Here is a 56,369-nt window from a genome sequence, read left to right as displayed (position 1 = left end):
CCGTCCGGGAGACACTGGCCGGGCTGTTCGGCGTGGACAAGCGGCTGATCACGGTCGTCTCCGAGCACGTGGGCGGCGGCTTCGGCTCGAAGGGCACCCCTCGCCCGCAGGTGGTCCTGGCGGCGATGGCCGCCCGGCACACCGGGCTGCCCGTCAAGCTCGCGCTCCCCCGCGCGCAGCTCGCGGCCGTCGTCGGTCACCGGCCGCCGGTGTTCCAGCGGGTCCGGCTGGGCGCGGGCGAGGACGGGGTGATCCGGGCGCTCGCGCACGAGGTCGTCACCCGGTCGTCGGCCGTCCGGGAGTTCGTGGAGCAGGCCGCCGTCCCCTCGCGCGCCATGTACACCTCGCCGCACAGCCGCACCGTCCACCGGGCCGTCGCCCTCGACGTGCCCGGCCCGTCGTGGATGCGGGCGCCCGGCGAGGCGTCGGGGATGTACGCGCTGGAGTGCGCGATGGACGAACTGGCCTGCGCCGCCGGGCTGGACCCCGTCGAGCTGCGGATCCGCAACGACACCGCGACCGAGCCGGACAGCGGGAAGCCGTACAGCAGCCGCCATCTCGTGGAGTGCCTGCGCGAGGGCGCGCGGCGCTTCGGCTGGGCGGGCCGGGACCCGCGCCCCCGGTCGCGGGCCGAGGGCCGGCTGCTCCTCGGCACCGGCGTGGCCGCCGCCTATTATCCCGTCTACCTCGCGCCCTCTCGGGCGCGGGCGCGGGCGGAGCGGACGGCGGACGGGGTCCGCTTCCTGGTGGGGACCGACGCGACGGACATCGGTACGGGCGCCCGTACCGTCCTGGCGCAGATCGCGGCGGAGGCGCTCGGGGTGCCCCTGGAGCGGGTGGGCATCGAGATCGGCAGCACCGACCTGCCGGCCGCGTCGCTCGCCGGGGGCTCCTCCGGCACCGCCTCGTGGGGCTGGGCCGTGCACAAGGCGTGCCGCGCGCTGGGCGGGCTGCTCGCCGAGCACGGCGGCACGGTGCCGCCGGAGGGTCTCGCCACCACGGCGGACACCGCGGACGACGTACCGGCCGAGCCGCGCCACGCGAAGGCGGCGTTCGGCGCGCACTTCGCGGAGGCCGAGGTCGACGCCGACACCGGGGAGACCAGGGTCCGCCGGCTGCTGGGCGTCTACGCGGCGGGCCGGATCCTCAACGCCCGTACCGCGCGGAGCCAGTTCGTCGGCGGGATGGTGATGGGCCTGGGGATGGCGCTCCTGGAGGGCAGCACCATGGACCCCCGGTTCGGCGACTTCGCCGAGCGCGACCTCGCCTCGTACCACGTGCCGGCCTGCGCGGACGTCCGGGACGTCGAGGCGCACTGGATCGCGGAGGATGATCCGCACCTGAACCCGGTGGGCGGCAAGGGCATCGGGGAGATCGGCATCGTCGGGACGGCGGCGGCGATCGCCAACGCGGTGCACCACGCGACGGGCGTCCGCGTCCGCGACCTGCCGATCACCCCGGACAAGCTGCTCGGCGCGGCGGGCGGGCTCAGCCGGTGAGGAGGCCCTGACGCAGCGCGTCCGGCGTCCCGTCGGCCAGGCCCAGGCCGGTGCGCAGATAGGCGTCGAACGACCCGTAGCGTTCGGCGACTTCGGTGAAGGAGGCGTCGAGGTACTCGGGGCGCGCTTCGAGGGCGGGCCTGAGGATGGCGGCCACCTCGGGGGTGGCGCGGTCGTAGGCCGCCTGGACCTCGGCGGCGCGGTAGGTGTTGGTGGCGAGGTAGTCACGGGTGACGGTGGCACGGTCGACGCCGAGCGCCGTGAGCAGGGCGGCGGCCGCCCAGCCGGTGCGGTCCTTGCCCGCGGAGCAGTGGAAGAGCATGCCGTGGTTCCCGGGGTCGGCGGCGGCGCGGAAGACCTCGGCGTAGGCGGCGCGGGCCGAGGGGAGCGCGACCATTCCGTGGCCGCCCTCCAGCATCAGGCGGACGGAATCCTCGGGGCTGGTGGGCGTGGGGATCCCTTCGCCCGCGACATCGGCGACGGCGTAGCGCACGCCGTCGGGCACGCGGTCGGGCGCCTTCCCGCGCTCCTCGGAGTTGCGCAGGTCGTAGTCGGTGCGCAGGCCGAGGCGCCGGAGCTTGGCGCGGTCGGCGTCGGTCAGCCTGCTCAGGTCGTCCGAGCGGTACAGGACGCCCATCCGTACCCAGCGGCCGTCGGTCGTGCGGTATCCGCCCAGATCGCGGAAGTTGGGGGCGCCTTCGAGGTGCAGGGAGCGGTCGGCCAGGGTGAGCGGGGCGCCCTCGTCCGGTACGAGGCGGAACCACTGGCGGTCGGCGGCGGGCAGGTCCCGTACGGTCACGGTCTGCTCGGCGGCGCCGTGCGCCACCGGGCGGTCGTCCGCGTACACGGTCACGGCGCCGGCGCCGGGCGCGCGCCAGGAGACGGTGTACGCGCCGTCCGGCCGCCGCTCCACCGTGGCCTCGGTGAAGGGGATGGCCCGCGGGTCCCGCGAGGGGATCCGGGTCTGGTGCGAGGCGGAGCCGCCGGTGGTGTGCGGCAGGGCCGTGGCGCCGGGGGCGCCGGCGCCCAGGGCCGCGAGGGCTACGACGAGGGAGGCCGCGGTGCGGCGCGCGGCGAAGAGGGTCTTCATGGCCCGGATGCTAGGTACACACATTCGGCCGTGCCAGGTGTTCGTCATGAGGTCTGGTACGACTTCCAGGTCTCCCGCGCGCAACTTCACGACATAGCGGGAAATGTTCTTGTAATACTCGCCGGGTAACGTCCCGCCGCCAGGAGGGAACAACCATGCGAGACAGCGGTGCGGGCATACGGATCCGCCCGGCGACGTCCGGCCATCTCGGCCGGCTCACCGAGATCTACAACCACTACGTGACGCACACCCCGATCACGTTCGACATCGAGCCCGTCTCCGCCGAGGAGCGCGCCGACTGGCTGGCGGCCCACCCCGACCGGGGCAGGCACCGGCTCCTGGTCGCGGAGGACACGGCCGCGGACACCGTGCTCGGCTACGCCTCCAGCAGCGCCCTGCGCCCGAAGCGGGCCTACGAGACCTCGGTGGAGACCAGTGTCTACCTGGCGCCCGAGCACACCGGACGAGGCGTCGGCGGCCTGCTCTACGAGGCCCTGTTCGCGGCCCTCGCGGACGAGGACGTGCACCGGGCCTACGCGGGGGTGACCCAGCCGAACGAGGCGTCGATGCGGCTGCACGCCCGGTTCGGGTTCGCGGCGGCGGGGGTGCACCGGGAAGTGGGCCGGAAGTTCGGGCGGTTCTGGGACGTGGCGTGGCTGGAGAAGCCGCTGCGGTAGCGGCGCCGTGCCGCGCGCGCCCGGCGCCCCGCCAAGGGCGCCGGGAACGGCGGGAGTCGGAGCGGTCCGGGGGCTAACCGAGTGCCTTCGCCATCCGGCGCACCCCCTCGGTGAGGATCTCCGGTGACGTGCCGAAGTTCAGCCGCGCGTGCCCCGCCCCGCCCGAGCCGAAGGGCAGGCCACCGGTCAGCGCGACCCGGCCCCGCTCCAGGAACACGGCGGCCGGGTCGTCCCCGAGGCCCAGCGCCCGGCAGTCCAGCCAGGCCAGGCACGTCGCCTCCGGCGGCGCGTACCGCACACCGGGCAGGTGGTGCGACAGAAGGCCGGCGAGGAGCCGGCGGTTCTCGTCCAGGCCGCGCAGCACGCCGTCCAGCCAGTCGCCGCCGTGCCGCAGGGCGGCGACGTGTCCGATGACGCCCAGGTGGCTCGGGCCGTGGCTCACCACATAGGGGATCCGCTCCAGATCCGCGGCGGCCTCCGGGCCGGCGAGGGCCAACGCCGCCTTGGCTCCCGCCAGATGCCACCCCTTGGAGGCCGACATCACCGAGAACGCGCTCCCGGTGCCGGGCAACGACAGATACGGCACGAACCGTGCGCCCGGCAGCACCAGCGGCGCGTGGATCTCGTCCACCACGACCCGCAGACCGTGGGCGTCCGCCAACGCGGCGACCGTGGCGAGCTCCTGGGCCGTGTGCACGGTCCCGGTCGGGTTGTGGGGGCTGCAGAGCAGATACGCGGCCCGCCGCCCGCCGGCTGCGGCCCGCCCGAACGCCTCCTCCAGCGCGGCCGTGTCGATGCGGTGCCCGTCGCCCAGCGGGGCCTCCACCACCCGCCGGTCCATATGTTCCATGAATCCGTAGAACGGTGGATACACAGGGGAGTTCACTACGACGGTGTCCCCCGGACCGGTGATCAGACGCAGGACTTCCACGACGCCCTGCATCACGTCCGGCACGATCGCCGTATGCGCCGCCACCACGCCGTCCCAGCCCCACCGCTCCCGGGCGAACGCGTCGAGCGCCTCCGCGTACGCCGTCCCGGAGGCATACCCGGTGTCGCCCCGCGCGACCGCCTCCGTGAGGGCGCGCGCCACCGGTTCGGCGAGCGGCGCGTCCATCTCGGCAACCCACAGCGGCAGCACGTCCGGCGGATGGGTGCGCCACTTCGCGCTCGTCCGCAGCCGCAGCTCGTCCAGGGAGAGCCGGCGCAGCGGTTCGGTCATGTCAACAGGCATAGGAACCATTGTGCTCGCCGGCGTCAACCGCAGAGGGGACCGCTCGGAGCATCCTCCGTGGGTCCCGTACCCAGAAGCCTGGAGTGAGCCCGGCGAACCCGGGCAGCACACCGGAACGAGAGGGAATCGCATCGTGTTCAGGGAGCAGCCGGTCAGCGAGACCATGGCCGAAGGCGGGATCGTCCTTCCCTTGCCTCCCGGAATGACCGACGCCGCGCACGTCGTGGTCCACCGGACCACGATGCCGCCCGGCGCGCGGACCGGATGGCACTACCACCCCGGCACCCTCGTCGGTGTCGTCACCGGCGGCACGCTCACCCACTACTGGGCGGACGGCCACATCAGCCGGCACCCCGCGGGCACGAGCTTCATCACCGGCGGGCCCGGCCACATACACGATGGCCGCAACGAAGGGGACGACCCCCTGGTCATGCTGCTCACGTACATCAACACCTCGGACGCGCGCCTGGCGGTGGACGTCCCGCCCCTGTTCCCCGACCCCCTGTTCCCCGATCCCGTCCTGCACGCCGGCCGGTGATCACGCCGGGCCTTCCGGCTCCGGCCGGGTGGCGGCCCAGCCCCGGTGGGCCGGTCGCCGGCCCGCCGGCTGGGCCGGCTCCGGCCGCTCCTGAAGGCCCGGCACCTTCCGGCTCTCCGGCCGCCCCGGCGTCACCGTCAGCGGCTCGCAGAAGTGCTCGATCTCCAGCTCCTCCCCCTCGACCAGGGTGTACGTCGCCACCGAGTCGGTGATCTCCACCCGCAGCCTGCGCCGCCGCACCTGCACGGTGAAGCAGAGGCGGCGCAGCTGCTCGGGGAGCCGGGGGGCGAAGGAGACGACGCCGTCGCGGTTCCGCATCCCGCCGAACCCCGAGACCAGGGCGATCCAGGTGCCCGCCAGCGAGGCGATGTGCACCCCGTCGCGGGTGTTGCTCTCCAGGTCGGAGAGGTCCATCATCGCGGCCTCGCCGAGATAGTCGTACGCCAGCCGCAGATGGCCCACCTCGGCGGCCATCACGGCCTGGACGCACGCGGAGAGGGAGGAGTCCCGGACCGTCAGCGGCTCGTAGTAGGCGAAGTTGCGGGCCTTCTGCTCGTCGGTGAAGGAGTCGCCGCGCAGCACCATGGCCAGCACCAGGTCGGCCTGTTTGATCACCTGCTTGCGGTAGATGTCGAAGTAGGGGAAGTGCAGCAGCAGCGGGTACTGGTCGGCGCCCGTGCGGGCGAAGTCCCAGTGCTGGTGCCCGGTGAAGCCGCGGGACTGCTCGTGGACGCCGAGCACCGGGTCGAAGGGCAGCGCCATCCGGGCGGCCGCGTCGCGCCAGGCCGCGGTCTCCTCGTCGTCGACCCCGAACTCGGCGGCCAGGTCGGGGTGGCGCTCGGCGACGTCCGCCGCCGCCCGCAGGTTCTGCTGCGCCATCAGGTTGGTGTAGACGTTGTCGTCCGCGATCGCGCTGTACTCGTCGGGGCCCGTCACCCCGTCGATGTGGAACTCGCCCTGGTGGTCGTGGTGGCCCAGCGAGCGCCACAGCCGGGCGGTCTGGACCAGCAGCTCCATGCCCACCTCGCGCTCGAACACCTCGTCGCCCGTGGCGGCCATGTAGCGCACCACGGCGTCCGCGATGTCCGCGTTGACGTGGAAGGCGGCCGTGCCGGCCGGCCAGTACGCCGAGCACTCGTCGCCGTTGAGGGTCCGCCAGGGGAACGCCGCCCCCTGGAGGCCCAGCAGCCGCGCCCGGTTGAGCGCGGCGGGCAGGGTCGCGTGCCGCCAGCGCAGCGGCTGCGCCGCCGCCAGCGGTGCCGTGCACGTCAGCACCTGGAGGACGAACGTCTCGCTGTCCCAGAAGCTGTGCCCGTCGTACCCCGGGCCGGTCAGCCCCTTGGCGGCGATCGCCCGGCACTCGGCCCGGGCGCCCGCCTGGAGCACGTGGAACAGCGCGAACCGCACGGCCTGCTGGATCTCGGCGTCGCCGTCGACCTCGACGTCGGCCCGGTCCCAGAACTCGTCGAGGTACCGGCGCTGCTCGGCGCAGAGGCCGTCCCAGCCGGTGCTCTTGGCGCCCGCCAGCGCCGCGTCGACCTGGTCGTGCATCGCGGACAGCGAGCGGACCCCCGACCAGCCGTAGGCGACCGTCTTCTCCAGCCGCAGCCGCTCGCCGGGGCGCAGCACGGTGGTCACGGTGAACCGGCTGAGGTCCTCGCCGCACTTGGAGTACGTCTTCGTCGCGTCCGGGCCGTCCACCCGGTGTTCCGCGGCGGCCGCCACCCGCAGTCCGCTGCGCTCGGTGCGGTGCACCAGCCGGAGCCGGCCCTCCTCGGCCGCGTGCTCCTCCGGGACCAGCGGGGACTCCAGCACCGCGGCCACCCGGGGGTCGCCGCCCGCCGCCGGCAGCTGCTCGTTGGCCACCAGCTCCGACTGGAGGACGATCCGCATCTCGGCGTCCACCGCCTCCACCTCGTAGGCGATGGCCCCGACGGACCGCTGGGTGAAGGAGACCAGCCGGGTCGAGCGGACCCGTACCGTACGGCCCGACGGGGACGTCCACTCGACCTCGCGGGTCAGCAGCCCCGAGCGGAAGTCCAGCACGCGCTCGTGCGCCACCAGCCGGCCGTAGCGCAGGTCGAAGGGCTCGTCGTCGACGAGCAGCCGGATCAGCTTGCCGTTGGTGACGTCGATGAGGGTCTGGCCCGACTCCGGATAGCCGTAGCCCGCCTCGGCGTACGGCAGCGGTCGCAGCTCGTACACCCCGTTGAGGTACGAGCCGGGCAGGCCGTGCGGCTCGCCCTCGTCGAGGTTGCCGCGCCAGCCGATGTGCCCGTTGGCGAGCGCGAAGACGGACTCGCTCTGCGGCAGCACGTCGAGGTTGAGCGCCGTCTCGCGCAGGCACCAGGGCTCGACCGCGTAGGCCGGATGGGTGATCACGGTGCGTCTCCCAGCAGTTCGTCGAGGTCCCCCACCACCAGGTCCGCGCCGTGGGCGCGCAGCGCCTCGGCCTGGCCCACCCGGTCCACGCCGACGACGAGGCCGAACGCGCCGGCGCGGCCCGCTTCCATGCCCGCCAGGGCGTCCTCGTAGACCGCCGCCTGCCGGGGCTCGACGCCGAGGTCGTGGGCCGCGGCGAGGAAGGTGTCGGGGTGGGGCTTGCCCGGCAGGCTCCGCTCGGCGGCGACCACGCCGTCGATCCGGACCTCGAAGAGGTCCTCGATGCCCGCCGCGACGAGGACGTCGCGGCAGTTGGCGCTGGAGGAGACCACGGCGCGGCGCAGCCCGGCGTCCCGCGCCGCCCGCGCGTAGCGGACCGAGCCCTCGTACGGCTGCACGCCCAGCTCCTTGATCTTCTCCAGGACGATCGCGTTCTTGCGCGTGCCGAGGCCGTGCACGGTGTCCGCCTCCGGCGGGTCGTCCGGCCGGCCCTCGGGGAGGCTGATGCCCCGGGAGGCGAGGAAGGACCGCACGCCGTCGGCTCTGGGCATGCCGTCCACGTAGGCGTCGTAGTCGTCGACCGCGTCGAAGGGCCGGAACCCCGCTCCGTCGCGCGACCGCAGAAAGGCGTCGAACATCTCCTTCCACGCCGCCGCGTGCACGGTCGCGGTGCGGGTCAGGACGCCGTCGAGGTCGAAGAGACAGGCACGGATGCCGGGGGGAAGTCCGAGGCTCGTCACCCGGCCATGATGCCTCGGGCGGGGCGCGGGCGCGCGCCTGCGGGCATCCGCGGGCGCCGATCCGGCCGGGGCGGGGCCGGGGGCCGTGCGGGGAAGGGCTACAGGCTCGGGTAGGGCGGTGCGGGGTGCGCCGAAGGGCCCCGTAAAGTGATCAAATGACCCACGCCGTTGATGCAGTCGATGCCGCAGCGATCGCCCTGGGCGAGCGCGCCTGGATCCCGCACGACGAGGAACGCGCCCTCGGCCAAGCGTTCCTCGGCCACCGTGACACGGTGGAGCCGCGCCTTCTGCCCGGTATGCCCCCGCACAGCGACCCGCAGGGCTGGGTGACCCAGCACGTGCTGTGGCTGGAGGACGTGTCGGCGCTCGCCGCGGGCGTCCGCGACCAGTGGTACGGCTATCTGCCCACGAGCCATATGACGGCGCTGGTCTCCGCCTACGCCGAGCAGGCCGCCGCCGTGGTCCCGCTCGCCGACCACCTGCGCGAGCGGTGGCACGCCGAGCCGCCGGAGCTGCTCACCCAGGAGCAGGTCACCTGGTGGGAGGAGTGGCACCTGCCGCCCGCGCAGCGGCAGCAGCTCGACGCGGTGACGCACCGTCTGGTGGTCATCGGCTCGGTCGTGGTCGCGGCGGTCACCGGGGCCTGGCACAACGACTGAGGCTCCGTCGCCGCGCGGTGGCCGGTTTCGTGCCGCGGTGGCGGGTCACCCGGACGGCGCACCGCGGGTGACCCTGCCGCCGGGCGCCCGGCCGGAGCGGATCCCGGCGGGGCGTGGCAGCGTGGTTCCCGACGCAGTCACACGACGCGAAGGGACGGTCCCATGACCCGCACCGACATCATCACCGAGCTGGAGACCGACCACCGGGTGATCGAGGCGCTGTTCACATGGATCCACCGGACCCCCATCGAGGACACCGGGCGCGAACGCCTCCTCCAGGAGGCGGCCGGTGAGCTGGCGCGGCACACGGCGGCCCAGGAGCGGTACCTCTACCCGGCCGTCCGCTCCTGCCTGCCCGGCGGTGACGGTTTCGTCGAGAAGGAGAACGCGGGCCAGGAGCGGCTGACGGCCATGCTGCGCGGGCTGGAGTCCTGCACGGTGCTCGAACCCGGTTTCGACGGCCGTGTCCGCGCGCTGGAGCGCGAGGTCACCCAGCACATCCGGCACGAGGAGCACGACCTGTTCCCGACGCTGCGCCAGGGCTGCCCGCCTGAGACCCTCCAGCGTCTGGGGGCGCAGGTGCGCGAGGACCGCGCCCGGGACCGCGCGGTGGCCGGGGGCTCGGCGGCGACGGTGCGCAGTGTGCTGGCGGGGGGCGGGGCGGTCTGACGGAGGGCCCGCGCGGACGGGCCCGCACACGTCACCGTACGTGGAGGACGCGGACGGGTGAGCCGCCGAGCGGCGGGCCGGGGTGCGGGTCCCGGGCGCCGTCCAGGCCGTAGAGCACCCCGCGCAGCTGGAGGGTGCCGGGGCGCCGGGCGCGCAGCCGCGCCTCGACCCGCGCGTCCGCCCCGGAGGCCACCGGCGCCCCGCAGGTCACGGTCTGCCAGGTGCCCCGGTCGGCGGTGCGCTGCTGCACGCAGGCGCGCAGATAGCGCGCGGCCGCGGCGCCGGCGCGGCCGTCGCCGCCGACCCGTACGATCCGGCCGACCCGTACGGGGTGGGCGGGCGCGGCGATCCTCATCACCCCGTCGGCGTTCCTCACCTCCTCGGCCGTCGCGAGGGACGCGGGCAGGGCGAGCGCGGCGGCGCAGAGTGCGCCGGCGGCGGCCGTCCGCAGGGCCGTGACCAGCGGTGCCTTGAACAGTGGGGTCCGCGTGAGACTCCTTACGCGGAGCTTCACATGCCTTTTCGTGGAATTCATACTTTTCATGGCAACTCCACACCAATGAGCCGTCATTGGCACTGATCCGTGGAATGAGACGGTACGTTCCCCGGGTGCGTTGTCTCCTCGCGTGTCACTGTCCCGTAACGGCCGGGAGCTCCGGTGGCGGACCGGGCCGGCGACCGGACCGGGGGGTGCGGACGGCCGCACGGGGCGCGATCACCTCCCTGACACTTGCTATATTGCGCAAATATGCAAGGCGAGCTGGGCTCGCACCCGACCGATGGGGAGCACGCATGGGTGGCAGGCCGACCGCGACACGGCGGCGGAGAACGGGCGGACGGGACCGGCGGGCCTGGGTGCCGCTGCTCGTCCCGGCGGCACTGCTCGCCTCGGGTGCCGCCGTGGACGCGGCCCGCGGCCCCGGGCTCGGCTGGCTCTTCGCGGCGGCCGCCGCCCTGGCCGCCGCCCTGGCCGCCCTGACGGCCCCCCGTGGCCGCGCCTGGTGGGCGGCGGCGCTGCCGCCCCTGGTGATAGCCGCCGTCGCCGCCGTGACCCAACTCCTGACGGGCGCTTCGGGCCCGCACACCGGCACGACGGCCATGACGGCCGGGATCCGCTGGGCGATGGACAGCTTCCCGGCGATCGCCGCCGCCGAGGCCGCCGCCGTGCTGGTGCTCACGCTGCGCGCCGTACGCACCGGCCGGTCCGCGCGTCCTGACGGGTCCGTACGCCCCGGCGGCTCCCGGCGGGCCGACGGCTCCCGGCGGGCCGGCCGGCGACGGCGCGGGAGGGCCGCGCATGCCTGAGTACCCCCGGACCGCACCCAGGAGGACCACGGGCGCGCCCGCCCCCCGGCGCACCTCGGTGCCCGCCCCCAGGAGGACGGGCGGCGCGCCGCGCCGGCGTCCCGCGCCCCGCCGCCGTGGGACGAGGCGGGCGAGGGCCGCCGGTCTCGCCCGCCTCGCGGTGTGCCTCACCTCGGCGGCCGTGCTGCTCACCAGCGGCGTCGGCTGGTTCGCCTACCACTGGCTGAACAACGGCCTCATCACCTCGCACGCGCTCGACGCGCTGCGCGACGGGGCGCCCCGTGGCCGCGACGGCGCCGTGAACGTCCTGCTGATCGGCCTGGACAGCCGCAGGGACATGAACGGCAACGCCCTCCCCAAGGAGTTCGTCGAACGGGAACTGCACGCCGGTTCCAGCGAGATCGGCGGCTACAACACCAACACGCTGATCCTGATGCACATCCCGGCGGGCGGCGGGAAGGTCACCGCCTTCTCCATCCCTCGCGACGACTACGTCGAGATCGCCGGCGGACGCGGCGAGCACAAGATCAAGGAGGCGTACGGCCTGGCCAAGGCGGAGGCCGAGGAGAAGCTGGTCGCCGAGGGCGTCCGCGGCGCGGACCTGGAGCACCGGGGCAGGGAGGCGGGCCGCGAGGCCACGCTCGCCACGGTCCAGAAGTTCCTCGGCGTGCCGATCGACCACTTCGCCGAGGTCAACCTCCTCGGCTTCTACGACATCGCCAAGGTGGTGCAGCCGGTCCAGGTGTGCCTGAAGAAGCCCGTGCGCGACCGCTACTCCGGCGCGGACTTCCCCGCCGGCCTGCAGAACCTCGACGCCCGGCAGGCCCTGGCGTTCGTCCGGCAGCGCCACGGCCTGGACGGCGGCGACCTCGACCGTACGCGCCGTCAGCAGGCCTTCCTGTCCTCCGTGACCCACAAGCTCAAGTCCCAGGGCGTATGGGGCGACGTCGGCAAGCTCCAGGGGCTCTTCGACGTCGTCAAGAAGGACGTCGTCATCGACGACCGCTGGAACATCCTGGACTTCGCCCGGCAGGCGCCCAACCTGACCGGGGGCAACGCGGAGTTCCACACCCTTCCGATCGAGGGGTTCGCGACGCGGAAAGGGGAGGCGGTGAACCTCGTCGACGCGGACAAGGTGCGGGCGCTGGTGGGGAAGATGATCGGGGGCGGGTCGGCGACGGCGTCGGCTTCGCCGACGGGGTCTGGGGCTGGGGCTGGGTCTGGGTCTGGCGAGGCGTCGCGGTCCGGATCGGACGGGGGGTCCGCGGGTGGTGGTGGCGGGGCCACGTCGGGGGCTTCGCCCGGGCCTGTGCCGTCGGACGCTTTCCAGGGGCCGGCGGTGGAGATGGGTGGGGTGCCGTGCGTTGACTGAGGGCGGGGTGGGGTGGGGGTGCGGGTGCGGGTGCCGCTGCGCGGGGCTTTATCCCCTACCCGCCCCTTCCCGTAACCGGGGGCAAGCCCCTGGGCCCCCTTTTCCGCGCTCCGCGCGGTGTCCTCAAGCGCCGGACGGGCTGATTTTCAGCCCGTCCGGCGCTTGAGGACCGGGGTCCGGGGCGGAGCCCCGGGTCGGGAAGGGGCGGGGCTGGGGAAAGGCCCCGCGCAGCGGCACCCCGCCCTCACCCCCCACCCCCACCGCACAACCCCTACTCCGGAACGACACGCTCCGCCTGCGGCCCCTTCGGCCCCTGCGTCACCTCATAGCTGACGGCCGCGTTCTCCTCCAAGGACTTGTACCCCGACCCCTCGATGGCCGAGAAGTGGACGAAGACGTCCGGCCCCCCGTCGTCCTGCTCGATGAACCCGAAGCCCTTGTCGGCGTTGAACCACTTCACCCTGCCTGTTGCCATCCGTCGTCCCGTTCCGTGAAACACGTGCCACGGCGCAGCGTGGGGGCGCGCGCCGACCGGGATCCGCCCTTCGGACCCCGGCGCACCGAACTTTCCCGCCGGGGACCGGACGTATGTGCCCCTTCACCCACTCGGACCAGCCCCGCTTGCCCTCGCCGGTGACGGGCCGAGGGTCCACAATGGCGCCATGGCCCCCTTCGGAAGCCTGCGGCACGGCCGCGCCCCGTCTCCGATGATCGCTTCGACGGAACAGACGGAGCCGTGCCACTGCATGTGCGCCGTGGCCCACCGGGGAAGGCACGTCTGCTCCGAGGACGCCTACCCGGACCTGCTCCTGACCCTGCGGCTGCCCGCCGTGGGCGAGGTGTCCTTCCCCGTCTGCGAGGGCTGCTACGAGGCCGCGACCGCGCGGTCCGCCCCTCGCCTCTGAACCGCCCGCCCCTGGACGCGCCCAGGCCCGGCCAGGGTGTTCCTGGCCGGGCCGGACCTCAAGGCTGTGTGCTGCTGTGGTACGCGACCGCCGACGCGTTCAGCAACGCGGCGCGGTCCGGTGCCTGATCAGCTCCGGGGTGTGCGGGTGTTCAGTGTGCCGCCGCCGGAGTGCCGGGGGTCGCGCAGGTGATGTCGGTGCCGCCCACGGGGAAGAGGCCCGACTTGTTGAGCTGGCCGCCCTGGTACTCGTAGTAGAGGTAGGTGTAGAACTCGATCCGCCGGCTCGGGCCGCAGGCCGAGTCCGCGCCGACCTTGTAGGTCAGGGTGACGGTGCGGCTGGCGCCCGGCAGGACGGGGACGTTGTAGCTCACGGCGCCGCTCTGCTTCGTCGCGACGGTGCAGGAGGACGTGTCGCCGGTGCACGCGTCGAAGGCGTACTTCAGGCCGGGGTCCGAGGTGGTGGTGTACGTCGGCTGGATCGACTGGTACACGAACTGGGAGTTCGTGGTCTGGTCGTTGGTGAAGGTGAGCTTGATGGTGACGGTCGAGCCCGGCGTCGCGGACTGCTTGTCGACGGTGATGGTCATCGGCGGGGTGTCGGCGGCGGAGGCCGGTCCGGCCAGGCCCAGGAGGGCGACGACGAAGGCGAGGATCGCGGACAGGCTCAGCCGTCCCAGTGTTGTTCTGCGCATGGCGAGGGACTGTAGACACGAACGGCCACTTCTGGCTGCACCCACCGAACAGGACCGGCCAAGACCACTGGGCGCCATGGGGCCTACGGAGCTGGTGTGAGCCAGGTGACACTGTTGCCGCTCTGTTGCGAGTTGGCCGGGAAGTGCTCCTGCACACCCTTGAGGAGGGGGCGCGGAGAGGTCATGAAGGGGACACGGAGGGGGCGTGGAGGTGTCGTGGAGAGGCTCGGCGGGCCCACGGCGGGGCGCGACGAGCGGGCCCGGCCGCGCGCGGCGGCGGGCCGGGCCGCCCACCGGTGCGGACCCGTCGTGAAGGCGCGCCCGCCCGGCGCGCGGCCTCGGAATCCAGCACCCCCCATCCAGCACCTACCATGCTGAATCATGGAACTCAGACACCTCGAGCACTTTGTGGCCGTCGCCGAGGAGCAGCACTTCACCCACGCCGCCGAGCGGCTGCGCGTGGCCCAGTCCGGGGTGTCGGCGTCGGTGCGGGCGCTGGAGCGGGAGCTGGGCGCGGAGCTGTTCCTGCGCACCACCCGGCGGGTGGGGCTCACCGACGCCGGGCGGGCGCTGCTGGTCGAGGCGCGGCGCACGCTGGCCTGCGCCGCCGCCGCCAGGGAGGCGGTCGCCGCCGTGCAGGGGCTGATGGGCGGGAAGCTCTCGGTCGGCACCGAGCAGTGCATGGGCACGGTCGACGCGGCGGCGCTGCTGGCCGCCTTCCACGCCAAGCACCCGCAGGTGGAGATCCATATGGAGCAGGCGGGTTCCGGGCGGCTGCTGGAGCAGGTGCGGCGCGGCGAGCTCGACGTGGCCTTCGTGGTGCACGACGGCTCCCATGAGGGCGTACGCCTGCGCGGGGTCGCCGCGGAGCCCCTGATGCTGCTGTGCCGGGCGGACCATCCGCTGGCCGGCGTGGGCGGGCCGGTGCCGCCCGCTCAGCTGGGCGGCGAGGTCTTCGTCGACCTGCATCCCGACTGGGGCGCGCGGCGCGCGGCGGACCTGGCCTTCGCGGACGCCGGGGTGGCCCGGAAGGTGGCGCTCCAGGTGAATGACGTCTATACGCTGCTCGATCTGGTGTCCCGGGGCCTGGGGGCGGCGGTCGTGCCCCGGCCCGTGACGTTCAAGGAGCAGGCGCGCGGGCTGAGCGCGGTCCCGCTGGACAGTCCGACGTCCTGGCAGGTGGCGGTCGCGGTGCCGGCGGCCGGTCAGCCGACCGCGGCGGCCAGGGCCTTGCTGGCGATGCTGGAGGAGCGGGGGCCGACGGCCCTGCCCGCGGACTGATCGAGGAACCGCCGGGACGGACCAGGAGAACGATCAAGGAACGGTCCCATGGATTGATCGGATCGGCTGCTGAATGTGATCGGGTTGGGATGTTGGACAGCGACTGTCCGGCGGCGCAGAGTGGAGGGCGGCTCCACCGGAGCGACCGGAGAGAAAGGCAGGCTGTCCCCCATGGCGCAAGAAGTACGCGGTGTCATCGCCCGAGGCAAGGGCGAACCCGTCCGGGTCGAGACGATCGTGGTGCCGGACCCCGGACCCGGCGAGGCCGTGGTGAAGATCCAGGCCTGCGGGGTGTGCCACACCGATCTGCACTACCGCGAGGGCGGCATCAACGACGAGTTCCCCTTCCTCCTAGGCCATGAGGCCGCGGGCGTGGTGGAGTCGGTCGGCGCCGGTGTGACCGAGGTGGCCCCCGGCGACTTCGTGATCCTCAACTGGCGCGCGGTCTGCGGGCAGTGCCGGGCCTGTCTGCGCGGCCGCCCCTGGTACTGCTTCAACACGCACAACGCCGAGCAGCGGATGAGGCTCACGGACGGCACCGAGCTCTCCCCCGCCCTGGGCATCGGCGCCTTCGCGGAGAAGACCCTGGTGGCCGCCGGGCAGTGCACCAAGGTCGACCCCGCAGCGTCGGCCGCCGCCGCCGGTCTGCTCGGCTGCGGCGTGATGGCCGGTCTCGGCGCGGCGATCAACACCGGTGCGGTCGGACGCGGCGACACGGTCGCGGTGATCGGCTGCGGCGGCGTGGGCAGCGCGGCGATCGCGGGCGCGCGGCTGGCCGGCGCCTCGAAGATCATCGCCGTGGACATCTCCGACGGCAAGCTGGAGACGGCCAAGTCGATGGGCGCCACACACACCGTCAACTCCCGCTCCACCGACGGCGTCGAGGCGATCCGCTCGCTCACCGGCGGCTTCGGCGCGGACGTGGTGATCGACGCGGTGGGCCGCCCGGAGACCTACGAGCAGGCCTTCTACGCCCGTGACCTGGCGGGCACCGTGGTCCTGGTCGGTGTGCCCACGCCGGAGATGAAGCTGGAGCTGCCGCTGCTGGACGTCTTCGGGCGCGGCGGCTCGCTGAAGTCCTCCTGGTACGGCGACTGCCTGCCGTCCCGCGACTTCCCGATGCTGATCGACCTCTACCTCCAGGGACGGCTCGACCTCGACGCGTTCGTCAGCGAGACGATCGCCCTGGACGAGGTCGAGGAGGCCTTCCACCGCATGGAGAAGGGCGAGGTCCTGCGTTCGGTGGTGCTGCTGTGACGACCGCTCGTATCGAACACCTGGTGACGTCCGGCACCTTCGCCCTGGACGGCGGGGTGTGGGACGTCGACAACAACGTCTGGCTCGTGGGCGACGACCACGAGGTCGTCGTGATCGACGCGGCCCATGACGCCGCCGCGATCGAGAAGGCGGTGGGCGGCCGCCGGCTGGTGGCGATCGTGTGCACGCACGCGCACAACGACCACATCGGCGCCGCCCCCGAGCTCGCGGCCCGTACGGGCGCGCCGGTCCTGCTCCACCCCGCCGAGCGCGAGCTGTGGGACCGTACGCACCCCGGGACGGCCCCCGACGGCGAGCTCGCGGACGGCGGGACGCTCACCGTCGCCGGCACGGAGCTGACCATGCTGCACACCCCGGGCCACTCCCCCGGCGGCGTCTGCCTGTACGCGCCCGCGCTGGGCACGGTCTTCACCGGCGACACCCTCTTCCACGGCGGGCCGGGCGCGACGGGGCGGTCCTTCTCGGACTTCCCCACCATCATCGACTCGATCCGGGACCGGCTGCTGACGCTGCCGCCGGAGACCGTCGTGCGCACCGGCCACGGCGACACCACCACGATCGGGGCCGAGGCCCCGGCCCTGGCGGACTGGATCGCCCGGGGGCACTGAGAGCCTCCGGACGCCCGGGGACGCGCGCGGTCGCCGCCGTGCGCGTCCCCGGACCGGTGTCACCACGCGCGGCTCCACCCCGGCGGGGTCAGCGCAGCGCGTACCCCCCGTCGGGGTAGAGCGTCGAGCCCGTCATAAAGGTGTTGGTGAAGAGGAAGAGCACCGCGTCGGCGACCTCGCCCTCGGTGCCCGTCCTGCGGAGCAGCGCGTCCCGCTCGTACTGCGCGAAGCTCGCCTCCCGCGCCGCCTCCGGGCGGCCCGCCCAGAGGTTCCCGTCGATCGTCCCGGGCGAGACGACGTTGACGCGTGCGGGCGCGAGTTCCACGGCGAGCCCCCTGCCGAGCCCCTCGATCGCCGCGTTGCACGCCACGTAGGCGGGGGCCGCGGCGGGCGGCCGGACGCTCGCCGCGCCGGCCATCAGGACCACCGACCCGTCGGGCGCCAGCTTGGGCGCCGCGTGCTTCACCGCGTGGTACTGCCCCCAGAACTTCGACACGAACGGGCTCTCGGCCTCGGCGTCGGTCAACTCCCGCATGGGGCCCACCTGATAGGTGGCGGCGGGCGTGAAGAGGTGGTCGATCCGCTCGACCCCCGCGAAGAAGGCGGCCAGCGACTCCTTGTCGGTGTTGTCGACCACGGCCCAGCGCGCGGCGTCCCCGAGCGACTCCGCCGCCCGGCCCAGCTTCTCCTCGCTCCGGCCGCCGAGCGTCACCCGGGCTCCGGCGGCGACGGCGCGGCGCGCCACCTCCAGGCCGATGCCGGAACTCCCGCCGACGATGACGACGTCACGGCCCTGGAGCGAGGCGGCGCCGGTCCCGCCGCGGGTACGGGGAGAGGTCATGCGCGGAGTCCCTTCGGTGCGTCGGGGCGGGGCGGAAGCGCCGTCGCCGTCCCGGAGAACCCCGGCGACGATCTTCGGATTCCCGGATCCCCGATCCGCTCCGTACAGCCCGGTGGCCATGGTGCACGGGAATCACTAGCGTGAGGAGTGACGGGAGCAGCTCTCAGGGGCGAGAGGACGCGCACGCATGACGCAGACGCCGGGTGCCGGGATGACCTCCTTCGACGAGATCTACGACCGGCCCGACCCCCGGGGTTACTTCCAGGCGCTCGGACCGTGGGAATACCAGACGCCGCACCACGCCCAGGACGTCTTCCGGCGCCTGGCCGCCGCCTGCGGAGGCCCGTCGGCCACGGTGGTGGACCTCTGCTGCTCGTACGGCGCCAACGCCGCGCTGCTCAACCATGACGTGACCCTGGCCGACCTGTACGCCCGCTACACCTCGGCGGCGGCCGCCGGGCTCACCACCGCCGAACTGATCGAGGCGGACCGGGCGTTCTACGCGGAGCGGCGCCGGTCCGGCGCGTCCCGGACGGTCGGCCTGGACATCGCCGCGAACGCCGTGCGCTACGGGCGCGCCGTGGGCCTGCTGGACGCGGGGTTCGCCGTGAACCTGGAGACGACGCCGCCGGATCCGGAGCTGCGGCGGGAACTGCGCGGCACCCGGCTGCTGACCATCACCGGCGGGGCGAGCTTCCTCACCGGCCGGAGCCTCGGCGCCGTGCTCGACCACGCGGACGGCCCGGTGTGGGTGGCCGCGTTCGTCCTGCGGACCTATCCCTACCGGCCGGTCGCGAGCGCCCTGGCCGCGCGCGGCCTGCGCACGGAGAAGCTCACCACCCGGACCTTCCCGCAGCGGCGGTTCACCGGCCCCGACGAGCAGCGGTACGCCGTGAAGGCGGTGGCGGCGGCCCGTGAGGACCCCCGTGGGCGGGAGACCGAGGGCTGGTTCCACACCGCGCTGTACGTGTCCCGGCCGACGGCGGAGGCGGAGGCGGAGCCGCTGGCGAAGCTTCTGGCGTGACAGGCTGATTCGCCCTGCCGGGGCGTGGGCCGGCAGGGCGAATCAAGGGTGGGACAGCGTCAGCTCTCGTCGGTGACGGCGCCACCTGTGGCGACCGCGCTACCCCCGCATGTCAGGCGGACGAAGAAGTTTCCACTAAAGTAGGGGCTGGGGGACCATTCACCGTTGCACCGGACGTGAGACTGCCACCTGGTTCCGTTACACGTGATCGCCCACGACTTGTCGTCCAACGTGCCTCCGCTGCGTACGGGCCCCGCCCCGACTCAGATCTCCGACGCCACGTCATGCCTCCGCAGCCAGAAGTCCAGCGCGAGCACCAGCTCCGTACCGGTACGGAAACCCGGCGCCGGGTCGTCCGCGGTGGCCGCCGCGAGGGACGGGCCGTCGAGCAGGGCGCGGACCGGCGCGTCGGGCCCGGAGGTGGCGCGCTTCAGGGCGGTGCGCAGCCCTTCGAGGTAGTGCGGGTCGCGGGTGGTCGGGTAGGGGGCCTTGACGCGGTCGGCGATCTCGGGCGGGAGGAGGTCGCGGGTGGCGGCGCGCAGCAGGGACTTCTCCCGGCCGTCGAAGGTCTTCATCGCCCAGGGGGTGTTGAACACGTACTCGACCAGGCGGTGGTCGCAGAACGGCACCCGGACCTCCAGACCGACGGCCATGCTCGCCCGGTCCTTGCGGTCGAGCATCCACTGCACGAAACGGGTGAGATGCAGATAGCCGATCTCGCGCATGCGCCGTTCGACAGGTGGCGCGCCGTCGAGGTGCGGCACCTCGGCGAGGGCCTCGCGGTAGCGGTCGGCGCGGTAGCCCGCGAGGTCGATCTTCTCCAGGAGGCCGCGGTCGAGGAGGGACTCGCCGGGACCGCTGCCGGGGCCGGAGATGCCGGTGCCGAAGGGCGGGGCGAGCCAGGGGAAGGTGCCGGCGGCGACGGAGTCGGGGTGGTGGAACCAGCGGTAGCCGCCGAAGACCTCGTCGGCCGACTCACCGGAGAGGGCGACGGTGCACTGCTCGCGGACGGCCTTGAAGAGGAGGTAGAGCGAGGTGTCGCCGTCGCCCAGATCGAAGGGCAGGTCGCGGGCGCGCATCACGGCCTCGCGGGCCTCGGTGCCGAGGAGGGCGCTCGGCTCGAGGGTGACGACGCGGTGGTCGGCGCCCACGTGGCGGGCGAGGGCCTCGGCGAAGGGCGTGTCGGGGGTGCCGCGCCAGTCGTCGGCGCGGAAGTCCCGGGCGTGCCGGGCGAAGTCGAGGGCGAAGGACCGTACGGGCCCGCCGCCGGTGGCGGTGCGGTGGCGGGCGGCGAGCGCGGTGATGACACTGGAGTCCAGGCCGCCGGAGAGGAGCGTGCCGACGGGCACGTCGGCGACCAGCTGCCGGCCGATGATGTCCTCCAGCAGGTCCCGTACGTGGGTGACGGTGGCGCCGAGGCCGTCGGTGTGCTCGCGGGCCTCCAGGGCCCAGTAGCGGCGCAGCCCGCTGCCGGTGCGCCCGACGCGCAGGGTGTGGCCGGGCGGAAGTTCGTACATGCCCTTGTAGACGGCGTGTCCGGGGGTCTTGGTGAAGGCGACGAGCTCGGCGAGCCCTTCGGCGTCGACGGCGGCCCGGGCCGCCGGGTTGGCGAGGATCGCCTTGGGCTCGGAGCCGAAGAGGACGCCGTCGGCGAGCGGGTAGTAGTAGAGCGGCTTGACGCCCATGCGGTCGCGTACCAGGAGGAGTTCCTCGGTGCGGGTGTCCCAGAGGGCGAAGGCGTACATGCCGTTGAGGCGCTCGGTGAGTCCCTCGCCCCATTCGAGGTAGGCGTGCAGCACGACCTCGGTGTCGCTGCTCGTGCGGAAGGTGTGGCCGCGTGCGGTGAGTTCGCGGCGCAGCTCCCGGAAGTTGAAGACCTCGCCGCTGTAGGTGAGGGAGACGAGGGTGCGCCCGTCGTGGGCGAAGGTCATGGGCTGGGCGCCGCCGTCGGGGTCGATGACGGCGAGCCGGCGGTGCCCGAGGGCGGCGCGGCCGTCCCGCCACAGGCCGTGGGCGTCCGGGCCGCGGCACGCCATGGTGCCGGTCATCGCGTCGGCCGTCGCGGCCGTGACGGGTCGCGCCGGGTCGTACGAGACCCATCCCGCTATTCCACACATGGCGTGCTGTCTCCTTCGCTCTGCCTCTTGAGGGGTGGGGGTGCGGTCCCCGGTGTGCGGGGACCTCACCCCGCGGAAGGGCCGGCGGGTCAGACGTGCGCGGCCGGGACGTCCGCGCTCCGAGCGGCGCCCGGGCCGGTGAAGCGCCTGAACGTCCAGGTCATCCACATCACGACGAGGACCATGGCGACGCTGATCGCGGTGGCCCAGCCCATGGCCGTGGCCCAGCCGGCGGAAGTGGCCTCATGGCCGGCGACGGCGAAGAACACCGCGCCGATGACGGCCACGCCGGCGGCGCTCGCGAACTGCTGGGTGGTGGTGAGGATGCCGGAGGCGATGCCCGCGTCCTGAGGCCGTACGCGCATCAGCGCGGCCCCGAACAGGGCGGGGAGCACCACGCCGTTGCCCGCGCCGATCAGGCACAGGCAGGCCACGATCCAGGGCAGTCCGGTGTCGGGGCCGGCGGTGAAGAGCCGCACGGCGAGGGCGATCAGGCCGAGGGCGATGACCCCGCTGCTGACGACGAGGGCGCTCATGCCCCACCGGTCGGTGAGCCGGCCGCCGATCATGGAGGTGGCGGTGAAGAGGACGCCCATCGGGGAGAAGACCAGGCCCGCCTGGAACGGGCCGAGGTCCAGCCCGGACTGGAGGAGCAGGGTCAGGGTGAACATGAAGCTGCCGAAGTAGACCATGAACGCGACGCTCGCGACCACGCCGCCGCGGAAGGAGGGGCTGCGGAACAGCGGGAAGACGAGCACGGGGTCGCCGCCCCGGGCCCCGAGCCGCCGCTCCCAGCGCAGGGTCACCAGGGCGACGGGGACGGCCAGCGCCATGCTGATCCACGTCCACACGGGCCAGTCGGAGCTGTGGCCCATGGTCAGCGGGACCAGGAGCAGGGCGAGGGCGAGGGAGACGCCGAAGGCGCCGACGGGGTCGAGGCCGACGCGCCGGGTGTGGGTGCGGGCGGGCAGCACGCGCATCGCGGCGGCGGCGATGACCACGCAGAAGGGCACGTTGATCAGGAAGATGGTGCGCCAGCCCAGGCCGGCGAAGTCGGCGGCGATCAGGGCGCCGCCGAGCACCTGGCCGGCGATGGAGCCGAGGCCGGCCGCGGCGCCGTACCAGGCCATCGCGCGGGGCTTCTTCTCGTCGGGGAAGTCGGCCGTGACGACGGCGAGCACCTGCGGGACCATCACCGCGCCGGCCAGGCCCTGGGCCAGCCGGGCGACGATGAGCTGTTCGGGGTTGACGGCGATGCCGCAGAGCAGGGAGGTGATCCCGAAGGCGATCGTGCCGATGACGAAGAGCCGGCGGTAGCCGTATTTGTCCCCCAGCCGGCCCCCGGTGATCATGCCTGCCGCGTAGGCGAAGGCGTAGCCGCCGACGACGAGTTCGAGGGCCGCGGGTCCGGCGTGGATGCTCGTCTCCAGCGACGGCGCGGCGACGTTCACCACGAAGAAGTCGAACTGGGCGAAGAACATGGCCGACAGCAGTACGAGGAGGACGGGGCCGGTGCGCAGGGACGGGGGCGTGGTCTTGCCCGCCACGGTGGGCGGGGCGAGTTGGTCGGTCATGGGACTCCTCGGCGCCGGCGCGTACGGCGTGCGGCGCGGTTTGCGGACCTGTGGTCGGTCGGTACGGGGTGGTGGACGGAGGGGTGGAGCAGGGGGCCGCCCCGGCGGGGGTGCGCGCCCGGGGGGTGTCACGGGCGGCGTCTCCTCCCGTGGATGGCGCAGGTGACGCGGGAGGTGCACAGCCGGCGGCCGCCGTCGTCGGAGATGACGACCTCGTAGGTGGCCGCCGTGTCACCGAGGTGGAGTGCGGTCGCGACGCCGGTGACGGTTCCGCCGCGTACGGCCCGGTGGTGGGTGGCGTTGATGTCGACGCCGACGGCGATGTGCCCGTCCCCCGCGTGCAGCACCGCGCCGATGGAGCCGAGGGACTCGGCGAGGACGACCGAGGCCCCGCCGTGCAGCATGCGGTAGAGCTGGGTGTTCCCGGCGACGGGCATGGTGGCGACCAGCCGGTCCGGGGAGGCTTCGAGGAAGGTGATGCCCATCCGGCCGGCGAGGGTGCCGGCGCCCGCGGCGTTGATCCGGGCGACAGGGTCCTCGGACGGCGCGGGGAGGAAGCCGGTGATGCCGGTGGGGCCGGCGGGCGCGGCGGTCACCGGGGGACCACCGGTGCGGGCACGTCGGCGGTGGTGGCGACGGCCTCGGGGTCGGCCGGGCGGTAGGTCCGGAGGGAGACGTACTTCTCGCGCAGCTGCCGCTTGAGGACCTTGCCGGTGGGCCCGAGCGGGAGATCGGCCGGTGAGGCGGCGATCTCCAGCAGGGCGAGGCGGGGCTGGCCTATCCGGTCGAGGACGGCGTTGGCCCGGCGCAGCAGGTCCACGGCGTCCCGGGCGGGCGGCGCGCCGCCGTTCCCGCCGGCCGCGCGGTCGTACAGGCGGACGAGGGCGACGGGTACGGTCCGGTCGTGGTCGTGGCCCGCGACGACGGCGCAGTCGGCGACCTCGTCGAGGCCGAGCAGGAGCTCCTCCTCCATCAGCGCGGAGTAGCCGTCCCCGGCCTCGGTGCGGATCCGGTCGACGGCGCGGTCGACGTGGAAGAAGTCGCCTTCCTCGGTGCGGTGGACGAGGTCGCCGGAGAGCCAGTATCCGGCGAGGGTGGAGCGGTAGGTGGTGTCGGAGTCGTTCCAGTAGCCGCGGGCGATGGAGTCGCCGCGCACGCCGAGCAGGCCGACCTCGCCCGGGTCCGCGTGGCTGCCGTCCTCGCGCAGGACGGCGACCTCGGAGATCGGTACGCGCCGGCCGAGGTGGCGGGCGCGGGGCGGGCTGTCCGGGGTGATCACGCGGCGCAGCGCCGCCCAGCCGAGCTCGGAGGAGCCGAGGCCGTCGTCGATGACCGAGCCGGGCACGGTGGTGTCGCCGGTCCTGGTGCGGCCGAGCCGCATGAGCTTGCGCATATGGGCGTCGTGGCCGCAGTCGCCGAGGTTCAGCCACACCTCGACGGAGCCGAAGGCGGCCGGGTCGGGGTCACGGGTGGCCAGGTCGGTCAGGGCCTCGTTGAAGGCGAGGACGACGGTGGGCCGGTAGGTGGCGCAGCCGCGGGCGAGGCCGGGGCCGGTGGGGTCGGACCAGCCGACGGTGGGGAGTCCGGCGAGGAGGGAGTAGAAGGTGAAGGCGATGGCGCTGGAGTGGGACTGGGGGAAGGCCGCCAGGGCGAGGGAGCCGGCCGGCTCGGGCTGGTGCGCCAGCCGGTAGAGGGCGCCGGCGACGCTCTGCCGGTGGGTCCAGACCACGGGCTTGGGGTTGCCGGTGGTGCCGGAGGAGTGGCAGATGACGACCGGGTCCTCGGCACCGTGGCGGTACTCGGCGCCGGCGGGCGGGGTGCGGTTGCCGAGGATGCCGACGTCCTGGCGGGTGCGGGTCCAGCGGACGACGGGGAGTTCGCGCTCGCGGCCCGCGAAGAGGGCGAGCCGGGGGGCGTCGGTGTAGATGCCGACGGGGGCGGTGCGGCGGATGAGGCCGAGGGCGAGTTCGGGTTTCATCCGGCCGTTGATGAGCACCGCGATGGCGCCGATGCGGGCCAGGGCCGCGAGCTGGAGGTGGTCCTCGAAGGAGTCCTCAAGGTAGACGGCGACGCGGTCGCGGGGGCGGACGCCCTGGTCGTGGTACCAGGCCGCCCAGGCGTCGGCCAGCGCGTCGAGCTGGCGGAGGCTGAACTCCGACTGCTGCCAGCCCTCGGTGTTGAGGAGCGGGATGTCCGCGGCGATCAGCGGCAGGTCGGCGGCCGGGTTGAGCGCGGCGGCCACGCGCCACGCGTTGCCGCCGCCGAGGCCCGGGTGGTCCACGAGGCTCAGGCGGGCCTCCGGGGTCAGCAGAGTGCGTGAAGTGAGGGGCATCATTCACCTGGCTTCTGTCGGGAAGTACGGAACCGCGGAATCGCGGGGCGGCGCGACTACGGGAACTCCTCGGCACGTCGTTCGGGAGTTCCGGGGCCCGGGTGCGGAAAGGGCTCTGCCGTTGCTTTTCCGTTGCTTGCCCGGCCGCTCCGGAACCTCACGGTCCGCCGGTGGTGCCCGCCGACAAGCGAAGTTATCCGCGCCGGGCCGGGCACGGCCACCGGCCGGTCCATAGCCCGTCAAGTCCGCCCGCCAGAAGGTGTTTTCTCCCTCTCCCACCAGGCAGGACGTCCTGGGCGAGGGTTCCGCCCCGGCTCCCGGCCCCGGGGCTCCGAGGACCTGACGTACTGCCCCGCCGTCCCTTCGATACCGGAATTCCGTCTCGCTAGTGTCGGGAAAAGTCCTCCGGAGAGCTCCGGATCGCTATGACCGGTCCGTGCCCACTCGACAGGGCCCGATAAAGCCGACAAGGCCGATAAGGAGTACACCCGTGCGGAATTCCGACGCCGGTGACCGGCTTCGCGAAATAGTGGCGTGCGTTCTCGAGCTGGATGTGCGGGACGTACCGGCCGACGCCTCGTTCCACCAGGAGCTCAAGGTGGATTCCCTGGAGAAGGTCGAGATCGCGGCGCGCATCGAGCAGACCTTCGGCGTCGCGCTCACCGACGAGGAGACGGCGGCGGTCGACAGCGTGCGGGACGCGGCGGCCCTGCTGGCGGCGAAACGCGCCGACGCGGCCGCGGCCTTCCCGGATTCCCCGGCGCGTTCCCCGGCGGGCCCCCCGCCTCGTCAGGACGCCTCCGCCTCGCCGGCCGCCCCCGCCGGCCGCCCGTCACTGACGGACCGTCTGCTGGGCGTCCATCTGGCGGCGGGCCACGGCGACCGGACCGCCTATGCGGATCCCGACGCCGGCGAGGTGTCGTACGCGCGGCTCCACCGGGCGGCACGGGGCTACGCCGGGGCGCTGCGGGCGCGCGGCGTGCCGCCCGGCGTCCGTGGTCTGATCGTCGCCGAGGACTCGGTGGCCACCGCCGTGGCCGTGCTGGGCCTGTGGTGGCACGGCTGTGTGCCGGTTCCGGTGAGCCCGCTGCACTCCGACGCGGACCTGCGGTTCATCGCCGGGGACTGCGCGGCGGCCCTGGTCCATCTGGACGTCGGCGCGGCCCGGGAGCGCTCCTTGGAGGAGGCGTTCGCAGGCCTGTCCCGGTTCACGGGCGAGGGGGTGCGGGAGGGGCTGCGCACCGGCCGGGCGACCGACGCCCACCGGCCGGGCGGCACGGCACCCGCCGCCGCGCGGCCCGTCGACCGGGAGGCGCTGGTCCAGTACACCTCGGGCAGCACCGGCCGCCCGAAGGGCGTACGCCACTCCGCGGCCGGGATCACCGCCATGCTCGACGGGTTCGGCGAGGTGATGGGCCTGCGCCCGGACGACGTGGTGCTGTCCACCGCCCGGATGTCCTTCGGCTACGGCTTCGGCAGCTCCGTACTGTGCACCCTGGCCGCCGGGGCGAGCGCCGTCCTCCTGCGCGGCGCCGTCGACCCGCGCGCGGTCGCCGCCGCCCTGCGCCGCCACCGCCCGACCGTGCTGTGCTCGGTGCCCCGCCTGTACGCGGGACTGCTCGACACGCTCCCGTCGCCCGGCGACGAGGTGACCGGACGACTGCGGCTGTGCCTGACCGCCGGCGAGAACTGCCCGGCCGGGCTCAGCCTGCGCGTGCAGGAGGCCTTCGGCGCGCGGGTGATGAACTGCCTCGGCGCCACCGAGGTGATGCACGTCGCCGTCGCCACCCCGGCCGCGCCGCCCATGCACGGCCTCGCGGGCCTGCCCGTCCCCGGGGTGACCGTGACCGTCCGCGACGACCGCGGCGTACCGGTGCCGGACGGCACGGACGGCCGGCTGCACATCGGCGGGCCCACGGTCTCCCTCGGCTACGTCGGCCGCGCCGACGCCGGCGGTGCCACCTTCGCCGACGGCGGCGCGTACACCGGCGACCTGGTCCGGCGGAACCCCGACGGCGGCATCGTCTACCTCTGCCGCGCCGACGACGTCCTCAACCTCGGCGGTTACAAGGTCGTGCCCGGCGAGATCGAGGACGTGGTCCGCTCGATCGACGGCGTCACGGACTGCGTGGTGGTCGGCACCCCCGACCGGCACGGCCTCCAGCACTCCGTGGCCTTCACCGTGACCGCGGAGGGCGCCGACCGGGAGGCCGTACGGCGGGCCATCCGCGCCTCGGTCCGCTCCCGGCTCGCGCCCTACAAGCGTCCGAGCCGCTTCGAGTTCGTCGACGTCCTGCCCGCGACGGCCACCGGCAAGCTGGCCGCCTACAAGCTCCGTGAGCGGGTGGGGCGGTCATGAGCCGGGACATCGTCGGCATGGGGGCGGTCGCGAGCATCGGCTCCACACCCGAGGAGATCTTCGACTCGCTGTGCGCGGGCCGTACCGGGCTGGCCGGCCTCCGGGCCTTCGACACCACGAAGTACCGGGCGAAACGGGCGTACGAGATCGACGACCGGGCCCGGCCCGGTGCGGACGAACCGGGCCGCGCGACCCGTTGGCTGAAGGCGGCCGTCGGCCGGGCCCTGGCCGACGCGGGCCACCCCGGCGACCTCGCGGACGTGCCCGTCCTCGTCGGCACCACGCTCCAGGAGCAGCGCAGCGCCGAGCTGTGGTGGAAGGAGGGCACCCCGCTCGACACCGCCGGCCTGCACTTCGGCACCGCGCTGCGGGAGACCTTCGGCGCCACCCGCACCTATACCTTCGCCAACGCCTGCGCGGCCTCCCTCTACGCACTGGCCATGGCCACGGACCTGATCGAGGCGGGCGAGGCCGACACCGTCGTCGTCGCGGGCACGGACGCCCTCGGCGAGAGCGCCTTCGGCACCCTGGACCGGGTGCAGAACGACGTCCCCGAGGCACTGCGCCCCTTCGACCGTTCGCACAAGGGCATGCTGATGGGCGAGGGCGCCGTGGCCGTGGTCGTACGGCGTGCCGCCGCCCCCGGGCAGCGGGTGTACGCCCGGCTGCGGGCCGTCGGCGTGAACTGCGACGCCCACCACCCGACGGCCCCCGACCCGGCGGGCATCACCCGCGTGCTGCGGGACGCCTACCGGCGCGCCGGGGTGGGGCCGGAGGACATCGACCTGGTCATGCTGCACGGCAGCGGCACCCCGAAGAACGACACGACCGAGGCCGGGGTCCTCTCGGCGCTCTTCGAGCCCGGCGCCGGGCCCCTGATGACCGCCGTCAAGTCGATGACGGGGCACACGCTGGGCGGTTCGGGGCTGCTGAGCCTGGTCATGGCGGTGCTGGCCACCCGGCGGGGCACCGTGCCGCCGGTGCTCGGGCTCACCGACCCCGTGCCGGAGGCCGCCGGGCTCCGGCTCGTCCGGCACCAAGCGGCGGCCGCCCGGATCGGCATCGCCCAGGTCGACGCGTTCGGCTTCGGCGGGATCAACGCGGTGGCGATCCTGGAGGCGGCACGATGAGGCGCGACGGACACGACGGCACGGCGGGTACGGAAAGGGCGGACGGGCGGCGGGCGGCGGCCCGGGAGGTCGTCGTCACCGGTGCGGGGCTCGCCGTGCCGGGGCTGACGCTGCCGGACGAGCTGCTCGGTGCCGTACGCGAGGGCGGCTTCGACCCGCACACCGGCCTGACCGGCCGCGAGATGCGCCACAAGGACCGCGGCTCCCGCCTCGCCCTGCGCGCCACCGAGCCCGCGCTGCGCGACGCCGGCCTGTACGGCGAGGACGGCTTCGGCGGCGACGGGGACACGACCGCCGTCCTGGTGTCCTCCAACTTCGGCATCCTGGACAGCGTCTGCGCGTTCACCGACATCATCGCCCGGGACACCGTGACCGGGCTGAGCCCGCTCGGCCTGCCGCAGACGTCGAGCAACGTCACGGCCGGCTCCGTCGCCATGCGGCACGGGCTGCGCGGGCCGAACATCACCCTGTGCAACGGCCCCACGAGCGGGCTCGACGCGGTGTACTGGGCGCGGGGCGTGATCGCCGCCGGGCGCGCGGAGACCGCCGTGGTGATCGGGGTGGAGCCCGCGGGCGACGCCGTCACCAAGCTGCTGGGCGCCCCGGTCCTCGACGGTGCCGTCGCCCTCGTGCTCGAGTCGCGTACGGGCGCGGAGGCACGCGGCGCGCGCGCCCGGGCCACGGTCGGCGGTTACGCGCGCGCGGCGGACCGGGCGGCGGCCGTGGCGGCCGTGACCTCCGGGCGCGCCGCGGGGCCGCCGGGTCTGTGGCTCACGGAGGGGGACGGCTCGCCCGCTCCCGGCCAGGGTCCCGTGCCCGGGGCGGCGGCCTTCGACCTCCAGGCCCGCCTGGGTCCGTGCGCCGGCGCGCTGGGCGTCCTCCAGTGCGCCGCCGCGGTCGCCCACTTCGACGCCGGCCGCGACGGCGCGGTCCTCGCCACCGCCGGGGGTGCGGGGGACGACGCGGTCGCGGCGCTCCTGCTGACCGGGCCGCGGGGCTGACCGTGGGTGCGGTACCCGGGGCCGCCTTCCGGGGCCGGGTGCCAGGCCCCTTACGACAGCCCCCTTCCGGCGGACCCCTTCCGGCAGACCTCTTCCGACAGCGCTTTCCTTACACCTGACGACGCATGAGGAGTCATCCATGTCCGTACAGCCCCAGTCCCCCGTCCTCGACGTCGAGGAGCTCCGGGCCGTCGTGGCCGGCGCGCTGGAACTGCCCGTGGAGGAGGTCACCGACGACGCCCGTTTCAAGGAGGACCTCGACGTCGACTCGCTGATCTCGCTGGAGATAGCGGTCCGCGTGGAGGAGCGCTTCGGCATCCGGATCGACGACGCGGAGCTCGCCGGACTCGGCTCGTTCCGGCGTGTGAGCGCGCTGGTACGGGACCGGGTCGGCGGGCGGTCCGCCGCATGAGCGCGCGGGCCGGCACGGCACCGGACGGCCGGGCCGGCGACCCGGCCGGGCGGCCGGCCGCCCTGGTGACGGGCGGCTCCCGGGGCATCGGCCGCGCCGTCGTCCTGCGGCTGGCCGAGGACGGCTTCGACGTCGCCTTCTGCTACCGCGCGCACTCCGACGAGGCCGACGCCACCGTCAAGGCGGCCGAGGCGGCCGGGGCCCGGGTCCTGGCCGTGCGGGCCGACGTCGCGGACGCCGGCCGGGCCCGCGCGTTCGTCGCCGAGGCGGCGCGGGAGCTGGGGCCGCCGGCGGCCGTGGTCACCTCGGCGGGCATCACCCGGGACCGGCCGCTGCCCCTGATGTCCGATCAGGAGTGGCACGAGGTGATCGACACCAACCTGCACGGCACGTACCACGTCTGCCGCGCGGCCGTCTTCCCGATGATGAAGCGGCGCGGGGGCGCGATCGTCACCCTGTCGTCCGTCGCGGGGCTCCACGGCAACGCGGCCCAGGCCAACTACGCCGCGTCGAAGGCCGGGATCATCGGCTTCACCCGCTCCCTCGCGAAGGAGGGCGGCAGGTACGGCGTCCGCGCGAACGTCGTCGCCCCCGGCCTGATCGCCACCGATATGACGGCGGAGCTGCCGGAGGCGGTGACGCGGCGCCATCTGGAGCGGATACCGCTGGGGCGGGCGGGGCGGGCGGAGGAGGTCGCGGACGTGGTGGCCTTCCTGGTGTCGGCGCGGGCGGGGTATGTGACGGGACAGGTGGTGGAGGTGAACGGGGGGCTGGGAGGGTAGGGGGTGTGCGGGGTCATGGGCGGGACGGCTTTCCCCTGACCGTCCCTTCCCGGGACCGGGGGCCGCAGGCTGGACACCAGCCTGCCCGGTGCCCGAGGAACCGGGGCTCGGGGCGGATCTCCCAGGGGCGGCGGGGCCCCCGTTCACAGCAGCCGTTCCGCCAGGTACCGCTGGAACTGCCACAGCGGGCGTTCCAGGTGGGAGAAGCGCCCGTTCGACGGCGCGGGGCGCGAGTTCAGGCCCCGCTGGACGCCCCGGATCGCGACCAGGTCCTCCTCCTGGATCAGTGTGAGCTGCCGGCGGACCTCCTCCAGGGAGTCGGTGAAGCCGGGCGCGCCCGACGCACCGGGCGGCACCAGCGCGGTCAGCCGGGCGTCGTGGCTGGCCGGGCCGGTCGGCAGCCAGCGGATCCAGACCGCGCTGTCGCGCAGGACCGCCAGCACGAACTGCGGGAAGATTCCGGCGATCAGCAGCCCCGGCGCTTCCTCGCCGTCCTCCGGCCGCCTCTCGCCGGGGGCGGCGGCGAAGGGGGTGAACATCGTGAACCAGCGCCCGTCGCAGGCGTCGACCCGGGTGTCCTTGCCCGGCAGGACGGGCTCCAGGGTGGCCGCGTGGGTGCCCATGTGGTGGTAGTTCTCCGAACCGTTCTCCACCGCCACCTTCCAGTTGGCCGGCACGTCCTCCCAGGCGAGGGTGACGACGCTCTCCCAGCGGTCGAGGCCGTAGCCGGCCAGGACCCGGTCCAGGCCGGCGAGTCCGGCGTCGGGCGAGGGCGCCCGGGGGTCGAGGCTGAGCAGGACGAAGCCGTTCCAGACCGCGAGGCGGTACGCCGGCAACCGGCAGGAGGCCCGCTCGAACTCGACGCCGTGCATCAGCGGCGCTCCGGCCAGCTGCCCCGCGTAGCGGCCGTTCAGCCGGTACGTCCAGGTGTGGTACGGGCAGACGAGCCGCTTCAGGCTGCCCTTGCCGGGGGTGTTCTCCGGTGGCAGGACGTCCATGAACCGGTGGCGGCACACCCGGGAGAGGGCGTGCAGCTCGCCGCCCTCGTCCCGGGTGATCACCAGGGGGGTGCCGAGCACGTCCAGCCGGAGGTAGCTGCCGGGCTCCGGGACCTCGTCGGCCCGGGCCACGCACAGCCACTCCTTCCGGAAGATCCGCTCGATCTCGCGGCCGTACCACTCGGGGGAGGTGTACGCCTCGGGCGGCAGGGTCTCGCCGCGTTCGAGGGGCAGCGCGGCGAGCCGTCGCAGCTCCTCCAGCAGCGCGGGCACCGGGGTGCCGCGGTGATGGCCCGTCATATCTGTGGCGTCCGTCATGACCGGGGACCTCGCTCTCTCATCGTGGGACCGCGGCCGGCCCGGGCGTCCGGGCGCCGAAGAGGGGCACGCCGTAGCGCCGTGCGCGGAAGCGGCTGTAGAGAAGGGTGACGACGGCGACCAGGCCGAGCAGGGCGAGCCCCTTGCCGCGGTTGAGCGCGGGCACGGCCTCCACCGGGCAGGTCAGGGCCACGAGCACGCCGATCGCGCAGTCGAGCACCTGGGCACCGCCCCACAGCGCCGTCAGGGCCGTGAGCCCGCCGCGCAGCGCCGGGGACGTGTGCCAGGCGGCCTCGCGTCCCTCGGCCGCGGCGGGCGTGGACCAGTACTGCGCGACCTGGAAGGCGAAGGGCCGGGCGGCGAGGAGCGAGCCCAGGATCCAGATCCCGGCGGCCACCGACAGGCTCGCGTCCTTGACCAGGAGCACCCGTGGGGTTCCGCTGAGCAGCGAGGTGACCACGCGCACCGCGAGCATGCCGATCACGAAGAGGTCGAAGCCGTCGGCCTCGCGCCGCCGGGCGAGCGTCCAGAGCACCCGCCCGGCCGGGACCGCGCCGCTGAGGGTGAGGGCCGGCAGCCGGCCGACCCCCTGGGACCGCAGACCGTAGAACACGGCGAGCGGGAGGACCACGTTGAAGCCGAGGGGGGCGGCCAGCGCCCTCCAGACCGGTGGTCCGTCCGCGGGGCCGTGACCTCGGGCCGTACGACCTTCCCGGCCCCCACAGCCGTTCGATGTCGTCATACCGAAAACGGTAGATCGGCATGACAGGGGATAAATCGGCGCACCGGGCGAGATTCCCGCCCGGTGCGCTACATCTCTCTACATCCTTCGGATGAGCCGGCGGCAGCCCTCCGGATCAGCGGATCACGACGGAGTTGTGCGACTGGAAGAGCCCGCACCACTCGCCGTACGGCCTGCGGTCGCAGGTGTACGGGTCGGTGATGACGCGGCCGGAGTTGTCGGTGTTACGGGCCGGGGTGCCGCCCGGCTTGTGGGCCCAGATGCCCCCGGGGTGCAGGCGGTACCAGTGGTAGTCGCGGAAGCCGCCCGGGAAGGTGCCGGTGACCAGCGCGAGGACATAGCGCAGCGAGCCGGGCGGCTGGCAGTTGCCCCAGACCCGCAGGCCGTCGCGCAGGGCGCCGGTGGCCACCTCGTTGCAGCGCACCGTGCCGGGGATGGTGTAGCCGTGGGCGCGACCGGGCTGGGCGAAGGTGTTGGTCCGCCGGTTGACCGCGAAGTTGTAGCAGTTGTTGTGCGGCTGGGTGTCGGGGCTGTTCCAGAAGGCCGGGTTGAACGGGGTCACGTCGTAGGCGCAGGCGAGCGCCGCCCCGTCGCCCAGCGAGGCTATCTGTCCCTCCGCCTCGACCGGGCCGTTGCCGTCGTCCTCGTCGTGGGGCTCGACGGTGGTGGCGCCGCCCGCGCCCTGCCGCGCGGTACGCCGGATCTCCTCGCACACGGATTCGAGGAACTCCTCCGGATAGCCGACGGTACCCGTGGCGTCCCCGGCGTCCCCCGTCTCCGGGGGGCCCGCCGACCCGGCCGCGGCGGCCGGCATGGTGCGCACCAGCCGTTCCGCGATCTCGGCGCCGGCGTAGGGGTCCAGGGCGCCGCCGCCCGCGAGCTCGAACCTCGGCGGCAGCCCCGCGGTGTCCAGGTCGTCGGTGAGCTCCACCTGGACGCCGCGGAAGCCCAGCCCGGTGTAGCCGCTGGCCACCTCGGCGACGGCGGCCCGGTTGCGCGCGACGAGCTCCAGCAGCTCGCGCACCTCGTCGGCGTCATGGATCTCCCACGACGGATTCGGGCGTCCGGAGAAGATATCGACGACCACACGGATTCCCATGGATTTTCCCCCTCGTGCATTTACCGGTCGGGCAGAAAAGCGGAACAGCGGCCGCCGAAGAGAGTGGCGGCCGCCGCGAAACACCTCGCTTTCTACTCCCGGCCCACCGGCCGGTCAAGCAGGGTCCGAGGGGAAAATTATTTCTACTCCCGGTACCGAAAAAATCAACAGAAACATGCATTGACACATGGTGGGCGCCGCTGGGAATGTCCCTTGCACAAGGGCGCGCCGCCGGGCGCATTCGAGGCGAACGGGGGATCCCCAGCATGCCACCGGCCACGGAAGACCCCACCGCCGGCACGGCGGTGCCGAAAGCGTCCGCAATATCCGGAACAGAATTCTCCGATTCTCCGCCGACCGGTGGGGCCGAGGAGCCGGGCGCGTCCCCCGGGACCCCGGAGGCCGCCCCGCACCCCGTGCACGGCCGCTACCGCGGCGGCTCCGGGAACCAGCGGCTGGAGCTGCGGGTGGACGTCGACGGCGCGCGGCCGCTCGGAAAGGTGAGCGGCGACTTCTTCGGCACCAGCGGCGCCACCACCTCCTACGCGGGCTCCTTCGTCGTCCACGATCCGGTGGTCAGCCGGTCGCCGTCCGAGGTGGTGATCGAGGGCCGGGGGACCTTCACCGCCCCGGCGGCCTTCCCGGTCGTGCGCGTGACCGTCCCGCGGGTGCCGTCCGACCGGCCGCCGGCCGCCGCGGAGGTGCGGTTCTCCGGAGCCGCGGGCCAGGCGGGCGCCGCCTTCACCTGCGCGTTCGAGTCGCCGTTCTTCCGCACCGTCGAGTGGGAGCAGGACTCGGTGGCGGGCAAGGCGCCCTTCGTTTCGTATGACACCGGGTCCCTGCCGCGGCCGGCCGGCAGCCCGCCGCGCGTGCTGACGGTGCCGGGGGCGTACGCGGAGGCGGGCGTCGAGCTGCTGGTCTCCGGCGGCGCGAACGTCATAGCCGACAGCCCCGACGGCTGGACCGACCGGGAACTCCACGCCGCGATGCAGAGTCAATTCAGCAGGTGGCGGAATGCTCCGCAGTGGAAGGTATGGCTGCTGGTGGCCGGGAGTTACGCGGAAATGGCGGGCGTGCGCGGCATCATGTTCGATGCCCGGGACGCTTTCCAGCGGCAGGGCTGTGCCGTGTTCCACGACCAGATCCAGGGCGCCGACGCCGCCTCCCGGCGCGCACAGCTGCGCACGTATGTCCACGAGCTCGGCCATTCCTTCAACCTGCTGCACTCCTGGCAGAAGAACCTCGCCCGCCCACCGGCGCCGCTCGGCCCGAACAGCGGCCTGGGAGACCTCTCCTGGATGAACTACCCGCAGAACTACGACCCCGGCTCCGGCGGCCCTTCCGGCACCGCCGCCTATTGGGCGGCTTTCCCCTTCCGTTTCACCCCGGACGAAATCCTGCACCTGCGGCACGGGTTCTACCGGAACGTGGCCATGGGGGCGAGCCCCTTCCGCACGGGGTCCGCCGACGCCGAGCTCTTCGCACCGCCCCTGGCCGACGGGTCGGGGCTGCGGCTGACCCTGCGGGCGCGCAGCGCCTTCGCGTACGGCGAGCCGGTCGTCGTGGAGCTCGCGCTCGCCACGACCGATCCGCGCGGCCGCTCCACGCACGCCTTCCTCCACCCGGACGACGACATGACGGACGTCCTCATCCGGCAGCCCTCCGGGCGGACCGTGCTCCACCGCCCGCTGCTGCGGCGTTGCGTCGACGAGCGCCGTACGGTCCGCCTCGACGCGGACCGGCCCTCGGTCCACACCAGCGCGTACATCGGCTACGGCCAGGACGGGCACCACTTCGCGCAGCCGGGCACGTACCTGCTGCGCGCCCGCTACGTCGCCTCGGACGGCTCCCGCGTCGTGTCGCCCGCCCTGCGGATCGTCGTCAGGCACCCGCTGTCCGAGGCCGACGAGCACGTCGCCGAGCTGATGACGGGAGAGGAACAGGGCGCGCTCCTCGCGCTCCGCGGTTCCGACGCGCCCTCGCTGCGGGCCGGCAACGACGCGTTCGACGAGGTCGTCGAGCGCTATCCGCGGCACCGGCTGGCCGTCCACGCCCGGTTGGTGAAGGGGCTCAACGCGGAGAGCGAGTTCAAGAGCATCGCCCCCGGCGGGGCCGGGCTGACGGTGCGCCCCGCCGACGCCGGGGAGGGCGTACGGCAGCTGTCGTCGGTGGCCGAGGACTCCCTGCGGGGCCGCGGCGTCGACGACATCACCCTCGACCTCGTGATGCGGCGCCTCGCCCGCGCCCACGCCCGCCTCGGCGACCTCGACCGGGCGGGCGCCGTGCTCGACCGGGCCGTGCGGCACTTCTCCGCGACGGCGTACCGGCCGCACGTGGTGGACGCCGTGCACGGCCGGCTGGAGGCGACCCGGGCGGAACTGACCGCGGAGTTCGGCACATGAGCACGAAGGACGACCGGAACACCCTGAGCACATGAAGCGTGTGAAGCACCTTGAGCACTTGAGCACCCGAGAGCGTGACCGCCCCGGCGCCCCCGCGCGCCCGAGGCACCCCGTACGCCCGGCACACCCTCGCGCGTGACGGGCGTTCCGGAAGGCGGGCCGGTTCCCACACCCCCGGCGGGCCGGCCCGCCGCCTCCGGGCGGGTGTCCCCGTGAACGGGCCGGCCGCCCGCGCGCCGTGATCGCGCGGGCGGCCGGCCTCAGCCCCGTACCGGCGCTCCGGCCCGTCTCAGCCGTCCACCGCCAGCCGGTACCCCCGCTTCGGGACCGTGCGGACGAGACCCGCGTACGCGCCGAGCCCCTGCCGCAGCCTGGCCACGGCCGCCTCGACGGCGTGCTCGTCCGGCGGCGGGTCCGCCCACACCCGGCGCAGCAGGTCGGGGCGGCTGAGCACCCGGCCGGGCCGCTCGGCCAGGGCGCGCAGCAGCGCCGCCGGCACCGGCGGCAGCCAGATGCTCTCGCCCCCGACCAGGAGCGCGCTGCCCTGGAGTGCCATGTCCCGGCCGCCGGCCCGCAGTTCCCGCCGGCCACGGGCGGGCAGGGTCTCGGTGAGCGTGCGGACCAGGGCGCCGAGCCTGCCGCGCTCCGGCCGGACGGCCGCTACCCCGAGGTCCTCCAGCGGCCGGGCGCACAGGGGCCCGACGCACACCGGCACCACGTCCCCGCGCAGCGCGGCGAGCACCTCGTCGCGCAGGCCCGCCGTCCGCGCGGCCTCCAGGAAATAGCCGATCGCCGGCGCGCTGGTGAAGGTCAGGGCGTGCACCTCGCGGCGGGCCGTCTGCTCGGCCAGGCGGCGCACCCCCTCGGGGTCCGGTGGGGGCGCCCACCGGTAGACCCGTACCTCGATCACCTGGGCGCCGTGGTCGCGGAGCGCGGCGGCGAAGCCGTCGGCGGGCGCGCCGTGCTCCTGCACCGCTATCCGGCGGCCGCGCACGCCCCGGGCGAGCATCCAGGCCAGCAGTTCGTCACAGCCCTCGGTGCGGGGCGAGTACGTCTCCGCGAGTCCGCTGGCGCGTACGGCGCCGGTGGCCTTGGGCCCCCTGCTGAGCACCGTCGCGGCCCGGCACAGCTCGGCCAGGCGGGTGCCGTGCCCCCAGCCCTCGGCGGCGCTCATCCAGCCGCGCCAGCCGACGCCGGTCGTCGCCACCACGTAGTCGAGCGGCCGCGTGAGGCACGCCTCGGTGGCGCGGCGCAGCGCCACGTCGTCCTCGATGGGCACGATCCGCATGGCGGGAGCCCCGGTCACCCGGGCTCCCCGGCGTTCGAGGAGTGCCGTCAGTTCGTCGCGGCGCCGGTCGGCGGTCACCCCGATCACGAAGCCCGCCAGTGGACCGGCCTCTGCGGTGGTGGCGCCTGTTCCCATGCACGGCATCGTCCGCCCGTACGGTTTCGGCCTCGTTGCGCCCCCGTCACACGAGGGTTAGCGGAACCCCGGCCGGCGTTACGAAGGATGTCGTACCGCCCACGGCCGCCGGACCGGTGTGTGAGCGGCGTGTTCCGTGCCGGCAACACCGCCGAATCGGCCACGACACGGGCGGCGGCGACGCTCTTGGACATGACGACGACCGACACCCACTGCCCGTACTGCTCGCTCCAGTGCGGGATGCGGCTGCGCACCGCGGACACCGGCGCGGCCCCGGTCGAGGTGCTGGAACGGCCGGAGTTCCCGGTGAACCTGGGGGCGCTGTGCGGCAAGGGGCGGACGGCCGCGGCGGTGCTGCGGCCGGCCGTGCGGCTGACGGAGCCCCTGGTGCGCGACGTGCGGGGCGGTGAGCTGCGGCCCGCCTCCTGGGACGAGGCGCTGGACCGGACCGTCGCGGGCATGTCCGCCGCACGGGAACGTTACGGGCGGGACGCGGTGGGGGTGTTCGGCGGGGGCGGGCTGACGAACGAGAAGGCGTATCTGCTGGGCAAGTTCGCCCGGGTGGCGCTGCGGACGGCGAGCGTCGACTACAACGGCCGGTTCTGTATGTCGTCCGCGGCGGCCGCGCACCGGCGGGCCTTCGGCATCGACCGGGGGCTGCCCTTCCCGATGGCGGACATCAGCCGCACGGGCTGTGTGATCCTGGTCGGCTCGAACCCGGCCGAGACGATGCCGCCGGCGCTGCGCTACTTCCGTGAGCTGCGGGAGAACGGCGGCCGGCTGATCGTCGTCGACCCGCGCCGCACCCGGACGGCCGAGCTGGCCGATCTGCACCTCCAGCCGCTGCCGGGCGGTGATCTGGCGCTCGCCCTGGGGCTGTTGCACCTGGTCGTCGCGGACGGGCACCTGGACGAGGACTTCATCGCCCGGCGCACGACGGGCTTCGAGGCGGCCCGTGCCGCGGCGATGGCGCACTGGCCGGAGCGGGTGGAACGGCTGACGGGGGTGCCGGCGGCGACACTGGCCGCGGCCGTGGAGATGTTCACCTCCGCCCCGGAGGGCATGGTGCTGACGGCCCGGGGCCCCGAGCAGCACAGCAAGGGCACGGACACCGTCGGCGCGTGGATCAACCTGTGCCTGGCGACCGGCAGGGCGGGGCGTCCGCTGTCCGGTTACGGCTGCCTCACCGGTCAGGGCAACGGCCAGGGCGGGCGCGAGCACGGCCAGAAGGCCGACCAGCTGCCCGGCTACCGCTCGATCGAGGACCCGGCGGCCCGGGCGCACGTGGCCGCGGTGTGGGGCGTGGACCCCGCCTGCCTGCCGGGGCCCGGACGGTCGGCGTACGAGCTGCTGGACGCCCTCGGCCGGGCGGACGGGGTGCGGGCCCTGCTGGTGATGGGCTCCAACCCCGTGGTGTCCGCGCCCCGCGCGGCCCATGTGACCGAGCGGCTGCGGGCGCTGGACTTCCTCGTGGTCGCCGACCCCGTGCTCTCCGAGACCGCCCGGCTGGCCGACGTCGTCCTGCCGTCCGCCCAGTGGGCGGAGGAGACCGGCACCCTCACCAACCTGGAGGGCCGGGTGCTCCTGCGCCGAAGGGCCGTCGACGCGCCGCCGGGTGTCCGCGACGACCTCGCCGTACTGAGCGGCCTGGCCGGCCGGCTGGGGGTGCCCAAGGGCTTCCCGGCGGACCCGGAGGAGGTCTTCGAGGAGCTGCGCCGGGCCTCTGCGGGCGGCCCGGCGGACTACGCGGGCATCAGCTACGCGCGGATCGGGGCCGAGGACGGGGTGTTCTGGCCCTGCCCGGACGAGGCGCACCCGGGGACGCCCCGGATGTTCCTGGACCGCTTCGCCACCCCCGACGGCCGGGCGCGGTTCGCGGCCGTGTCGCACCGCCCGGCGGCGGAGGAACCGGACGCCGAATTCCCGCTGTTCCTGACGACGGGCCGGGTGGTGGGGCAGTACCAGAGCGGGGCGCAGACCCGCCGCGTCGAGGAGCTCAACAGGGCCGCGCCCGGCCCGTTCGTGGAGCTGCACCCCGCTCTCGCCGGGCGTCTCGGGGTGGCCGAGGGACAGCTGCTGGCCGTCAGCAGCCGGCGCGGGCGTGCGGTGGCCCCGGCCCGGGTGACCGACGCGATCCGGCCGGACACGGTCTTCATGCCGTTCCACTGGGGCGGCGAGGGGCGGGCCAACTCGGTCACCAACCCGGCCCTCGACCCGGTGTCGGGGATGCCCGAGTTCAAGGTGTGCGCGGTGCGCGTGGAGCGCGCCGCCGCGGAGGCGGACCGGTGAGGGCCGCCCGTACCCCCTCCGGGGGCGCCGTCGCCGTGGTGGGCGCGGGCATGGCGGCCGCCCGCTTCGCCGAGCGGTTCCACGCCCTGGGCGGCCGGGGCGAGGTGACCCTCTACGGTGCCGAGCCGGCCGCCCCGTACAACAGGGTGCTGCTGGCGGACGTGCTCACCGGGCGGTACGGCGCGGAGTCGCTCACCCTGCCCTATGGGACGGCGGTCGCCCGCACCGGCCGTGAGGTCACCGCCGTGGACCCGGGCGCCCGCGTCCTGCGCCTGGCGGACGGCACGAGCGCCGCGTACGACGCGCTGCTGCTGGCCACCGGGGCCGAGCCGGTGCTGCCCCCGGTGCGCGGCCTGTACGGGCCGGACGGCTCCCCGCGGGAAGGGGTGCACGTCTTCCGCACCCTCGGCGACTGCCGCCGGCTGGCCGCGGCCGCGGCGGCCGCGGAACGCGCCGTCGTCATCGGCGGCGGGGTGCTCGGGGTGAGCGCGGCCCGTGCGCTGGCGGTGCCGGGCCGGGGCCCGGGCGGGCTGCCCGTGGAGATCGTCCACCAGGCGCCGCACCTGGCCGAACGGCACCTCGACGCGCAGGCCGCCGCGCTGCTGCGGCACGGGCTCGCCGCGCTGGGCGTCGCGGTCAGCGCCGGCAGCCGGGCCCGCGCCCTGCGCGGCACCGGCCGGGTCACCGGCGTGGAACTGGCCTCCGGCCGGGTGCTGGACGCCGACCTGGTGGTGCTGGCCTGCGGGGTGCGGCCGCGCACCGGGCTCGCCCGCGCGGCCGGCCTCCCGGTCCGCACCGGGATCGTCGTCGACGACACCCTGGCCTGCGCGCCCGGCGTGTACGCGGTCGGCGACTGCGCCGAGCACCGGGGCACCGCGTACGGCACGGCCCTCGCCGCCTGGGACCAGGCCGACGTCCTGGCGGCGCGGCTCTCCGGCGCCGCTCCGGGCGCGGTGTACAGCGGTTCGCGCCCGCTGGCGCGGCTGACGGCGGGCCCCCTGGAGTACGCGGCGTTCGGCGAGACCGGCGGCGAGGGCCCGGGGCTCGACGTGCTCCGGCTGGCCGACGCCACCCGTGGCGCGTACCGGAAGCTCGTGCTGCGCGGCGACCGGCTCGTCGGCGGCATCCTCCTGGGCGACCCGGCCGCGGCCTGCGCCCTCTCCCGGGCCTACGAGCGGGACGACCCGCTGCCCGTGGACCCCCTTTCCCTGCTGATCACCCGAGGAGCGTCCCGATGACGACGAAGGAGCTGGTCCTGGTCGGCCACGGCATGGTCGGCCAGCGTTTCCTGGAAGCCCTGGCCGAACGGGCCGGCGAGGCGGGCCGGACGGGCCCGGTCGGCACCGCCGGATGGCGGGTGACCGTGCTCGCCGAGGAGCCCCGGCCCGCCTACGACCGCGTCCGGCTGACCTCGTGGTTCTCGGGGGCCTCCGCCGAGGAGCTCTCCCTGTGCCCCGAGGGGTTCATGGCCGGGAACGGCATCGAGCTGCGGCTCGCCGAACCGGCCACCGCCGTCGACCGGGACGCCCGGACGGTCACCACCGCCGCCGGGGAGCGGCTCCCCTACGACGCGCTCGTACTGGCCACCGGCTCGTACGCCTTCGTGCCGCCCGTCCCGGGGCACGACGCCCCCGGCACGCACGTCTACCGGACCCTGGAGGACCTGGAGGCGATCCGGGCCGACGCCGGCGGCGCCCGGGTGGGCGTCGTCATCGGCGGCGGGCTGCTCGGGCTGGAGGCGGCCGGCGCGCTGCGGGCCATGGGGCTGGAGACCCATGTGGTGGAGTTCGCCCCCCGGCTGATGGCCCTCCAGGTGGACGAGGGCGGCGGCGCGGTCCTGCGCCGCAAGATCGAGGAGCTGGGCGTCGTGGTGCACACCGGCGCGGGCGCCCAGCGGATCGACACCGGCGACGACGGCCGGGTGCGCGGGCTGACGCTGTCCGACGGCACGGAACTCAGCGCCGGCATGGTGGTGTTCTCCGCGGGGGTGCGGCCGCGCGACGAACTGGCCCGCGCCTGCGGGCTGCCCGTGGGCGAGCGCGGCGGGATCGTCGTCGACGAGCGGTGCCGCACCGCCGACCCCGCCGTCCTGGCCATCGGCGAGTGCGCGCTGGCGGCCGACGGCCGGGTGTACGGACTCGTCGCCCCCGGTTATGCCATGGCCGAGGCCGCCGCGCGCGAACTCACCGGCGCGGCGGGCTCCTTCACCGGGGCCGACACCTCCACCAAGCTCAAGCTGCTGGGCGTGGACGTGGCCAGCTTCGGCGACGCGCACGGCACCACCGAGGGCGCCCTCGACGTCCTGTACTCCAGCAGCCGGGAGGGCGTGTACAAGAAGCTGGTGATCGGTGCCGACGGCGCCCTGCTCGGCGGGGTGCTGGTCGGCGACACCGAGGCGTACGGGACGCTGCGCCCGCTGGCCGTCAGCGGCACCCCGCTGACCACACCGCCGGAGCGGCTGGTGCTGCCCCCGTCGGCCGGCGCCCCGGCCGGCCCGGTGACGCTGCCCGACGAGGCGGTCGTGTGCTCCTGCCACCACGTGAGCAAGGGCGAGGTCAGGGCGGCCGTGCGGGACCGGGGATGTACGTCCGTCCCGGAGGTCAAGAAGTGCACCAGGGCGGGCACGGGCTGCGGCAGTTGCGTGGGGCTGCTGAAGACCGTGGTCACCGAGGAGCTGGCGGCCGGTGGCGTGGAGAGCGCCCGGGGGCTGTGCGAGCACTTCGCGCTCACCCGCGCCGAGCTGTACGAGATCGTCCGGGTGAAGGGCATCACCGGCTTCTCCCGGCTGATCGACGAGCACGGCACCGGCGAGGGCTGCGACGTCTGCAAGCCCGTCGTCGCCTCGATCCTGGCGAGCCTCGGCAACGGCCACATCCTGGACGGTGAGCAGGCCGCCCTCCAGGACACCAACGACCACTTCCTGGCCAACCTCCAGCGCAACGGCTCGTACTCGGTGGTGCCCCGGGTGCCCGGTGGCGAGATCAGCCCCGAGGGACTGATCGTCATCGGCGAGATCGCCCGTGACTTCCGGCTCTACACCAAGATCACCGGCGGTCAGCGGATCGACCTCTTCGGCGCCCGGGTGGACGAACTGCCGCTGATCTGGAAGCGCCTGGTGGACGCCGGCTTCGAGTCCGGACACGCCTACGGCAAGGCCCTGCGCACCGTGAAGTCCTGCGTCGGCGAGACCTGGTGCCGCTTCGGGGTGCAGGACTCGGTGGCCCTCGCCATCGAGCTGGAGCTGCGCTACCGGGGCCTGCGCGCCCCGCACAAGCTGAAGTCCGCCGTGTCCGGCTGCGCCCGGGAGTGCGCCGAGGCGCGGAGCAAGGACTTCGGGGTGATCGCCACCTCGGCGGGCTGGAACCTCTACGTCGGCGGCAACGGCGGCACGTCGCCGCGCCACGCTGATCTGCTCGCCGCCGACCTCGACCGGGAGACCCTGCTCCGCACGATCGACCGGTTCCTGATGTTCTACATCCGCACCGCCGACCGGCTGGAGCGCACCGCCCCCTGGCTGGAACGGCTGGAGGGCGGCCTGGACCACCTGCGCGCGGTGGTCATGGACGACGTGCTGGGCATCTGCGCCGACCTGGACGAGCTGATGACCCGGCACATCGAGACGTACGAGGACGAGTGGGCGGCCACGCTGGCCGACCCGGACCGGCTGCGCCGCTTCGCCTCCTTCGCCAACGCCCCCGGCACCCCCGACCCGACCGTCCGCTTCGTCCCCGAGCGGGACCAGATCCGCCCCGCCCCGCCGGTGGTCGCCGGCACCACGCTGGAGGTACGCACACGATGACCGTGGAGATCCACGACGGGAGCGGCTGGCGGCCCGTCTGCGACTGGGAGGCGCTCGTCCCCGGGCGGGGCGTGGCGGTGCTGGTCGGCGAGGAGCAGGTGGCCGTGTTCCGGGACCGCGGCGGGGCGGTGTACGCCGTCGGCAACCGCGATCCGTTCAGCGGGGCGTTCGTCCTCTCGCGCGGCATCCTCGGCAGCCGGGACGGCGTGCCGGTGGTGTGCTCCCCCATGTACAAGCAGGCCTTCGACCTGCGGACGGGCAGTTGCCTGGACGAGCCGACCGCCCCGGACGGGAGCGCGGCGGAGGTGCCGGTCTGGCCTGTGCGCAGGGCGGCGGAGGACGCCGGGGGCGGCGGTGACGGGCGGGCGGAGACGCACGTGGGCGGGGCCGCGCGGGCGGAGCGGGGCGGGCGCCGGCGGCACGACATCGACGACTGGCGGCCGGAGGACCCCGGCTTCTGGCGGGAGACCGGTGCCCGTGTGGCCCGCCGCAATCTCGTCCTCTCCGTGCTCTCCGAGCACATCGGCTTCTCGGTGTGGAGCCTGTGGTCGGTGCTGGTCCTCTTCCTGGGGCCGGAGTACGGCATCGACGCGGCCGGGAAGTTCCTGCTCACGGCGCTGCCGACGGCCCTGGGCGCGGTCCTGCGGCTGCCGTACACCTTCGCGGTGGCCGTGTTCGGCGGCCGGAACTGGACGGTCGTCAGCGCGCTCCTGCTGCTGGTCCCCACCGTCCTGGCCGGGGTCGTGCTCGAACCGGGCGTCTCCTACGGCACGCTCCTGGCGGTCGCGTGCGTCGCGGGGGTGGGCGGCGGCAACTTCGCCTCCTCGATGGCGAACATCAACGCGTTCTACCCGCAGCGCCTGAAGGGCTGGGCGCTCGGCCTCAACGCCGGCGGCGGCAATCTCGGGGTCCCGGCGGTGCAGCTCGTCGGCCTGCTGCTGATGGCCGTGGCGGGCACGGGCAGCCCGCGGCTGCTGCCGCTCGTCTACATCCCGCTGATCGCCCTCGCGGCCCTGGCCGCGGCGCTGCGGATGGACAACCTCACCGCGCTGCGCAACGACAGGCGGGCCATGCGCGACGTCTGCCGGGAGCCGCACACCTGGATCGTCTCGGTGCTCTACATCGGTACGTTCGGCTCGTTCATCGGCTTCGGCTTCGCCTTCGGGCAGGTGCTCCAGGTGCAGTTCCACGACCACTTCGACACCCCGGTGAAGGCCGCGGGCGTCACCTTCCTCGGGCCGCTGCTCGGCTCGCTGGTGCGCCCGGTCGGCGGGCTGATGGCCGACCGCTGGGGCGGGGCGCGGGTGACGGTGTGGATCTACGCGGCGATGGCCGCGGGCGCGGCGGCGGTCCTGGCCGCGTCGCGCCAGGGCTCGCTGCCGCTGTTCGTCACCGGCTTCGTGGCGCTGTTCGTCCTCAGCGGCATCGGCAACGGCTCGACGTACAAGATGATTCCGGCGATCTTCCGTGCCAAGGCGCGGGCGGAGGTGGTGTCCGGCGCGGACCCGGAGGCGGCCGAGCAGCGGTCGCGGCGCCACGCCTCGGCGCTGATCGGCATCGCGGGCGCGATCGGCGCCTTCGGCGGGGTGCTCGTCAACATCGCCTTCCGCCAGTCCTTCCTGGTCTCGGGCGACGGCGAGGCGGCGTACCTGGCCTTCCTCGCCGCGTACGCGGTCTGCCTGGTGCTGACGTGGGCGGTCTATCTGCGGCCGTCGGACCGTCGGCTGCCGGGGGTGTGACGGTTGGGTTCCGCTGCTCCGGCCCCTGGGGCACCCGCCCGGGGGTCAGAGCAGCGGTCGGCGTCCGTCGTACCGCTGGAAGTAGTCCCGCAGGGCCGCGAGCCGGTGCGGCGAGACGCCCGGGGCGAGGACGCCGAGGCGGATCTGCGGGTGGGCGAGGCGGGCCAGCTCGAAGGGCCGGACCAGGGCGCCGGGGTCCTCGGGGGCGGACGCCGCGGCGGCGAAGTCGGTCCACCACACGGGCTTGTCGCCGTCGCGGTACGCGCGCATCACCTCGGCGACGGCCGGGAAGTTGGCCACCTGCCGGACGCCGGGGGGCGCCCCGGGGTCCTGGCGGGGGCGGAGGGCCAGCACGTCGAAGTGGTCGCGGGCGCCCGCGGCGTAGACGTCGCGGACGAAGCGGTGGTCGGTGTGGCGGGGGCCGCCGAGCACCACCACGGCCCCCGGGTGTCCCGTCTTCAGGCCGGCCGAGCAGGCGCGCAGGAGGGCGGCGTAGCGCGCGGCCCGCTCGCCGGGGCCGGTGACGCCGGTGGCGTCCGGGAGGTTGGGCTCGCGCCACACCTCCCAGGCGCGGACGCGGTCGCCGTAGGTGGCGCCCAGCCACTCCGCCCAGGGGCGGACGGCTTCGGGGTCCTCGGGGAAGCGCGCGGAGGGGTCCCGGGAGGCGGCGCCGGGGCGCGCCCACGCCGGGGAGTCGTGGAGGGTGACGAGGACGTCGACACCGCGCTCCGCCGCCGCGTCGAGCACGACGCCGAGGCGCCTGTTGTAGGGGTGGCCGGCGCGCGCCCTGCCGCGCCGGCGCTCGCTCTTGGGCCAGGACACGTCCACGCGGACGAGGCCGACGCCGTAGGCGCGCAGGGTGTCGAGGTGCCGGTGGAAGGCGGACCGCGGCCGGCCGCCCCGCCAGTAGCCCCTTCCCGTCCCGGGGAAGCGCGCCCCCAGCGAGGGTGGCAGGGGGTCGGCCGCGAGGGCCGGTGCGCCTGTGGGGGTGGTCGTGGCGAGAGCCGCTCCGGCGGCCGAGACGACGAAGGTACGGCGACGCATGCGGAGCAGCCTGGCACCGGCCGCCGCCGGTTCCGGCGCTCCGGAGCGGGTGTCACCCGTACAGGTGGAACGGGCGGGAGCGTGAAGCCCGTCGCGGGCGCGCGGAGCGCGTGGGCGGGAGCCCGGCCCGCCGGGCGCCGGTCACCGCCCGCCCGCGTCCACGGCCGCCCCGGGCGTCGAGGACGGTCACCCCGGCCCCCAAGGGCGGGCAAAATGAGCGTCTCGCCGGCCCCAAGGGGAACGACTACCGGACAGGAACGATCCGGTCCGTCCGCTCACCGGTGGGCGTACTCCTGTGCGCGTACCTCCTGTTGACGGGGTGCACCCACTCTTCCGCCCGCGAGGACGGCGGGTGGCGAGCCGCCCGGAGGCGCGACCGGATGTCGCCCTTGAACACCGGGCGGCCTTCTGGCGACACTGAGGTCAATTGACATGGACGCGACCATCTCATCGGCCGTCGCGCCGTGCCCCCACCTCACGCACGACCTCTCACGCACGACCTCCACGCCCGACATCGATGTCGGGCACTCCCCCACAGGAGGCACGAGTGAACCGTTCACACACCCCTGCCCGCCGCGCCGCCCTGGCCGCCGCCACCGCCGTCCTGGCCGCGACCGCGCTCACCCTGCCGAGCGCCCACGCGTCCCCCGGCCCCGCCACGCTCTCGCCCGGGAGCGCGGGCCGGCTCGCGCGGGACCTCGCCACGAGCCTCCCGGCGGCGGACGCGGCCGGCGCGTACTACGACGCCACGGCACGCACCCTGGTCGTCGGCGTCCTCGACGGGGCGACCGCCGCGAAGGTCCGCGCCGCCGGGGCGGAGGCCCGGCTCGTCCGGCACTCGGCCGCCGAGCTCGCGGCGGCCCGGAGCACCCTGAAGGAGCGCGCCGCGATACCCGGCACCGCCTGGTCCGTCGACCCGCGCCGCAACAAGGTCGTGGTCACCGCCGACAGCACGGTCCAGGGCGCCCGGCTGGCCCACGTGGAGAAGGTCGTCGCGGATCTGGGCGACAGGGCCGCGCTCAGAAGGACGTCCGGCACCTTCCGCCCGTACCTCATGGGCGGCGACGCCATCTGGGGCAGCGGGGTGCGCTGCTCGCTCGGCTTCAACATCACCAAGGGCGGGAAGCCGTACTTCCTCACCGCCGGGCACTGCGGCAACGCCTCGACGCAGTGGTCCGCCACCCAGGGCGGCCCCGTGATCGGCGTGACCGAGCAGTCGTCGTTCCCCGGCCACGACTACGCCCTCGTGCGCTACACCGCCTCCGTCGCCCACCCCAGCGCGGTCAACCTGTACAACGGCACGAGCCAACAGATCACCCGGGCCGGCGAGGCGACGGTCGGCGAGCCGGTGCGGCGCAGCGGCAGCACCACCGGCGTCAGCGACGGCGAGGTGACCGGCCTCGACGCGACCGTCAACTACGAGGAGGGCCAGGTCGACGGTCTGATCGACACCACCGTGTGCGCCGAGCCGGGCGACAGCGGCGGCGCGCTCTTCGACGGTGGGACGGCGCTCGGGCTCACCTCGGGCGGCAGTGGCGACTGCTCGTCCGGCGGCGAGACGTTCTTCCAGCCGGTGACGGACGCCCTGCGGGCGTTCGGGGCGCAGCTGCCGTGACGCCCTGAGGTCCTCCGAGGTCCTGGGGAACGGGCGCGGCCCCCGGCGCTCCTCGCGGAGCCGGGGGCCGTGCCGTGGCGCGGTACGGGCCGTCAGTTGACGCGGCCGTACCAGACGCTGCTGCTCCAGATCTTCTCCATGCGGACGGACGCGCCCGGCTTGGGCGAGTGCCAGATCTTGTTGTCGCCGGCGTAGATGCCCACGTGGTAGACGTTGCTGCCGGAGTGGAAGAAGACGAGGTCGCCGACCTGGCGGGAGCCCGCCGAGAGGTGACGGGTCTTGTTGTACTGCTGTGCGGCGGTGCGCGGGAGGGTCTTGCCGGCCTTCTTGAAGGAGTAGAGCGTCAGGCCCGAGCAGTCGAACCGGTTGGGTCCGGCGGCACCGTACTGGTAGGGCGAGCCCTTCTTGGAGGCCGCGACCTTCACCGCGGTCTGACCGGGCGTCGCCGCCTGGGCCTCGGATCCCACGCCGGGCAGCAGCATCGACGCGGTCACGGTGGCCGCGGTGAGGACGGACGCGGCGACGGCGCGGGACTTCAGTGCCGGTATGCCAGGAATCGCAGACATGCCAAAACCCTTCGTCATCCGCCTGCGAAAGATGACCTGTCGGGTTCGGGCTGTCGAAGTTGCCCGGTCACCTGAGTGACTTCACCCCAAGGACCACTGCCATCGTGGTCCGCCGTGCTTGGGTCTCCCGCTCCTGCCGATCCTTTTCGGTGTGTCCGCACCCGGTACGGCGGCAGGACTCGGCGTCCGCCCGGGTCGCCCGCCTCGGTGACGGGATCTTGTGTTCGATCCAAGATCCTGCATCACGGAATGCCGGAATCCGGCGCCGGGAGGGGTTTCTGTGAACTTCTTCACTTCACGGCCATTCAGGGAACCGGGGTATGTTTTCGCACCACACGGACCGTGTAATTCCTTTCCCCACAAGGAAGTTACCGGGGTGACCGGAGACCGGAATCGCGTCACCCGCCGCACCCTCGCACCGGAATCCGCAGAAGGGCCCGGCGTCTTTGCGTCAGAAACCCGGGAGGGCCCCCGCGCGCGGTTCGCCGGGACGGCGCGGGGGTAGCGATACGGCATGCTCACCCTAGGGATCGAGGAGGAGTATCTTCTGCTCGACCCGGCCACCGCGCTGCCCGTACCGATGGCAGAACAGGTCTGTGCGGCGGTGGACCTGGAGCCGGTCGTCCATGAGCGGGAGATTCAGCCGGAACTGCTGCAGGCCCAAGTGGAAGTCGCCACTCCGGTCTGCTCGGATCTGGCGGAGGCGAGCAGGCATCTGCTGCGGCTGCGTCACGTGGTGAGTTCCGCCGCGAAGCGCGCCGGATGCCGCATCGCCGCGAGCGGGACCGCGCCGCGCGCGGGGCTGACCCCCGTGCCCGTGACGCGCAATCCCCGCTATCTGGCCATGCACTCCGTGGCACCGCAGCTGGTCGACGAGCAGCTGGTCAACGGAATGCATGTGCATGTCGCCATCCCCGACCGGGAGGTGGGCGTAGCCGTACTCAACCGCGTCCGGCCCTGGCTGCCCGTCCTGGTGGCCATGGCCGCGAACTCCCCGATGTGGCACGGCCAGGACACCGGGTTCGCCAGCTGGCGCACGGTGGTCTACAGCCGCTGGCCGGTCAGCGGCCCGCCCCCGCACTTCGCCGATCTCGCCGACTACGAAGAGCGAATCCAGGCGCTGTTCGTCGCCGGCGCGATCACCGACCGGGGCCAGCTGTACTGGCAGGCGAGGCTGTCCGACCGCTACCCCACGATCGAGGTCCGCTGCCTGGACGTCCAGCTGCGGGTCGACGACGCCGTCATGTTCGCCGGGATAGTCCGGGCCCTGGTCGCCACGGCCATCCGGGACGAGAAGACGGGCCCGCTGCTCACCCCCTGCACCCATGAACTGCTCAGCGCGTCGAACTGGCACGCGGCGCGGTACGGGCTGGACGGCGTGCTGGTGGACCCCGGGGGCAGGCGCCGGGGGGCCGAGGCCGTGGTCCTCGCCCTCCTCGGCCACATAGGGCAGGCCCTGGAGGAAGCGGGCGACACCCGGCAGGTGAGCGCCCTGGTCCACCGGCTGCTGCGGCGCGGCACCCCGGCGGACCGGCAGCGTCGTGTCCTGGCGGCGGACGGCATCAGGGCGCTCGCGGATCTGATCACCGAGCCGTGAGCCGGGCCCGGCGAGCGGCGGCCCGGGGAACGGCGGCCCGGTGGGTCCGGACCCACCGGGCTCAGTAGTGCGGGTCCCCTTCGACCCGCCCGCCCAGCGCGCGGGCGGTGGCCGGCAGCTCGCGCAGCCGGGTGGTCAGCAGCACCGCCGCGAGGCCCAGGTAGACATAGGTCAGGACGAGGCGCGCCGACTCGTCGGGCAGCGCGAACTGCACGGCGAAGAGCACGAAGAGGCAGGCGGCCTGCCACCGCGCGAAGCGCAGGTCCAGCAGGATCACGACGGCCAGTACCGTCTGGGCCGCCGTCAGCGCGACCTCGTCCACCTGCCGGGTGACCAGCGGGAGCGCGGCCCCGCCGCCACCGGCGGCGTGGGCCAGGGGCAGACAGCCCACCAGCAGCGTCCACTGGTTGACCTTGCTGGACAGCAGGGCGCCGAGGCCGTCGCCGGCCCGCAGCCGCCAGGCGAAGACGACGGCGACGAGCAGCTCCGGCGCCTCCGAGGCCAGCGGGGCGAGCCACTGCACCAGGACGAAGCGGTCGATGCCCAGCGAGGCCCCCGCCTCGACCAGGCCGTGGGCGAAGGGCTCGGCGCAGGCGAAGACGACGGCCGCCGCGACGGCGAAGAGCGCCGCCGTGGTCGCGCGGCGGGTGGCCTTCGGCAGCTCGGCCAGCCGGCCCGGGACCCCGACCAGCTCCTCCATCTCCGCCGAGGAGCACTTGCCGATGCGGTAGAGGTAGTAGCCGTACCAGGGGATCAGCACGAGCGGGACGTACCAGGCGATCTCCCGGACCAGCGGCATGACGAAGGCGAACACGGCGGCCACCGCGAGGAAGGCCACGTCGATCCGGCGGTGCGGTTCGAGCGTGATGCCGGTCTGCGGCGCGCCCCGGCGGCGCAGGGCGAGCGCCGCGGCGAGGGCGACGAGCGGCCAGCCGACGCCCACGAGGAGCCGGTTGGCGCCGGTCATATTGGCCGCGGCGTAGGCGGCGTACGACGGATCCGATCCCGCGGCGTAGGCGAAGTAGAGGTCCACGGCATATTCCGGCAGGACCGCGATAAAGGCCAGCAGGGCGAGGGCGAGCGCTCCCGCCATATCGGCGCGGGCGGTCTCGGCGGCCCACATCAGCAGAAGCGCCGCGGAGAGCACGCCCAGCCCGAAGACGGCCACCGCCCAGCCGGGGGCCAACTCGGTCCCGCTCAGCCGCACGGCGACGGCGGGCACCGCGCCGGCGCAGGCGGCGCCCATCCGTACGGCGGTCGCCGTGGTGGAGACCACCGTGGCGGAAGGCTCCGCCGTCCGCCGTTCCTCGTCGCCCATACCGCGGATCTATCAGCAGACGGCGCGGGAGGGGCGGGGACAGCCCGGTGCGGGTTCCCGTGCCGCCCGTTCGGCCGAGGCCGTCACCACTGCCGGGTCGACGTTGACCAGGTCAGCGGCACCCCCGTGACTGCTGACCCGTACGTAGATCATGCAGCAAGGATGCGATCATTTCTGTCGAGAACTTTTCATTGGAAAAATTCTCCTATGAAATCGGCTTCCTCTGCGGTGCCGGTCGTGATATTAGGGGTGCACCGTGGACAAGGAAGCACTACAGGATCTGCTGCGGGGCCGGCGGGCCCTGATAGCCCCGGAGGACCACGGCCTGGCCCGGCCCTCGCGGCAGGGGCGGCGCGCGCCGGGGCTGACGCAGAGCCAGATCGACCAGCTGCTGCACCGCACCTACGGCACGTTCAACCGGCTGGAGACGGGCGCGTATCCCAATCCGCCCGAGGAGCTGCTGCGCGACGTGGCCCGGCTGCTGGAGTTCACCGAGCAGGAGTGGACGTCGCTGTGGCTCTACGCCGTGCACCGCGACCCGCCCTACCCGCTGCACCACCGCTCGGGCACCGAGGTGTCACGGGCCTGGCAGGACGTGGTCAACGGCCTCTCGCACATGGCCTATCTCAACGACCAGTCCTGGCGGGTACTCGCGCACAACGAGGCGTTCGCGGAGCTGTTCCCCCGGGGCGAGGTGCCGGAGAACACCATGCGCTGGATGGCGCTGCACCCCGAGGCGCGGACGGTGCTCACGGGCTGGCGGGAGCGCTGGGCGCCGATGATCCTGCCGCAGCTGCGGGCCGCCGTGGCCGCGCTGCCGCACGACGAGACCCTCGCCGAGCTGGAGGCGGACATCCTCGCCGACCCGGTGGCCGGTCCGCTGTACGAGGCGGGCGGGCGCGCGTACATCCACCCCGACGGTGATGTGCGGCCCCTGCTGCACACGAAGAAGGGGCCCGGCTGGGTGTCGCTGTGCGGCGCGCAGCCCCTGGCCTCGCCCCGGGCCCGGCTGATGGTGCTCGTCTTCCACCCGGGCGACCGGCCCAGCCCGGCCTGCCGGCCGACGCTCCACGCCGGCTGACGGCCCGGCGGCGGTACGCGCCGGAGGCCGTGCCGTCTCAGTGGGCGGAGTCGGCCCGGAAGCCGCGCGGCACCAGGCCCGCCGCGAGGACGACGGCCACCGCCACGATGCCCACGGACACCCACGAGGTGGCGGTCAGGGCGTCGTCGAACGCCGACCGCGCCGCCCTCAGGAGCGCCCTCCCGTCCTCGGTGTCGTGGCCGAGGGTCCGGGCCACCTGGTCGGCGCCGCCCACCGATTCGCGGGCGCTGTCCAGCCGCCCGCCGCGCACGGCCGCGGGCAGGCCGGTCATCTCCGCGCGGTAGAGGGAGTTGTGGATGCTGCCGAGCAGCGCCACACCGAAGCCGATCCCCAGTTCGTACGCGCTCTCCGAGACCGCGCCCGCCTGCCCGGCCCGCTCCGGCCGGACCGCGGCCACCATCACGGCGGCGGAGGCCGTGATGGCAAGTCCGTCGCCGAGGCCGAAGGTGACGAGCGCGATCGCCACCGTGCCGTAGCCCAGCGGCTGGGGTGCGGCGGCCAGCAGGACGAAGCCGCAGAGCAGGGCGGCCAGACCCGCCGTCAGCACCGGCCGGACGCCGGTGTGCCGCAGGAGCCACGGCGTCAGCAGGGCGGCGGCGAGCGCGGCGAGGGCCACCGGTAGCGTCCGCAGGCCCGCCTGGAGCGCGTCGTGGCCCTGGACGTACTGGAGCCAGAGCGAGAGCAGGAAGAGGGCGGCGCCGATGGCCATCATGGCGATCAGGGTGGCCAGCGCGGCGGCCAGGAAGGGGCGGTTGGCGAACAGCCGGACGTCCAGCAGGGGGTCGGCGGAGACCAGCTGACGGCGGACGAACCAGGTGAGCGCGGCCAGTCCGACCAGCAGGACGGCCAGGTCGGCCGGGCGGAAGCCGCCGGCCAGGTGCTTGATGCCCCAGGCGGTGGCGATGACGCCGGCCACGGACAGCACGGCGGACGGCAGGTCGAGATCGTGGTGCGACGGGCTGCGGTACTCGGGCAGCAGCAGGACGGCCGCGACGAGGGTGACGGCCACCACGGGCACGTTCACCCAGAAGGCGGCCGACCAGGAGAACGCGTCCACCAGGACGCCGCCCACCAGCGGGCCGATCGCCGCGCCCGCCCCGGCGACGGCGGCCCAGATGCCGATCGCCAGGGTGCGCTCGTGGGGGTCCGTGAAGATGGTGCGGATCAGGGACAGCGTGGAGGGCATCACCATCGCGCCGCCGATGGCGAGCAGGACCCGGCCCGCGATCAGCTGGAGGACGCTGTCGGCGAACCCGGCGGTGGCGGCGAGCACGGAGGCCGCGCCGAACAGCGCGAAGCCGGTGACGAAGAGCAGCTTCCGGCCCAGCCGGTCGCCCACCGCGCCGGCGGTGACGAGCAGGCCGCCCAGCACCAGCCCGTAGATGTCGATGATCCACAGCTGTTCCAGGGCGTCCGGCCGCATCTCCTTGATCAGCGACGGCAGGGCGACGTTGAGGATCGTGGCGTCCATGGCGACCAGCAGGAGGCTGGCGCAGAGGACGGCGAGCATCGCCCAGCGAGCGGAACCCGCCGGTTCCGGGCCGGGAGCGCCCGCGGAGGAGACAGGGTCCACGTGGGGGAACCTAACCCGGGCCCGGGCGGCCCGCATCCCGTGCGCGGGCCGGGGGCGGCGGGGTGGTGGCCGGGGCTTTTCCGCCGCTGTGGACGGCGGGGGTTCCGGTGTCCGGCCGACTGGGCAGGGTGCCTATGGAAAAGGGGGTGCTTGTGGGACGTACGACCGAATCCGACGGCGGTGGGGGTGCCGGGTGCGCCGACGGGCTCCGTGAGCGGCCGGGCGCCGGGCGGGATCTGGTGGTCATCGGCGGGGGTGTCGCCGGGACGAGCTTCGTGGTGCACCTGGTGCGGGAGTTACTGGAGGCGCGGGACCGGGCGGGGGGCGGGCGCCCTCCGGGCGGTGGCCGGATCCGCTCGGTCCGTCTGGTGGACCCCAATCCGCCGGGCTGGGGCCTGGCGTTCGGGGACCGCGACCCGCTGCTGCTGTGCAACACCGCCGCGGAGATCAACTCCCTGCTGCCGGACCGGCCGGCCGACTTCGTCGACCACCTGCGCGAGCAGGGCCTGGAGGCGGGCCCGCTGGACTGCGTGCCCCGGGCGCGGATGGCCGCGTACTGCCACGACCGCTTCGACCGGGCCCGCGCGCGGGCCCGGGAGCTGGGCGTCGAGGTGCGGCACGTCCGGGGGACGGCCGGGTCCGTGACCGCCGGGCCCGCCGGCCACCGGGTGCGGCTGGCCGACGGCCGGGAGCTGCGGGCCGACGAGGTCGTCGTAGCCACCGGGGTGCGCCGGCCGCGGGTACCGGACGGGTTCGCCCCGTTCCAGGACCACCCGCGTTACCTGGACAGCCCGTACCCCGCCGCGCGGATCCGGCAGCGGCTGCCCGCCGGATCTAAGGTGCTGGTGCTCGGCAGCCACCAGTCGGCCATCGACGCGGCGCTGCTGCTGTGCCGCGACGGCCACCGGGCGACGCTGACCTCGCCGTCGGGCCTGCTGCCCGCGGTCCGGGTGTCGCTGGCCTCGCCCGTACGGGCGTTCCCGCCGCTGGAGGGGCTCGCCCGGCTCGACCCGGCCGACCCGCTCCTGGAGGAGCGGGTGCTGCGCTGCGCGGTGGAGTCGGTGCGGCTGCTGAGCCGGGTGCCGCTGCGCCGCCAGACGTCCCGAGCGGCCGACCCGCTCCAGCGGCTGCGGGAGGAGACGGCGCTGGTGGAGCGGGGCGACCTGGCGTGGCCGGGGATCATGGTGGCGCTGATGGAGGCCCTCATCGCCCTCGGGCCGTCCCTGCCTGCCGGCCGGATGGAGGCGCTGCTGTCCCGTTTCGCCGGCCTGACCGGCCGCTACGTCACGGCGATGACCTCCCGCAACGCCCGTCGGCTGCTGGCGCACGCCGAGTCGGGCGCGCTGCGGCTGGCCGGCTCGTACCCCCGCTCGGTGGCCTTCGAGGACGGCGCCTGGCGGGTGGAGCGCCCGGGCGCCGCGCCGGAGCGCTTCGACTACGCCGTGAACGCCACCGGGTTCCTCCCGCCGACGCTGTGCTGGAACCGGGACGGCACGGGTCTGTATCTGGACGCGCCGCCCGGCGCGGGCGCGGCCGTCGACCGTCTGGAGGCCGACCTGCGGGTGCGGCGCGGGCCGGGGGCGCCGCCGGAGCGGATCTGGGTGGTGGGCGTCGGCACGCACGTCCGCGTCCCTTTCTCGAACCTGCTGGGCAATGTGGTGCGGCAGGCGGGTCAGGTGGCGCGGGAGCTGGCGGGGGCGCGGGTCCCTGTGTGACCCGGTGGGAGCGGGCGGGCGCCGGGAGGCGCCGCCGGGTCACCGGGGGGGACGTCACTCCAGCAGCCCGCGCCGCATCGCCTCCGCGACGGCGGCGGCGCGGTCGGAGACGCCGAGCTTCTCGTACAGCCGCTGGGTGTGCGTCTTCACGGTGCTGGCGCCCAGATACAGCTCGGAGGCCAGCTGGGGGATGCTCTTCCCCTCGGCGAAGCCGCGCAGGACCTGCCGCTCGCGTTCGGAGAGGACGGCCGGGTCCCGGTCGGCGCGCATCCGGATCTCGTCGACGAGCCCGCCGGCCAGCTCCTCGGAGACCACCTGCTTGCCGGCCGCGACCTTCAGCACCGCGTCGACGATCTCGGACCGCTTGGCGTCCTTGGCCAGGTATCCGGCGGCGCCCTCCTGCACCGCGCGGTAGACCACGGCGGCGTCGGTGGTGGCCGACAGGAGCAGGGCCCGGGTCGGCAGGTGGTCCCGGGCCAGCGCGTGGACGACGGCGATGCCGTCCATCGTCGGGATCCGGTAGTCGA

General features: G+C 74.3%; 48 protein-coding genes, 1 pseudogene and 1 riboswitch (2 of these 50 running past the window's edge). Of the genes and pseudogenes, 27 read left to right on the top strand and 22 right to left on the bottom strand.

Going from position 1 to position 56,369, the window contains the following annotated elements:
- A protein-coding gene (locus LUZ64_RS25835) for a xanthine dehydrogenase family protein molybdopterin-binding subunit (RefSeq protein WP_232398826.1) crosses the window boundary here: on the top strand, positions 1-1,499 show its 3' portion. It extends 655 nt beyond the left edge of the window; only the last 1,499 of its 2,154 coding nucleotides appear in the window; its start codon lies beyond the left edge, outside the window; its stop codon occupies positions 1,497-1,499.
- On the opposite strand, the gene LUZ64_RS25830 is transcribed toward LUZ64_RS25835, so the two are convergent.
- Positions 1,489-2,589: a tyrosine-protein phosphatase gene (locus LUZ64_RS25830; RefSeq protein WP_095578427.1), complete on the bottom strand. Its 1,101-nt coding sequence runs from the start codon at positions 2,587-2,589 to the stop codon at positions 1,489-1,491. The two genes, LUZ64_RS25835 and LUZ64_RS25830, sit on opposite strands and share 11 nt — an antisense overlap.
- A gap of 155 nt (positions 2,590-2,744) precedes the next feature.
- Here LUZ64_RS25830 and LUZ64_RS25825 point away from each other — a divergent pair, with 155 nt between their 5' ends.
- Positions 2,745-3,266, top strand: a complete 522-nt coding sequence (locus LUZ64_RS25825) for a GNAT family N-acetyltransferase (protein WP_095578426.1) — start codon at positions 2,745-2,747, stop codon at positions 3,264-3,266.
- Between the two features lie 73 nt (positions 3,267-3,339).
- Here LUZ64_RS25825 and LUZ64_RS25820 read toward each other — a convergent pair whose 3' ends face one another.
- A complete protein-coding gene (locus LUZ64_RS25820) occupies positions 3,340-4,500 on the bottom strand; it encodes a MalY/PatB family protein (protein WP_232398824.1) in 1,161 nt (386 codons plus the stop codon).
- A 133-nt stretch (positions 4,501-4,633) separates the two neighbouring features.
- Between LUZ64_RS25820 and LUZ64_RS25815 the strand changes: the two genes are divergently transcribed.
- Complete coding sequence (locus LUZ64_RS25815) at positions 4,634-5,038, top strand: cupin domain-containing protein (protein WP_170116626.1); 405 nt, start codon at positions 4,634-4,636, stop codon at positions 5,036-5,038.
- On the opposite strand, the gene LUZ64_RS25810 is transcribed toward LUZ64_RS25815, so the two are convergent.
- On the bottom strand, positions 5,039-7,420 hold the full coding sequence (locus tag LUZ64_RS25810) for a glycoside hydrolase family 65 protein (protein WP_095578423.1): 2,382 nt from the start codon (positions 7,418-7,420) through the stop codon (positions 5,039-5,041).
- The gene (locus LUZ64_RS25805; RefSeq protein ID WP_095578422.1) at positions 7,417-8,160 is read right to left on the bottom strand and encodes an HAD family hydrolase; all 744 of its coding nucleotides are present in this window, start codon (positions 8,158-8,160) and stop codon (positions 7,417-7,419) included. The genes LUZ64_RS25810 and LUZ64_RS25805 overlap by 4 nt, the downstream gene beginning before the upstream one ends.
- 155 nt (positions 8,161-8,315) lie before the next feature.
- On the opposite strand from LUZ64_RS25805, the gene LUZ64_RS25800 reads away from it, so the two are divergent.
- Positions 8,316-8,819, top strand: coding sequence for a hypothetical protein (locus LUZ64_RS25800; protein WP_095580619.1), 504 nt, complete (start codon positions 8,316-8,318; stop codon positions 8,817-8,819).
- A 162-nt stretch (positions 8,820-8,981) separates the two neighbouring features.
- Positions 8,982-9,488, top strand: coding sequence for a hemerythrin domain-containing protein (locus LUZ64_RS25795; RefSeq protein WP_095580617.1), 507 nt, complete (start codon positions 8,982-8,984; stop codon positions 9,486-9,488).
- A gap of 31 nt (positions 9,489-9,519) precedes the next feature.
- Here the strand turns inward: LUZ64_RS25795 and LUZ64_RS25790 are convergent, their stop codons facing one another.
- The gene (locus tag LUZ64_RS25790; protein WP_170116710.1) at positions 9,520-10,023 is read right to left on the bottom strand and encodes a hypothetical protein; all 504 of its coding nucleotides are present in this window, start codon (positions 10,021-10,023) and stop codon (positions 9,520-9,522) included.
- A 257-nt stretch (positions 10,024-10,280) separates the two neighbouring features.
- Between LUZ64_RS25790 and LUZ64_RS25785 the strand changes: the two genes are divergently transcribed.
- Both LUZ64_RS25785 and LUZ64_RS25780 read left to right on the top strand, forming a co-directional pair.
- Positions 10,281-10,793, top strand: coding sequence for a DUF6542 domain-containing protein (locus LUZ64_RS25785; RefSeq protein WP_143593073.1), 513 nt, complete (start codon positions 10,281-10,283; stop codon positions 10,791-10,793).
- Positions 10,786-12,165 (top strand): LCP family protein, encoded by a 1,380-nt coding sequence (locus LUZ64_RS25780; protein ID WP_232398821.1) that lies wholly within the window; start codon positions 10,786-10,788, stop codon positions 12,163-12,165. Before LUZ64_RS25785 ends, LUZ64_RS25780 begins: the two co-directional genes overlap by 8 nt.
- A gap of 271 nt (positions 12,166-12,436) precedes the next feature.
- Here the strand turns inward: LUZ64_RS25780 and LUZ64_RS25775 are convergent, their stop codons facing one another.
- The gene (locus LUZ64_RS25775; protein WP_095580875.1) at positions 12,437-12,640 is read right to left on the bottom strand and encodes a cold-shock protein; all 204 of its coding nucleotides are present in this window, start codon (positions 12,638-12,640) and stop codon (positions 12,437-12,439) included.
- Positions 12,641-12,827: 187 nt separating this feature from the next.
- On the opposite strand from LUZ64_RS25775, the gene LUZ64_RS25770 reads away from it, so the two are divergent.
- Complete coding sequence (locus LUZ64_RS25770) at positions 12,828-13,070, top strand: DUF6372 family protein (RefSeq protein WP_143593081.1); 243 nt, start codon at positions 12,828-12,830, stop codon at positions 13,068-13,070.
- A 151-nt stretch (positions 13,071-13,221) separates the two neighbouring features.
- Here the strand turns inward: LUZ64_RS25770 and LUZ64_RS25765 are convergent, their stop codons facing one another.
- Entirely contained in the window at positions 13,222-13,764 is a 543-nt protein-coding gene (locus LUZ64_RS25765) for a hypothetical protein (protein ID WP_095580874.1), read from the bottom strand.
- 381 nt (positions 13,765-14,145) lie between these two features.
- On the opposite strand from LUZ64_RS25765, the gene LUZ64_RS25760 reads away from it, so the two are divergent.
- The 3 genes from LUZ64_RS25760 to LUZ64_RS25750 all read left to right on the top strand — a co-directional run bounded on the left by LUZ64_RS25760 (position 14,146) and on the right by LUZ64_RS25750 (position 16,931).
- Positions 14,146-15,045 carry a LysR family transcriptional regulator gene (locus LUZ64_RS25760; RefSeq protein WP_095580873.1) on the top strand — a complete coding sequence of 300 codons (900 nt, stop codon included), beginning with the start codon at positions 14,146-14,148 and terminating at the stop codon, positions 15,043-15,045.
- Between the two features lie 171 nt (positions 15,046-15,216).
- Complete coding sequence (locus LUZ64_RS25755; RefSeq protein ID WP_095580872.1) at positions 15,217-16,302, top strand: S-(hydroxymethyl)mycothiol dehydrogenase; 1,086 nt, start codon at positions 15,217-15,219, stop codon at positions 16,300-16,302.
- Positions 16,299-16,931, top strand: coding sequence for an MBL fold metallo-hydrolase (locus tag LUZ64_RS25750; protein ID WP_095580871.1), 633 nt, complete (start codon positions 16,299-16,301; stop codon positions 16,929-16,931). Before LUZ64_RS25755 ends, LUZ64_RS25750 begins: the two co-directional genes overlap by 4 nt.
- A gap of 88 nt (positions 16,932-17,019) precedes the next feature.
- Here LUZ64_RS25750 and LUZ64_RS25745 read toward each other — a convergent pair whose 3' ends face one another.
- Positions 17,020-17,772 carry an SDR family oxidoreductase gene (locus LUZ64_RS25745; RefSeq protein ID WP_095580870.1) on the bottom strand — a complete coding sequence of 251 codons (753 nt, stop codon included), beginning with the start codon at positions 17,770-17,772 and terminating at the stop codon, positions 17,020-17,022.
- Positions 17,773-17,959: 187 nt separating this feature from the next.
- On the opposite strand from LUZ64_RS25745, the gene LUZ64_RS25740 reads away from it, so the two are divergent.
- Positions 17,960-18,796: a hypothetical protein gene (locus tag LUZ64_RS25740; protein ID WP_170116712.1), complete on the top strand. Its 837-nt coding sequence runs from the start codon at positions 17,960-17,962 to the stop codon at positions 18,794-18,796.
- A gap of 263 nt (positions 18,797-19,059) precedes the next feature.
- Here LUZ64_RS25740 and asnB read toward each other — a convergent pair whose 3' ends face one another.
- The 4 genes from asnB to LUZ64_RS25720 all read right to left on the bottom strand — a co-directional run bounded on the left by asnB (position 19,060) and on the right by LUZ64_RS25720 (position 24,819).
- On the bottom strand, positions 19,060-20,913 hold the full coding sequence (asnB, locus tag LUZ64_RS25735; protein WP_095580869.1) for an asparagine synthase (glutamine-hydrolyzing): 1,854 nt from the start codon (positions 20,911-20,913) through the stop codon (positions 19,060-19,062).
- Between the two features lie 89 nt (positions 20,914-21,002).
- Positions 21,003-22,487, bottom strand: a complete 1,485-nt coding sequence (locus LUZ64_RS25730; RefSeq protein ID WP_095580868.1) for an MFS transporter — start codon at positions 22,485-22,487, stop codon at positions 21,003-21,005.
- 128 nt (positions 22,488-22,615) lie between these two features.
- Entirely contained in the window at positions 22,616-23,053 is a 438-nt protein-coding gene (locus LUZ64_RS25725; RefSeq protein WP_372478744.1) for a hotdog fold thioesterase, read from the bottom strand.
- Between the two features lie 26 nt (positions 23,054-23,079).
- On the bottom strand, positions 23,080-24,819 hold the full coding sequence (locus tag LUZ64_RS25720) for a class I adenylate-forming enzyme family protein (protein WP_095581829.1): 1,740 nt from the start codon (positions 24,817-24,819) through the stop codon (positions 23,080-23,082).
- A 490-nt stretch (positions 24,820-25,309) separates the two neighbouring features.
- Between LUZ64_RS25720 and LUZ64_RS25715 the strand changes: the two genes are divergently transcribed.
- The 5 genes from LUZ64_RS25715 (at position 25,310) to fabG (ending at position 30,503) form a co-directional block, all read left to right on the top strand.
- A complete protein-coding gene (locus LUZ64_RS25715) occupies positions 25,310-27,178 on the top strand; it encodes an AMP-binding protein (protein WP_232398819.1) in 1,869 nt (622 codons plus the stop codon).
- The gene (locus LUZ64_RS25710; RefSeq protein ID WP_095581828.1) at positions 27,175-28,308 is read left to right on the top strand and encodes a beta-ketoacyl synthase N-terminal-like domain-containing protein; all 1,134 of its coding nucleotides are present in this window, start codon (positions 27,175-27,177) and stop codon (positions 28,306-28,308) included. The genes LUZ64_RS25715 and LUZ64_RS25710 overlap by 4 nt, the downstream gene beginning before the upstream one ends.
- A complete protein-coding gene (locus LUZ64_RS25705; RefSeq protein WP_095581827.1) occupies positions 28,305-29,309 on the top strand; it encodes a beta-ketoacyl synthase N-terminal-like domain-containing protein in 1,005 nt (334 codons plus the stop codon). The genes LUZ64_RS25710 and LUZ64_RS25705 overlap by 4 nt, the downstream gene beginning before the upstream one ends.
- A 139-nt stretch (positions 29,310-29,448) precedes the next feature.
- Complete coding sequence (locus LUZ64_RS25700) at positions 29,449-29,721, top strand: acyl carrier protein (protein ID WP_095581826.1); 273 nt, start codon at positions 29,449-29,451, stop codon at positions 29,719-29,721.
- Positions 29,718-30,503, top strand: coding sequence for a 3-oxoacyl-ACP reductase FabG (gene fabG, locus LUZ64_RS25695; RefSeq protein ID WP_232398817.1), 786 nt, complete (start codon positions 29,718-29,720; stop codon positions 30,501-30,503). The genes LUZ64_RS25700 and fabG overlap by 4 nt, the downstream gene beginning before the upstream one ends.
- Before the next feature lie 143 nt (positions 30,504-30,646).
- Here the strand turns inward: fabG and LUZ64_RS25690 are convergent, their stop codons facing one another.
- The 3 genes from LUZ64_RS25690 to LUZ64_RS25680 all read right to left on the bottom strand — a co-directional run bounded on the left by LUZ64_RS25690 (position 30,647) and on the right by LUZ64_RS25680 (position 33,660).
- Positions 30,647-31,819, bottom strand: coding sequence for an aromatic ring-hydroxylating oxygenase subunit alpha (locus LUZ64_RS25690; protein ID WP_095581772.1), 1,173 nt, complete (start codon positions 31,817-31,819; stop codon positions 30,647-30,649).
- A gap of 19 nt (positions 31,820-31,838) precedes the next feature.
- A complete protein-coding gene (locus LUZ64_RS25685; RefSeq protein WP_232398815.1) occupies positions 31,839-32,561 on the bottom strand; it encodes a VC0807 family protein in 723 nt (240 codons plus the stop codon).
- A gap of 115 nt (positions 32,562-32,676) precedes the next feature.
- A complete protein-coding gene (locus tag LUZ64_RS25680; protein WP_095581773.1) occupies positions 32,677-33,660 on the bottom strand; it encodes a hypothetical protein in 984 nt (327 codons plus the stop codon).
- Positions 33,661-33,926: 266 nt separating this feature from the next.
- Between LUZ64_RS25680 and LUZ64_RS25675 the strand changes: the two genes are divergently transcribed.
- Complete coding sequence (locus LUZ64_RS25675; RefSeq protein WP_232398813.1) at positions 33,927-36,062, top strand: hypothetical protein; 2,136 nt, start codon at positions 33,927-33,929, stop codon at positions 36,060-36,062.
- 289 nt (positions 36,063-36,351) lie between these two features.
- On the opposite strand, the gene LUZ64_RS25670 is transcribed toward LUZ64_RS25675, so the two are convergent.
- The gene (locus tag LUZ64_RS25670; RefSeq protein ID WP_095581775.1) at positions 36,352-37,485 is read right to left on the bottom strand and encodes a uroporphyrinogen-III synthase; all 1,134 of its coding nucleotides are present in this window, start codon (positions 37,483-37,485) and stop codon (positions 36,352-36,354) included.
- 192 nt (positions 37,486-37,677) lie between these two features.
- On the opposite strand from LUZ64_RS25670, the gene LUZ64_RS25665 reads away from it, so the two are divergent.
- From LUZ64_RS25665 to LUZ64_RS25645, 5 genes and pseudogenes are all read left to right on the top strand, one after another.
- Positions 37,678-39,774, top strand: coding sequence for a molybdopterin oxidoreductase family protein (locus tag LUZ64_RS25665; RefSeq protein ID WP_211305043.1), 2,097 nt, complete (start codon positions 37,678-37,680; stop codon positions 39,772-39,774).
- On the top strand, positions 39,771-41,012 hold the full coding sequence (locus LUZ64_RS25660) for an NAD(P)/FAD-dependent oxidoreductase (protein ID WP_267897179.1): 1,242 nt from the start codon (positions 39,771-39,773) through the stop codon (positions 41,010-41,012). Before LUZ64_RS25665 ends, LUZ64_RS25660 begins: the two co-directional genes overlap by 4 nt.
- On the top strand, positions 41,009-43,573 hold the full coding sequence (gene nirB, locus LUZ64_RS25655; RefSeq protein WP_095581776.1) for a nitrite reductase large subunit NirB: 2,565 nt from the start codon (positions 41,009-41,011) through the stop codon (positions 43,571-43,573). The genes LUZ64_RS25660 and nirB overlap by 4 nt, the downstream gene beginning before the upstream one ends.
- Positions 43,570-43,896: pseudogene (gene nirD, locus LUZ64_RS25650) on the top strand (nitrite reductase small subunit NirD); the annotation flags it as partial. The gene nirB and the pseudogene nirD, both read left to right, overlap by 4 nt.
- Positions 43,897-43,950: 54 nt before the next feature.
- Complete coding sequence (locus tag LUZ64_RS25645; RefSeq protein ID WP_232398835.1) at positions 43,951-45,312, top strand: nitrate/nitrite transporter; 1,362 nt, start codon at positions 43,951-43,953, stop codon at positions 45,310-45,312.
- 45 nt (positions 45,313-45,357) lie between these two features.
- Here the strand turns inward: LUZ64_RS25645 and LUZ64_RS25640 are convergent, their stop codons facing one another.
- Positions 45,358-46,356 (bottom strand): glycoside hydrolase 5 family protein, encoded by a 999-nt coding sequence (locus LUZ64_RS25640; protein ID WP_095581778.1) that lies wholly within the window; start codon positions 46,354-46,356, stop codon positions 45,358-45,360.
- Positions 46,357-46,903: 547 nt separating this feature from the next.
- Here LUZ64_RS25640 and LUZ64_RS25635 point away from each other — a divergent pair.
- Positions 46,904-47,971 (top strand): S1 family peptidase, encoded by a 1,068-nt coding sequence (locus LUZ64_RS25635; RefSeq protein WP_443729034.1) that lies wholly within the window; start codon positions 46,904-46,906, stop codon positions 47,969-47,971.
- 92 nt (positions 47,972-48,063) lie between these two features.
- Here LUZ64_RS25635 and LUZ64_RS25630 read toward each other — a convergent pair whose 3' ends face one another.
- Complete coding sequence (locus LUZ64_RS25630) at positions 48,064-48,537, bottom strand: C40 family peptidase (RefSeq protein ID WP_095581780.1); 474 nt, start codon at positions 48,535-48,537, stop codon at positions 48,064-48,066.
- Between the two features lie 4 nt (positions 48,538-48,541).
- Positions 48,542-48,699, bottom strand: a riboswitch (cyclic di-AMP (ydaO/yuaA leader).
- A 352-nt stretch (positions 48,700-49,051) separates the two neighbouring features.
- Between LUZ64_RS25630 and LUZ64_RS25625 the strand changes: the two genes are divergently transcribed.
- Positions 49,052-50,134 (top strand): carboxylate-amine ligase, encoded by a 1,083-nt coding sequence (locus LUZ64_RS25625; protein ID WP_095581781.1) that lies wholly within the window; start codon positions 49,052-49,054, stop codon positions 50,132-50,134.
- Between the two features lie 61 nt (positions 50,135-50,195).
- On the opposite strand, the gene LUZ64_RS25620 is transcribed toward LUZ64_RS25625, so the two are convergent.
- Both LUZ64_RS25620 and LUZ64_RS25615 read right to left on the bottom strand, forming a co-directional pair.
- The gene (locus LUZ64_RS25620) at positions 50,196-51,452 is read right to left on the bottom strand and encodes a sodium/calcium exchanger protein (protein ID WP_095581782.1); all 1,257 of its coding nucleotides are present in this window, start codon (positions 51,450-51,452) and stop codon (positions 50,196-50,198) included.
- Positions 51,453-51,464: 12 nt separating this feature from the next.
- Positions 51,465-51,605 carry a hypothetical protein gene (locus tag LUZ64_RS25615; RefSeq protein ID WP_232398811.1) on the bottom strand — a complete coding sequence of 47 codons (141 nt, stop codon included), beginning with the start codon at positions 51,603-51,605 and terminating at the stop codon, positions 51,465-51,467.
- Positions 51,606-51,708: 103 nt separating this feature from the next.
- Between LUZ64_RS25615 and LUZ64_RS25610 the strand changes: the two genes are divergently transcribed.
- On the top strand, positions 51,709-52,533 hold the full coding sequence (locus LUZ64_RS25610; RefSeq protein ID WP_095581783.1) for an MmyB family transcriptional regulator: 825 nt from the start codon (positions 51,709-51,711) through the stop codon (positions 52,531-52,533).
- Positions 52,534-52,570: 37 nt separating this feature from the next.
- Here LUZ64_RS25610 and LUZ64_RS25605 read toward each other — a convergent pair whose 3' ends face one another.
- Positions 52,571-54,127, bottom strand: a complete 1,557-nt coding sequence (locus LUZ64_RS25605) for an MFS transporter (protein WP_232398809.1) — start codon at positions 54,125-54,127, stop codon at positions 52,571-52,573.
- Between the two features lie 152 nt (positions 54,128-54,279).
- Here LUZ64_RS25605 and LUZ64_RS25600 point away from each other — a divergent pair, with 152 nt between their 5' ends.
- Complete coding sequence (locus LUZ64_RS25600; protein WP_232398807.1) at positions 54,280-55,842, top strand: FAD/NAD(P)-binding protein; 1,563 nt, start codon at positions 54,280-54,282, stop codon at positions 55,840-55,842.
- A gap of 54 nt (positions 55,843-55,896) precedes the next feature.
- Here the strand turns inward: LUZ64_RS25600 and LUZ64_RS25595 are convergent, their stop codons facing one another.
- Positions 55,897-56,369: the 3' portion of a response regulator transcription factor gene (locus LUZ64_RS25595; protein WP_095582220.1), read on the bottom strand. It continues 175 nt past the right edge of the window; 473 of the gene's 648 nt are visible here — the last part of the coding sequence; the start codon falls outside the window, past its right edge; its stop codon occupies positions 55,897-55,899.

It is taken from the genome of Streptomyces albireticuli, assembly GCF_021228125.1.
Taxonomy (GTDB): domain Bacteria; phylum Actinomycetota; class Actinomycetes; order Streptomycetales; family Streptomycetaceae; genus Streptomyces; species Streptomyces albireticuli.
Note: the sequence above shows the minus strand (reverse complement) of the source record. Positions and strands in the feature narration are given on the sequence as shown.

Coding starts and splice junctions, on each gene's coding strand:
- LUZ64_RS25630 (WP_095581780.1), bottom strand. CDS start 48,537: ATGTCTGCGATTCCTGGCATACCGGCACTGAAGTCCCGCGCCGTCGCC.
- nirB (WP_095581776.1), top strand. CDS start 41,009: ATGACGACGAAGGAGCTGGTCCTGGTCGGCCACGGCATGGTCGGCCAG.
- LUZ64_RS25830 (WP_095578427.1), bottom strand. CDS start 2,589: ATGAAGACCCTCTTCGCCGCGCGCCGCACCGCGGCCTCCCTCGTCGTA.
- LUZ64_RS25640 (WP_095581778.1), bottom strand. CDS start 46,356: ATGCGTCGCCGTACCTTCGTCGTCTCGGCCGCCGGAGCGGCTCTCGCC.
- LUZ64_RS25615 (WP_232398811.1), bottom strand. CDS start 51,605: ATGATCTACGTACGGGTCAGCAGTCACGGGGGTGCCGCTGACCTGGTC.
- LUZ64_RS25690 (WP_095581772.1), bottom strand. CDS start 31,819: ATGACGGACGCCACAGATATGACGGGCCATCACCGCGGCACCCCGGTG.
- asnB (WP_095580869.1), bottom strand. CDS start 20,913: ATGTGTGGAATAGCGGGATGGGTCTCGTACGACCCGGCGCGACCCGTC.
- LUZ64_RS25710 (WP_095581828.1), top strand. CDS start 27,175: ATGAGCCGGGACATCGTCGGCATGGGGGCGGTCGCGAGCATCGGCTCC.
- LUZ64_RS25770 (WP_143593081.1), top strand. CDS start 12,828: ATGGCCCCCTTCGGAAGCCTGCGGCACGGCCGCGCCCCGTCTCCGATG.
- LUZ64_RS25825 (WP_095578426.1), top strand. CDS start 2,745: ATGCGAGACAGCGGTGCGGGCATACGGATCCGCCCGGCGACGTCCGGC.
- LUZ64_RS25760 (WP_095580873.1), top strand. CDS start 14,146: ATGGAACTCAGACACCTCGAGCACTTTGTGGCCGTCGCCGAGGAGCAG.
- LUZ64_RS25675 (WP_232398813.1), top strand. CDS start 33,927: ATGCCACCGGCCACGGAAGACCCCACCGCCGGCACGGCGGTGCCGAAA.
- LUZ64_RS25625 (WP_095581781.1), top strand. CDS start 49,052: ATGCTCACCCTAGGGATCGAGGAGGAGTATCTTCTGCTCGACCCGGCC.
- fabG (WP_232398817.1), top strand. CDS start 29,718: ATGAGCGCGCGGGCCGGCACGGCACCGGACGGCCGGGCCGGCGACCCG.
- LUZ64_RS25705 (WP_095581827.1), top strand. CDS start 28,305: ATGAGGCGCGACGGACACGACGGCACGGCGGGTACGGAAAGGGCGGAC.
- LUZ64_RS25800 (WP_095580619.1), top strand. CDS start 8,316: ATGACCCACGCCGTTGATGCAGTCGATGCCGCAGCGATCGCCCTGGGC.
- LUZ64_RS25790 (WP_170116710.1), bottom strand. CDS start 10,023: ATGAATTCCACGAAAAGGCATGTGAAGCTCCGCGTAAGGAGTCTCACG.
- LUZ64_RS25685 (WP_232398815.1), bottom strand. CDS start 32,561: ATGACGACATCGAACGGCTGTGGGGGCCGGGAAGGTCGTACGGCCCGA.
- LUZ64_RS25795 (WP_095580617.1), top strand. CDS start 8,982: ATGACCCGCACCGACATCATCACCGAGCTGGAGACCGACCACCGGGTG.
- LUZ64_RS25620 (WP_095581782.1), bottom strand. CDS start 51,452: ATGGGCGACGAGGAACGGCGGACGGCGGAGCCTTCCGCCACGGTGGTC.
- LUZ64_RS25670 (WP_095581775.1), bottom strand. CDS start 37,485: ATGGGAACAGGCGCCACCACCGCAGAGGCCGGTCCACTGGCGGGCTTC.
- LUZ64_RS25755 (WP_095580872.1), top strand. CDS start 15,217: ATGGCGCAAGAAGTACGCGGTGTCATCGCCCGAGGCAAGGGCGAACCC.
- LUZ64_RS25740 (WP_170116712.1), top strand. CDS start 17,960: ATGACGCAGACGCCGGGTGCCGGGATGACCTCCTTCGACGAGATCTAC.
- LUZ64_RS25665 (WP_211305043.1), top strand. CDS start 37,678: ATGACGACGACCGACACCCACTGCCCGTACTGCTCGCTCCAGTGCGGG.
- LUZ64_RS25720 (WP_095581829.1), bottom strand. CDS start 24,819: ATGCCCCTCACTTCACGCACTCTGCTGACCCCGGAGGCCCGCCTGAGC.
- LUZ64_RS25785 (WP_143593073.1), top strand. CDS start 10,281: ATGGGTGGCAGGCCGACCGCGACACGGCGGCGGAGAACGGGCGGACGG.
- LUZ64_RS25745 (WP_095580870.1), bottom strand. CDS start 17,772: ATGACCTCTCCCCGTACCCGCGGCGGGACCGGCGCCGCCTCGCTCCAG.
- LUZ64_RS25775 (WP_095580875.1), bottom strand. CDS start 12,640: ATGGCAACAGGCAGGGTGAAGTGGTTCAACGCCGACAAGGGCTTCGGG.
- LUZ64_RS25765 (WP_095580874.1), bottom strand. CDS start 13,764: ATGCGCAGAACAACACTGGGACGGCTGAGCCTGTCCGCGATCCTCGCC.
- LUZ64_RS25700 (WP_095581826.1), top strand. CDS start 29,449: ATGTCCGTACAGCCCCAGTCCCCCGTCCTCGACGTCGAGGAGCTCCGG.
- LUZ64_RS25780 (WP_232398821.1), top strand. CDS start 10,786: ATGCCTGAGTACCCCCGGACCGCACCCAGGAGGACCACGGGCGCGCCC.
- LUZ64_RS25730 (WP_095580868.1), bottom strand. CDS start 22,487: ATGACCGACCAACTCGCCCCGCCCACCGTGGCGGGCAAGACCACGCCC.
- LUZ64_RS25820 (WP_232398824.1), bottom strand. CDS start 4,500: ATGCCTGTTGACATGACCGAACCGCTGCGCCGGCTCTCCCTGGACGAG.
- LUZ64_RS25680 (WP_095581773.1), bottom strand. CDS start 33,660: ATGGGAATCCGTGTGGTCGTCGATATCTTCTCCGGACGCCCGAATCCG.